Here is a 55,209-nt window from a genome sequence, read left to right on the forward strand (position 1 = left end):
ACTATCCCGCTATAGTTGTAGATGGCTGTATCGTGCGGGGATGTTTCGATGGTTGCGCAATTCCTTATCGCCTTCGCGGCGGCGGGGCTGGCGGTCCTGCTGGCGCTGGCGTGGCTTCGGCTGGCGGACCGGGGCCTTGCCGGGGCGCCGGTGGCGCGCGGATTGGAGCGTGCGCTTGAACCGATCGCCTTCCTGTTTCGCGACGGGACGCTGGTCGATGCCACCGTGCCGGCGCGCACCCTGCTGGCCAGCCTGCCCGGCGACAGCGAATGGCAGCGGCTCAGCGCATGGCTGGGCATGCGCCTGCCGGAATTCAGCGCGCTGCTGCCCGACCTGGGCGGCGCCGCGCGGGTCGAGCTGACAGAGCACGGCGGCCACAGCCCGCTGCGGCTTCTGGCCGAGGATCTGGGCGAAGGGCTGCTGCGGCTGACGCTTGCCGACCCCGCGGCCGAGGATGCCGGCATCCTGGTCGATTCGCTGTCCCTGCACGCGATGGAGCAGGAGCTGGAAATCCTGCGCAGCGCCATGGACCATTCGCCGATGCTGGCCTGGCGGCAGGATTTGCTGGGGCAGGTCACTTGGGCCAATTCGGCCTATCTGAACCTGGTCGAGGCCAAGGCCCAGGGGCAGACGGTCTGGCCGCTGCCCCGCATCATCGACCTGTCGGCGCGGCCGGTCCAGCCCGCCGCCCCCGGCGGCGCGCGGCGGATGCAGATCGACCATGACGGGCAAAGCCGCTGGTATGATTGCCACCTGCACGAGATCGGCGGGCAAACCGTGGCCATTGCCCTGCCCGCCGATGCGGCGGTGCGGGCCGAACGCTCGTTGCGCGAATTCGTCCAGACCCTGACCAAGACCTTTGCCGACCTGCCCATCGGGCTGGCGATCTTCGACCGCGAGCGCAACCTGCAGCTGTTCAACCCGGCGCTGATCGACCTGACCGGGCTTGCCACCGGCTTCCTGACCGCGCGGCCGACGCTTTACGCCTTTCTCGACCGGCTGCGCGAGGCGCGGATGGTGCCCGAGCCCAAGGATTACCGCAGCTGGCGCAACCAGATGAACACGCTGGAGGCCGCCGCCTCCTCGGGGCACCATGTCGAGATGTGGTCGCTGCCCGGCGGGCAGACCTATCGCGTGACCGGCCGGCCGCATCCCGACGGCGCGGTCGCCTTCCTGTTCGAGGACATCACCTCGGAAATCTCGCTGACTCGCAAGTTCCGCGCCGACCTGTCGCTGGGCGCCGAGGTGCTGGACGCGCTGGAGGATGCGGTGGCGGTCTTTACCGCCAATGGCGAGCTGCTGATCTCGAACCGCCGCTATGCCGAGCTGTGGGGCGCGGCGGCGCCCGCCACGCTGGAGGGCCATGTGCAGGTCTGGGCCCAGGCCTGCGGCGCAAGCCCCGGCCTGGTCGCCCTGCGCGACGCGCTGAACGCGGCGCTGCCGGACGAGCCGCTGCGCGGGGCCATGGCCGGGCCGGCGGGCGGGCTCTTGTCCTGGGGGCTGCGCGGCCTGTCCGGCGCGCGCCTGCTGCTGAGCTTTGCCGCCCCGATGCCGCCCCTGCCGATGGGGCGCGAGGCGCCGCGCGCCGCCGACAAGCCCGAGCCCGCGGCATCTGCCGCGATGCAGCGCGCCCTGACCGGCTGATCGGGTCTTGCCCTGCGGGCGCGGCTGCGCTTCCCTTGCGAAAACTGTCGGAAAGGGATCATGGATGGCGGATGCAAGGGGGCGGTCGTGACCGCGGGGCCGGATGTCCTGGCCGGGCGGCGGGTGCTGTTCGTCATGGCCGTGGATGCCGAATACGGCCCGCAACTGCGGGCGCGGATTTCGCCGCTGATGACCGGCGTCGGCCCGGTCGAGGCGGCGGTGGCGCTCACCGCGGCGCTCTCGGGCCTTCAGGCGCGGGGCGAGTTGCCGGATCTGGTGGTCTCGCTGGGCTCGGCCGGTTCGCGCCGGCTGGCGCAGCTGGGCATCTACCAGGTCGCCTCGCTGGAATATCGCGACATGGATGCCTCGGCCCTGGGTTTCGCCAGGGGCGAGACGCCGCTTCTGGGCCTGCCGGTGCGCGTCGAACTGCCCTTGCGGATCCCCGGCATCGCCGCGGCCAGCCTGGCGACCGGGGCCAGCATCGTCAGCGGCGCCGGCTATGACGCCATTGCCGCCGAGATGGTCGATATGGAAAGCTTCGCGGTGCTGCGCGCCTGCCAGCGCTTCGACCTGCCGCTGATCGGGCTGCGCGGCATTTCGGACGGGGCCGAGGAACTGGCGCAGCTCTCGGACTGGACGCGCTACCTGCACCTGGTCGATGAGCGCCTGGCCGAGGCCGTGGACCGGCTGGCCGAGGCGCTGGAGCGGGGCGAACTGGCGCTGTAGGTGGTGCCGTCCTTCGCGGCCCCGGCGAGAGGCATGGCGCGCCCGCGTCCAGCCCGTCCGGTGCCCTTGCCGCGTCGCAGGGCGCGCGCCATCGGGGCAAAGCCGGCCTGCGGCAAGATGCGCCGGCCGGTGCCTTGCGGGATGGCGCCATCGCCCAGCACAACCGCGGCGACAAGGGCTGCGGCATCGTCGCCGGCGATCTCGATCATCGCGTGGTTGCGCATCATCGACCCGTCGACCGAAAGCGGGAAGGGCTTGACCAGCCCTCGCCCCCCCTTGCCGGCGGCGGGCCAGGCGCCTAGTCGCCGCCGACCAGCACCTGCCCCTCGGGCCAGCGCAGCGTGGTGGTCAGGGTGATGATGCGCTCCTCGCCCGCGCCGATGCTGCCGTTCCAGACCAGCAGCCCGCGCTTGCCCTCGGGGTCGGTCTCGTCGGGGCTGGGATCGGCGGACCAGTCGATGCGCAGGTTTTCCTGGGTCGAGACCGGCACGCGGTCGATCACCCGCAGCGGCCATTCCTCGCCCGTCAGGTTGCGCAGCCGCAGGATCGCGGTTTCCCGCCGCTCCGAGGATTTCGAGATCAGCCCGCGATTGCCCTCGATCTCGTCGGGGATGCGGCGTTCCAGCTTGATGCCGGTCAGCGGGCCGAAGCCCAGCTTCATGTCGTCCCCGGCGGCGGTCAGTTCCAGCGCGCCGCGCCCGACCATGGCGCCGTCGGCATGAAAGGTCGCGTCGCCGGGCAGGATCACCGCCCCGGTGGAGTTCACCGTATCCGCCACCAGATAGGCGGTGTCGTCGCGGCGCGGCACCGCCTCGGCGACGATCTCGGGCGCCAGCTCGTGCGAATCCAGCGGCAGGCGCAGCGCATCGGCGCCGGCGCGCATGTCTACCGGCGTCGGATAGTCGTAGACCACGGTCTCGCCCACCATGCCCGCCAGGGCCGAGCCGGCCACGGGTGCCGGCGCGGCTGCCGCGCGTTCCATCGAATCCATGGCGGCTTCGGCCATGGGTGCGGCCGAGCGGCTGTAAAGCTTGGCCTCGGACTCGCCGATGCGGGGGAAGTCCGGCTGCAATTCGCTGGGCGCCGACTGGTCCATCGGCCGGGCGGTGGACAGCACCAGATGCACGCCGCGCCAGTCCTCGCCGGTGTCCTGCCGCACCAGCAAGCCGCGATCCAGCCGCAGCCTGCCCTCCTTGCGCTGCAGGGACAGGTCGTAGACCGGCTCCCAGCTGGCCGCGCCGGTCAGGCTGGTGATGCGGATGCGGGCGGGCTGGCCCTGGCCCTGCACGGCGATCACCAGCGCGCCGCGATCCGCATCCGGGCCGCGCAGTGCCTCGAGCCGGGCCTCGGCGCGGGCCAATTCGTCGGCCAGCTCCTCGCGGCCGGCATCGGCGGCCTCGGCTTCCAGCCCGGCGCGGATCGCGGTCTGGCGGGCCTGCAACAGCTGTTCGCCCACCACGCGGGCCAGCGTCGCGATGTCGGCGGTGCCGGCAGCGTCGGATTCGGCCAGCTTCATCAGGAAGTCGATGCTGTCCTCGGCCGCCTCGGCCCGCGCCTTGATCTCGGCCACGCCGGCATCGCGTTCGGCCAGCGCGGCTTTCAGGCGGCGGACCTCATCCTCGGCCGCGCGCAATTCGGGGGATTTCGCCGGGGTTTCCGGCAAGGCGCGTTCCTGCTGGAGGCCGGTCGCGCCGATCACCGCGCCTTCGGCCGCAATGCGCAGGCTGGCGGGGTCGATGCCCGCGGGCATGCCGGGGATCACCAGCTCATGCGCGCCGGCGGGCAGGTCCAGCGTCGCCTCGCGGGTGACGCCGGCACCCCAGGGATAGACGGTGACATCGGTGACGCGGGCCACGGTCTCGATCCGATCGGCCAGGGCGGGGCCGGCCAGCAGGATGGCGGTGGAAATCAGCAGATGGCGCATCGGGCCCCCCTTGTCATGACCCGGCCAAGGTCCGCGAGGGGGCCCCGAAATGCAAGAGGGCGCCCCCGCGAAACCCGCGGGGGCGCCCTCACATATCCGTATCGGATCAGCCTTTCTTCAGGCAGCGATTGCCCAGAAGCTCGGCGATCTGCACTGCGTTCAGCGCCGCGCCCTTGCGCAGGTTGTCGCTGACGATCCACATGTTCAGGCCGTTTTCCACCGTCACGTCCTGGCGGATGCGGCTGACGAAGGTGGCGAAATCGCCCACGCATTCCACCGGGGTCGAGTAGCCGCCCGGCTCGCGCTTGTCGATGACCAGGATGCCCGGCGCCTCGCGCAGGATGTCGCGGGCCTCGTCCTCGTCCAGGAAATCCTCGAATTCGATGTTCACCGATTCCGAATGGCCGACGAAGACCGGCACGCGCACGCAGGTCGCCGTGACCTTGATCGCCGGATCGACGATCTTCTTGGTCTCGACCACCATCTTCCATTCTTCCTTGGTGTCGCCGCTGTCCAGGAAGACGTCGATCTGCGGGATCACGTTGAAGGCGATCTGCTTTTGGAACTTCTTCGGCTCGACTTCCTGGCCCGGAACATAGACGCCCTTGGTCTGGTTCCACAGCTCGTCCATGCCCTCTTTGCCGGCGCCCGAGACCGATTGGTAGGTCGAGACGACCACGCGCTTGATGCGGGCACGGTCATGCAGCGGCTTCAGCGCCACCACCATCTGCGCGGTCGAGCAGTTGGGGTTCGCGATGATCATCTTGTTGCGGTAATCCTCGACCGCGTCCGGGTTCACCTCGGGCACGACCAGCGGGATCTCGGGGTCGTAGCGATAGAGCGACGAGTTGTCGATCACCACGCAGCCCTGCGAGGCGGCGATGGGCGCATAGGTCTTGGTCGCGTCCGAGCCGATGGCGAACAGCGCGATGTCGCAGCCGGTGAAGTCGAAACCCTCGATGTCCTTGCATTTCAAGGTCTTGTCGCCATAGCTGACCTCAGTGCCAATGCTCCGGCGCGAAGCCAGAGCGACAACCTCATCAGCAGGAAACTGGCGCTCGGCCAGGATGTTCAGCATTTCACGGCCCACGTTCCCCGTGGCGCCGGCGACAACGACCTTGTAGCCCATTGGGGTCTCCTTCAACAAAGGACGCCGCGATATAGGGGGTATTGCGGCAAAGGGAAAGCGAGATTTCGTTAAAACGCCCGCTGATCTGGCAGGATTTCGGCTTAATGCCGAAGAATCCGGCGATCTGCCAGGATGAGTTCCCGCACCCATTCGGATTCGCCTTTGAAATCATGGGGAACCTGCTCGGCGGTCCGCCGGCCGGAAAGCGAGAGCGAGGCGAAGAAATCGAAGCCGTAAAGCTCCAGCCGCGCCATTTGCGAGCGCGCGATCAGGTCGATCATCATCGCGCCGGTGGTGGGCGGGGCGCCCAGCCGCGCCATCAGCGCCCGGTAATCCGCCAGCGGGTGCAGGTAGAAACCGGGGCTGGAGGCGGTGCGCCAGTCCAGCCGCTTGCGCTTGGGCGACATCCACAAAAGGCGCGCGGGCGCGATGCGGGCGCGGTCGGCATCCGAAAGCCGCACCGCCAGCGCCAGCCAGTCGGTGCGGCTGCCGTGGCTTTCGGCCGAGGGCATCGGCGCGCGATTGATGCGGATCACCAGGTCGGCGGCGTCGATCTGCGCGCCGTGCCGGGCCTCGGCCAGCGCGCGGGCATTGCCGACCAGCGCGACACGCTTGCCCGCCAGATCGTCCAGAAGCGCGGATTGCGGCGCCGAGAGACGTTGCAGCGCGCCCTCATCCCGCAGGGTGCGGGCGACCAGGAAGCCGAGCCGGTTCACGACAGCAGCCCGCGATAGACCTCGACCAGGGCGCGGGCCTCGGTCTCGATGGCGTGGTTCGCCGCGACATGGGCGCGGGCCGCCTGCCCCGCCGCCTGCCGCGCGGCATCGTCGTCCAGCCAGCGCGCGACGGCGGCCTGCATGGCGGGCTGGTCCTCGGGCGGGACCAGGCTGCCGGTCACGCCGTCCCGGACCAGTTCCTCGAAGGCGCCGACGCGGGTCGCCACCACGGGAACGCCGCAGGACATGGCCTCCAGCGGGGTCAGGCCGAAGCCCTCCCAGCGTTGCGGCGCGACATACAGGTCCAGCGCGCCATACCATGCCGCCATCCGGTCCACCGGCACCTCGGGCGGGAACAGGATGCGCTGGGACAGGCCCGCCCCGGCCACCTGCGCCTTCAGGTCCGCCAGATAGGCGCGGTGCTTTTCCGTGGCCCGGCCCATGACCAGCGCGGTCACGCCGGGGCGCGAGGGCAGCAGGGCCAGCATCGCCTGCACGAAATCGCCGGTGCCCTTTTGCGCCCGGATGCGGCCGTAGCAGCCGACCAGCACCTGGTCCGGCGGCAGGCCCAGGCTTGCGCGCAGCGCGGCCCGGTCGGCGGGGGGCGCGAAGCCGTCGGTATCGATGCCGTGGTGGATCACGCGGGCCGGACGCTCCAGATAGGCCGCGCCCCTGGCCGAGGTCGCCACCAGTGCGTCCATCCGCGAGATCAGCCATTTCGTATAGCGGCTGTGCCGGCGCTGCGAGGCCGAGGTGAAGAGCAGCCGGTAGCGCCGCCGCAGCACATGCCGCAGCACCAGCCCCAGCGCCATCTCCGTGTTGCGCCGGGCGTGCCAGACCCGCCAGCGGTTGCGCGGCAGCAGCGCGGCGCGGGCCAGCGGGATATGCGGTAGGCCGGGCGGCAGGCCGGGGCCGGTGGCGACGATGCCGATCATCCCGGCCTGCACCGGGATCAGCCGCACCACGGTCGCCGTCACGCCCGACAGGCGGCGTTTCAGGTTCGGGGCGACCACGTCGATCCGGTCGGCGGGTATCTCAGGCATCGGGGGTCTCGGGCGTCAGGAAATACAGCAGGAACCCCACCGTAAGCGGAATCAGGAAGAACAGGAACAGGGTCGAGTAAGCCTCGGCCGGGGTGCCGTGGGCGCTGGCCCAGCGATAGACCGGGCGCGAGGTGAATTGCAGCACCCCGGCCCCGCCGATCGAGAACAGGTTGAGGAAGGTGACGCCCCGCCCCACCAGGTGCGGGGGCAGGAAGGCCCGGCCATGCGCCATCAGCACGGTATAGGTCGCGCCCGACAGCCCGACCAGCGCCAGCAGCGCCACCGACAGCGCCACGCCCTCGGCCGGAAACAGCCACAGCCCGGCCATGACCGCCACGCCCGCGGCATTGGCGATCAGCGCCAGCCGCCGGATCGAGCCGACCAGCCGCGTCGCCGGCCCGACCAGGAAACTGCCGACCACCATGGCCACGCCCATGGCCAGCGTCGCCCAGCCGATCAGCTGGTCCGAGGCGCCGTGGACCTCGGCCATGTAGGGCCCGGCCCAAAGGCCGCGGATCGCGGCCGAGGCGGCATAGTTCACGGAAAACAGCGGCAGGATGAACCATAGCGGCCGCAGCCGCAGGATCTCGGCCAGCGATCCGCGCGGCGCGGTGGCGGCCAGCCGTTCCGGGTCGCGGGTAAAGGCCAGGATCGCCAGTGCCACCGCCAGCGTGACCCCGGCCAGCGCCCACAGCGTCTCGCGCCAGCCGAAGGCCTCGGTCGCCCAGACCAAGGGCGCGGCGCCCAGGATGTTGCCCATCGAGCCAAAGCCGACCACCGCGCCCGCCAGGGTGCCGAACAGCGCCGCCGGATAGTTGCGGGCAAAGATGTAGTAGCTGCCCATCAGCGCCGGCGCGCAGCCGATCCCCATCAGCGCCAGCGCGACATGCAGGTGCCAGGGCGCCTGCGCCAGGGCAAAGACCGCCGCCCCGCCCGCGCCCCCCAGCGCCAGCAGCACGGCCACCGTGCGGCGCGGCCCGGCGCGGTCCAGCGCGCCGCCGATGGGGATCTGCATCAGCGCGAAGGTCAGGAACCACATCCCCGACGAGATCGCCAGATCCTCGGGCCCTGCCCCCAGCTCGGCCTGCAAGACCGGCGACAGCACGGCCAGGAAGGCGCGGTAGAACTGACTGAGCGTATAGGCCAGGATCAGGCTGATGATCCCCGCCGACAGCAATGCGCGCATGAACCGTCCCCCTCCGCTGCACCGGGCCGAGATTTGTCGATTGCCCGGCGGGACGCAATGGCCCCCGCGGGCCGGATCAGGCGGTTTTCGCGGCACCCTCCAGCCGGGCCGGCGCCTCGCGCACCGGCAGGTGGATCAGCGCGCTGAAGGCGCCGACGCCCACGCCGACCCACCAGACCATGGTGTAGTCGCCATAGATGTCATAGAGCTTGCCGCCCAGCCACACGCCCAGGAACGAGCCGATCTGGTGGCTCAGGAACACGAAGCCGTAAAGCGTGCCCATGTAGCGCAGCCCGTAGATATAGGCGACCAGCCCCGAGGTCAGCGGCACCGTGGCCAGCCACAGCCCGCCCATCACCAGCGAAAAGACGATGACGCTGGTGGGCGTGATCGGCATCAGGATGAAGGCGGCGGCGGCGATGGTGCGCAGGGTATAGATCCCGGCCAGCAGGTATTTCTTGGTATAGCGCTTGCCCAGCCAGCCGGCAAAGATCGAGCCGGCGATATTCGCCAGCCCGATCAGCGAGATCGCGGCCGCCCCCAGCGTCGAGGTGGTGGTGATGCCGATGCTGGCCAGCGTGCCCATGGGGCTGATCGGCCCGCACATCTCGGTCACCATGGCGGGGAAATGCGCGGTGATGAAGGCCAGCTGGTAGCCGCAGGAAAAGAAGCCGGCAAAGATCATCAGATAGGAGGGGTCGGTGAAGGCGCGCTTCAGCACCGAGCCCATGCTTTCTTCCAGCTCGCTGCGGCTGGCGGGCTTGCCGCTGCCCAGCATGGGCAGGAAGAACAGGCAGGCCAGCACGATCACGCCGAAGATGACGAAGACGCTCTGCCACGGGTAGTGCATCAGCAGCACCTCGGCCAGGGGCGCGCCGAAGACCTGCCCGGCCGAGCCGGCGGCGGTGCCGATCCCCAGCGCCAGGCTGCGGTTCTCGTCGCTGGCGGCCCGGCCGATCACCGCCAGGATGACGCCGAAGCCGGTGCCGGCGATGCCGAAGCCGACCATGACCTCCAGCAGCTGCATGGCCAGCGGGTCGGTCGCATAGGCCGTCAGGATCAGCCCGGCGGAGTAAAGGAAGGCGCCGATGATGACCGACCAGCGGTCGCCCCAGCGCTCGGCCAGGGCGCCGAAGATCGGCTGGCCGATGCCCCAGGCCAGGTTCTGGATGGCGATGGCCATGCTGAACTCGGCCCGCGGCCAGTCGAATTCCTGCGCGATCGGGATCTGGAAGACGCCGAAGCTGGCCCGCAGGGCAAAGTTGATCAGCAGGATGATCGAGCCGCCGATCAGCACCGGCGTGAACAGCGGCGCGCGCATTGCCTTGGTCATGTTGCCCTCCCTCTCGCAGCCTGCAATTCCTGCGCCCGGCCGGGGGCCGCGTCAATGGCGTCGATTGCCTGAATCGGGCGGCGGCGCTAGCCTTGGGTTTCAACGCCATGCGGGGAACTGGATGTATCAGGTGATCGGAACCGGCAAGAGCCGCGCCATGCGCGTGCTGTGGATGCTCGAGGAACTGGGCCAGCCCTATGAACATGTCGCCGTCAACCCGCATAGCGAGGGCGTCAGGCCCTTCAACCCCGCCGGCAAGGTGCCGGTCCTGGTGGTGGACGGCGTGCCCGTCACCGATTCCACCGCGATCCTGACCTATCTGGCCGACAAGCACGGCGCGCTGACCCATCCGGCGGGCACGCTGGACCGGGCGCGCCAGGACAGCCTGACGCAATTCGTGCTGGATGAATTCGACGCCGCGCTGTGGCTGGCGGCGCGCCACAGCTTCGTGCTGCCCGAAGAGATGCGGCTGGCGGCGATCAAGAACACGCTGCGCTGGGAATTCGAACGCAGCCAGCGCACGCTGGTGCATCGCATCGCCGAGGGGGGCTTCCTGATGGGCGACCGCATGACCGTGCCCGACATCATCCTGGCGCATTGCCTGACCTGGGCGCTGACCGCGCGCTTCCCGATCACCGAACACCGGCTGACCGACTACCTCGAGATGATGCGCGCCCGCCCGGCCTACCTGCGCGCCGCGGCCAGATAGGCGGCGGCGCCGCGCCCGGCCAGCCGCCCGGTGGCCAGGCAGCCGGTCAGCAGGTAGCCGCCGGTCGGCGCCTCCCAGTCCAGCATCTCGCCGGCGGCAAAGACGCCGGGCAGCGCCTTCAGCTCCAGCGCCGCGGTCAGGCTTTCGGCAGCGATCCCCCCGGCCGAGGAAATCGCCCGCTCGATGCCCATCGCGCCCTGGTGCCGCAGGTGCAGCGCCTTGGCGCGCATGGCCAGCCGCTCGGGCTCAAGGGGCAAGGGCCGGCCCCATTCCATCAGCAGCGCCGCGCGCAGCGGATCGCCCAGCACCCGCCGCAGCCGGTTGCCGACCGAGAGCTTCGAGGGCGCGCGCGCAAAGCGCCGCGCCAGTTCCTCGGGCGCGAGATCGGGGGCCAGGTCGACGAAAGCCTCGGCCCCGTCGCGCATCGCGGCCGCGACCTCGTAGATGCCGCCGCCCTCGATGCCTTCGGCCGTCACCACCCATTCGCCGCGGCCGACGCGATCGCCGACATGCAGCGCGACGCCCTTGGCCGCCTGGCCGAAATGCCGCGCCATCGGCGCCGACCAGGCGACGCGAAACCCCATGTTCGCCGGCCGGAACGGCGCCACCACCACGCCGCGCCCGGCAAGCCACGGCACCCAGGCCGCATCCGAGCCGAGCCGGGGCCAGCTCGCCCCACCCAGCGCCAGCACCACGACGCGGGGCCGCAGCAAGGCTACCCCGCCCGGAACCTCGAAGCACCAGTTCTGGCCCTGAAAGCCGGTCCAGCGCCAGCGCGTCCGCAAGGCGACGCCCTGCCCCGCCAGCCGCGCCAGCCAGGCCCGCAGCAATGGCGAGGCCTTCATGCCCACAGGGAACACCCGCCCGGTCGAGCCGGTGAACAGCTCCACCCCCAGCCCGCGTGCCCAGGCCATCACCGCTTCGGGCCCGATTTCTTCGTTCAACAAATACTCCGGGGGACGCGCGCCCGACCCCGTCGAGGGGTCGGGCGCGCGGGGGGCAGAGCCCCCGTATCGCGTCACGAACAGCGCCCAGGGCTCGTCCCTGGTCAGGTTCAGCCCGGATTTTCCCGCCATCAGGAACTTGCGCGCCGGGGTCGGCATGGCCTCGGCCACCATCACCCGCGCGCCCTGCCCGGCCAGCACCTCGGCCGCCATCAGCCCCGCCGGCCCGGCACCGATCACCAGCGCCTCGACCTCTGCCGCCTCGCTCACCGCCCGCCCCGCGGCATCATGCACAGCCGCAACAGCATCCGCTCCATCAGCGCCATGGCCGGCGCGCGCGAGGACGAGCGCAGCACCAGGTCGGTGTCGATCAGCTGGTGGATCGCATCCTCCAGCGCCCGCATGCCCCAGTCCTGCGCCTGGCGAATCATCCGGTCGCGGCGCGGGCCGAAGACCGGCGGCCGCAGCCGGGCCAGCCCCGCCCCCGGCCCGCCGGGGTCCGAGGCCGCCGCGTGCAGCGCCCGGAAATGCCGCAGCGCCGCGATGCACAGCGTCACCGGCAGGGTTCCCTGTCCCTCGATCCGCCGCATCAGCGCGCCGAATTCGCGCGCGCGGCCCTCGGCCACGCAGTCGATCAGCTCATCCACCTCGGCCTCGATGGTCGCGGGCGCCAGCGCGGCGATCTCGGCCGGCGTCAGCGGCTCGGCATCGCCATGCTTGTAGAGACCGATCTTTTCCACCGTCTGCCGGAAATCGCCGGGATCGAGCGCCCGCGACAGCGCCATCAGGTCGCGCATGGCGTCGCGCGGCACCTCGCGCAGGCCGGCATCCTTCAGCCAGCGCCCGACCTCGTCCTCGCCGGGCGGGTCGTCATAGATCGGCGCGGCCACGGCGGCGGGATGCGGCTCGAACAGCTTGCGCAGCGCCGAGGACTTGCTCAATCCGCCCGCCGCGACCACGATCACCGCGTCGCCCGGCTTCCATTCCGCGATGGCCGAGGCGATGGCCGGCGCCGCCGCATCCGGCGCGTCGTCGACCAGCACCACGCGCTGGCCGGGAAAGAACCCCACCGCCTTGACCGCGTCCAACAGCGCCGCCGGATCCTTGCGCAGGTCGGCGCCGGGAATGCGGGTCAGGCGCATCTCTTCCTCGGCCCCCGCCCCGACCAGGGCCTTGACCGCCTCGGCCCGCTTCAGCGCCACGCGCATCGCGTCCTGGCCATGGATCAACAGCGCCGGGCGCGTCGGATCGGGCCGCGCCAGGTAGCGTCCGATCTCGGCGCCCTTCAGGATCATGGCACGGCGTCGGGCTGGATGGCCAGCAGCCGCGTCACCACCTGGTCGGCCAGCATCCGCGCCAGCCGCTCATGCGCGTCCTGTTCGGCGGCCATGGTGGCGATGGTGGTGCCGGTGGTGGAATAGGAGGTAAAGCTGCTGACTTGCCCGCGCGTCACCTCGCGGCCGGTGCCGGCCTCGGTCAGGGTGAAATCGGCGGTGCCGTTCAGCGCATAGCGCGTCGTCACCTCGTCGGGGGTGATCGCCTGCGGCACCACGGCGATGCGCAGCCGGTAGTCGAGCAGGAAGCGCGCCTGCGCATCGGGCCCCAGCCGCTCGGCGATGCGGCCGGCAAAGGCGAAGTCGTCGGGCGTGCGCGGATCGGCGGTGCGGACCTGGCCGAACAGCTTGCCCCCCGTCCCCCCCGGCCCGTAGACCGGGGAAAAGCCGCAGCCGGCCAGGGCCAGCGCGCCCAGGATCACCGCCCGCCTAGACCACGACATTGACGATCCGCCCCGGCACCACGATCAGCTTCTTCGGCGCCTGACCCTCCATGAAGCGCTGCACGGTCTCGTCGGCCAGCACGATGGCCTCGATCTGGTCCTTGGGCATGTCCTTGGGCACCTCGATCTCGGCCCGGCGCTTGCCGTTGATCTGGATCGGCAGCACCACGCTGTCGGAAACCAGCATCGCCGGGTCCGCCTTGGGCCAGGCGGCATCGACCACCATGCCCTGCCCGCCGGCCTTGGCCCAGACCTCCTCGGCCAGGTGCGGCACCATCGGCGCCATCAGCTGCGCCAGGATGCGCAGCGCCTCGCGCCGACTTTCGCCGCCCGCGGCCGACTTGGCCGTCGCATTCGCCAGCTCATAGATCTTGGCCACGGCCTTGTTGAAGGCAAAGCCCTCGATGGCGCGCGTCACCTCGTCGATGGCGCGATGCGCGGCGCGGGTCAGCTCGGGATCGGCCCCGCCCTCGGGGATCTCGTCGGCCAGCCGCCAGACGCGGGCGAGGAAGCGGTTCGCGGCCTCGGCCCCGGCGGCGGTCCATTCCACGTCGCGCTCGGGCGGGCTGTCGGACAGCATGAACCAGCGCGCGGTATCGGCGCCGAAGCTTTCGACGATGTTCACCGGATCGACGACGTTCTTCTTGGACTTCGACATCTTGGCCGAGGGAATCACCTCGACCGGCGTGCCGTCGGCCAGCTTGCCGTCCACCACGTCCTCGGGCAGGTGATAGATCGGGCGCCCGCGCTCGTCGCGGGTCATGTAGATCTCATGCGTGACCATGCCCTGGGTGAACAGCGCGTCGAAGGGCTCCTTTGCGCCTTCCGGCAGGTGGCCGGTCCTGACCATGGCGCGGGCGAAGAAGCGGGAATAGAGCAGGTGCAGGATCGCGTGTTCGATGCCGCCGATATACTGGTCCACGTTCATCCAGTAGTCGGTCTCGGCCCGGTCGGTCGGCGTCGCCGCGTGCGGCGCGGTGAAGCGGGCGTAATACCAGGACGAATCGACGAAGGTGTCCATGGTATCCGTCTCGCGCCGGGCCGGGCCGCCGCATTTCGGGCAGGTGGTCGCGGCCCAGGTCGGGTGCCGGTTCAGCGGGTTTCCGGGCACGTCGAAGCTGACGTCCTGCGGCAGCAGCACCGGCAGGTTCGCCTTGGCCTCGGGCACGGTGCCGCAGGCGTCGCAATGCACCACCGGGATCGGGCAGCCCCAATAGCGCTGGCGCGAGATGCCCCAGTCGCGCAGGCGGAACTTGGTCACGCCCTCGCCATAGCCGGCGGCCTCGGCGTGCAGGATGGCGGCATCGACCGCGGCCTCGCCGGTCTGGTCGGCCTCGCCGGCGAAGCCGCGCACATAGGTCACGGTCTCGGATTTCAGCGGCACATAGGGCGCCTTGGCCACCAGCGCGTCGGCGGCGGCCAGGTCCATGCCGCGCTCGCCGAAGGTGGCGCGGATCGGCAGGCCGTATTTGGTGGCGAATTCATGGTCGCGCTCGTCATGCGCGGGGCTGCCGAAGATGGCGCCGGTGCCGTAGTCCATCAGCACGAAATTGGCGATCCAGATCGGCAGTTGCCAATCCGGGTCCAGCGGGTGGCGCACGGTCAGCCCGGTGTCGAAGCCCATCTTGGGCGCGGTCTCGATGGCTTCCTCGGTGGTGCCGATGCGGCGGCATTCCTCGACGAAAGCCGCGACCTTCGGGTCGGATGCGGCCAGCGACTTGACCAGCGGATGATCCGGCGACAGCGCCACGAAGCTGGCGCCCATCAGCGTGTCGGGCCGGGTGGTGTAGACCTCGATTTGCGGGAAATCCGGCAGATCGACGGTATCAAAGCGGAATTGCAGCCCGCGCGACTTGCCGATCCAGTTGGCCTGCATCAGCCGCACCTTTTCCGGCCAGCCCTCCAGCCCGTCCAGCGCCGACAAGAGCTCGTCCGAGTAATCCGAGATCTTGAAGAACCACTGAGTCAGCTCCTTGCGCTCGACCGTGGCGCCGGATCGCCAGCCCTTGCCGTCGATCACCTGCTCGTTGGCCAGCACCGTCATGTCGACCGGGTCCCAGTTCACCTGCGCCGACTTGCGGGTGATGAGCCCGGCCTCCAGCATGTCCAGGAACAGCGCCTGCTGCTGGGCGACATAGGCGTCGTCGCAGGTGGCGAATTCGCGGCTCCAGTCGATGGACAGGCCCAGCGGCTTCAGCTGGCCGCGCATGGTGGCGATATTGCCATAGGTCCAGTCGCGCGGATGGCCGCCCTGCTCCATCGCCGCGTTCTCGGCCGGCATGCCGAAGGCGTCCCAGCCCATCGGGTGCAGCACGGAAAAGCCCTGCGCGCGCTTGAAGCGGGCCACCACGTCGCCCATCGTGTAGTTGCGCACATGGCCCATGTGGATGCGCCCCGAGGGATAGGGGAACATCTCCAGCACGTAATACTTGGGCCGCTCGTCCCGCACGGCGCGGAACGTATCGGCCTGCTCCCACGCCTCTTGCCAGCGCGGTTCGCTGATTGCGGGATCATAGGGCATGGAAACCTCCGGGCGACAGATTGCCCGCAGGGTATTAGCCGCTTGCCCGATGCAGGTCCAGCGGGCTCGGCGGGATCAGAGGTTGCGGTCCTGCACCCGCAGCTGCCGGGCCCGCGTCAGGATCGCATCCTCGACCGCGCGCACGGTATCGGGCGCCACGGCAGCCCCGCCCGCCCCCTGCAACGAGACCTTGAGCGCGCGCGCATCCAGCGCCGGGTCGCTGACCTTGATCGTGGCGCGATAGGACCGCCCGCCGCCCGGCGGGGTGCCGTAGCCGGTGACGATGACGCCGGTGAAGGGGTCGATCGACTGGATCGGCAGGAAGTTCAGCACGTCCAGGCTGGCGTTCCACAGGTATTTGTTGACCGCCACCGTGTCGTTGGGGTTGCGCCGGTCCGAGAACACGTCCCAGATCGTCTCGCGCCGCTCGACGGCCTGCGGCTGGGCCTGGCGATTCCCGCCGCCCGGCATCGAGGTCGCCGATCCGGCCGAGCCTGCCGAACCCAAGCCCGAGCCGCCCCCCGAACAGGCGGCAAGCCCCGCCAGGATCAGCAGGGCGGCGGTCAGCCGTGCGGCGCGTCTGGTCATCTGATGTCCCCCGGATCGTCCTTGCCGCGAGCCATAGCGCAATTCCGCCCCTTGCGACAAGAGAGGCTGCGCCCCTGGCCCGCGATCCCCCGTCCCGGAGGGGATATGGCTCGCGCGCGTAAGGGCGTCCGCGGCGGGGCGGGGGGCGTTGCAACGGGGTGTGGCCCATGTGCATCACAGCAGGTCGGAATCGGGCTAAGCCGATGCGATTCCGTTGCAATGCAGGGGGGAAAGCGCGACACAACTGGCATACCCCAAACCGGCATACCGGGTGGGGCATACGAGAGAGACAAGAGGGAAACATCATGAAAAAGGCTCTTATCGCCTCCACCGCGCTGCTCCTGACCGCGGGCGTGGCCGCCGCCGACGTCACGATCTCGGGCTACGGCCGGACCGGTGTGATCTACTACGAAAACACTGCTGATCAAGACGCCGACGGCGTGAACGAAGCGCGTATCGTCAGCCGCCTGCGGATGAACATCGACGCCTCGACCTCGACCGATTCGGGCGTCGACTTCGGTGCCCGCTTCCGCCTTCAGTGGGACCAGGGCGATGCCGGCACCGGCTCGAACCCCGGCAAACTGTGGGTCAGCGCCCAGGGCTTCACCGTTGAGGTCGGCAACGTCGACACCGCCCTCGACTCGAACGGCCTGATCTACGCGACCGAACTCGGCTCCTATGACCGTTCGGTCGGCTTCAGCGCCGTGACCGGCAACTTCTTCGCCTATTCGGCGAAGAGCTATGGCACCGACCAAGCCGATCGCGTGGGCATCCGCGCCCTCTACACCCTGGCCGACGTGGAGCTGCAAGCGTCCTATGTCGATCCCGACCAGTCGGGCGAGAATGAAGCGAACCACGAAGAAGAGTTCTCGCTGTCGGCCGACTACACCTGGAACGACCGTCTGGAACTGTCGGCCGCTGCCGCGTTCAACGGCGAAGGCATCGACGGCAACGACATCTTCTTCCTCGGCGCCCGTTATGCCGTCATGGAAAACGCCCGCATCGGCCTGAACTATGTCAACGCCGAAGACTCGGCGGTGAACGCGGGTCCGGTGTCGGCCACCAACAACTATGGTCAGACCTTCGCCCTCTATGGCGACTACACCCTGGTTGACGGCCGCACCAACATCGAAGCCTACATCGCCAACAACGACGGCGACTGGGCTGCGAAAGAAACCGACAACGCGTTCGGTATCGGCGTGAACTACGACCTGGGCGGTGCCCGTCTGGGTGCGTCGCTCCAGCGCGACTACGAAGAGCGCGTGACCGCCGACATGGGCGTGCGCTTCGAGTTCTGATCCTACGGGATACGGAAAACAGGAAGAGCGGGCCTTGCGCCCGCTCTTTTCTTTTGGAAATCATGCCGCCATGGAACTGGATGACATCAGGCGCCGCATTGCCGCGGCCGAGAAAGCCGCCGAACGCGCGCCTGGCGCGGTCACGCTGATCGCCGTCAGCAAGGTGCAGCCCCCCGACCGGGTCGAGGCGGTGCTGGCGGCCGGCCATCGCGTCTTCGGCGAAAACTACGTGCAGGAGGCGGCGGGGAAATGGCCCCGCTGGCGCGAGCGTTTCCCCGGCATCGAGCTGCACATGATCGGCCCCCTGCAGACCAACAAGCTGAAACCCGCGCTGGAGCTTTTCGACGCCATCCACACGCTCGACCGCCCCTCGCTGGCCGAAAAACTGGCGCGGCAGGTGCAGGCGCGGGGGGCCTGCCCGCAGCTTTTCGTGCAGGTGAATACCGGCGCCGAGCCGCAAAAGGCCGGCGTCCTGCCGGACGAGGCCGACGCCTTCATCGCCCGATGCCGCGCGCTGGACCTTGCGATCACCGGGCTGATGTGCATCCCGCCCGAGGATCTGGACCCGGTGCCGCATTTCCGCGCCCTGCGTGATATTGCCGCACGCAACGGGTTGGCGGGGCTGTCGATGGGCATGAGCGCCGATTTCGAAACCGCCATCGCCGAGGGCGCAACCCATGTCCGCATCGGAAGCGCCATCTTTGGCGCGCGCGACTACGGCTGACCGCGGGGCTCCCCGGCCCGTTAAGCCTTTATTAGCAATAAGGATGCGGGGCGGGCGGCGACGGGATAAGGTGCCAATGTGGGTCGCGTGATTCGCTTGGGTTCCCGTCATGTTGTTGATCAGTAGTTTGCTCAGTTTGGTATTCGCCGGCCTTGCCGTGGATGTGACCGGGACCGCCCGCACTCCCGGCGGCGAGCATGACTCCGACGACCCGCCTTTTCCTGAATCATCCGATCGCGACGGGCCCAAGGGGCTGACAACCGAGGGCAGCGAGGGCTCGGACTGGCTGGCCGGCGGCGATGGCGACGACCTGCTGACCGGCCTTGGCGGCAACGACGACCTGCATGGCGGGCTGGGCAGCGACACGCTGCTGGGCGGCGACGGCACCGACTGGATCTATGGCGACGGCGACTATGGACCGGGCGGCGACGATTCCATCGACGGCGGCGCGGGCGACGACTATCTGGCCGGGCAGGGCGGCAACGACACCGTGCATGGCGGCCCCGGCAACGACACGATCTTCGGTGGCGAGGGGGACGACCTGCTGACCGGGGGCGACGGCGACGACTGGATCTCGGGCAATGCCGGCAACGACACGCTGATCGCCGGCGGCGGCGAGGATGACCTGGACGGCGGCGAGGGCGACGATTTGCTGATCGGCTCGGCCGAGCCCGAGCGGGCCTGGCTGCATGGCGGGGCCGGCCGCGACACGCTGCAGCCCGGCCTGGGCGATTTCGCCGAGGGCGGCGAGGGCGAGGATCTGTTCCTGCTGGACGTGCCGGGCGAGGATCTGGACGATCCGGGCGAGACGCTGCCGGTCATCGCCGATTTCGACCGGGATCTGGACCGAATCGAGTTGCGCTATCACGGCGACGGCGCTGATCCCGTGGTCGCGCTGGAGCACGAGACCGACGGATCGGCGGTGATCCGCGTGGACGGGGTGGCGGTGGGCCGGGTGTTGCAGGCCGAAGGGCTGCGGGTTGCCGACATCGCCCTGACGCGGATCGCACCGGGCGGCTGAGCCGCAGAAAACCCTTTCCTTTTCGGCCGATTTTGCCTATACGCCCGCATCCGACCGGGCGATTCCGGCGGATCTCTCCACGGGCCTGTGCTGGACGACATCCCGGCCTGTGCCATAACCCTTTGATCCTGAAAGGAGACCCCGATGTCGATCACCGTCGAGGAAAAGAACCGCGTGATGACCGAATTCGCGACCAAGAAAGGCGACACCGGCTCGCCCGAGGTGCAGGTCGCCATCCTGTCGTCGCGCATCGCCACGCTGACCGAGCATTTCAAGACCCACAAGAAGGACAACCATTCGCGTCGTGGTCTGCTGAAGCTGGTCGCGCAGCGCCGCAAGCTGCTGGACTACCTGAAGCGCAAGGACGAAGCCCGCTATACCGACCTGATCGGCAAGCTGGGCCTGCGCCGCTGACCGGCCGGCCGCGATCCCGCGGCCCTTGGATTGCAGGAAACGCCCGCGGCAAAGGCTGCGGGCGTTTTTCGTTGCGGTGCGGCCGGTCAATTAAAATCCAACGGATTGCTTTCTGGATTCCTAACGGGCGACCTTTATCCTGTGGCTGTCTTCAAGATGGAGATCGTAAGATGGTAATCAGTTCACTTTTCAAGCCTATTTCCTCTTCTGCCCCAGCCGCCGCCTCGGGGGCCGGTTCGACGCCCTTGCAGGCTGTCTCGAACGCCTTGGGTGCGCTGGCCGGATCGCTGCTGGGCGTGAGGCCCGCGGATGGCGACGGGGTCCGGTTCGACTTCTCGTCCCAGGCGATGCAGGCTTCTGCCGATGGCGCGGCCCCGGCCGATGAACCACCGGCCCCTGTCGCCGCCGCGGCCGCGAAGCACCCGGTGCCCGAGGCTGCAGCCCCTGCCGCGGCCCAGGCCCCGGCCGGGGGCGCCGATCCGGCGGAGGCGGCAGCGGGGCCGGCCGCCGTGGTACTGGCCGCGCAGGCTCCGGCCCAGGCGGCGGCCGCGTCCGGCGGGGTTGATGCGGCCACCCCGGACGAGGTTGCGGCCCCAGCCGCAGCCGCGGCCAGAAGCGCGGCCCAAGCCGCCGATCCCGATGCCGAGGCGCTGGCCCGCGCCTGGGCGATCAAGGCCCAGGACAGGGAGGGCGTGCAGACCATGGTCGATCGCGTCGCCGCGCTCAGCACCCGGCCCTGGCCGACCGACGCGGCCGCCGAAAGGACCGAAAAGGCGGTGAAGGTGCTGAAGGCCGATCAGGAAGCCGCCGCGTCCAGAACGCTGGCCGTGGCCTGATCGCCCCATGCGCGGAACAAGGCGGGCGGCTGCCGACCGGGCGCCGCCCGCTTCGATTCGCAGGGGCGGGGCGGATGCCAAGCCACTTTCCATGTGCCTTGATTTCCTGTATGGGGCGTCTCCATCTGTGACGTGACGCCAGGCCCCTGGGCACATGCGAAGGATAGGGGCGGCGGCAATGGGGCCGCCATTTGACACGGGACGCGACCGGAAGGGCCGGCGCGTCGCCAGAGGAAACCAGATGTTTGATGAAGTGAAGAAATCCATCCAGTGGGGCCAGGAAACGCTCACGCTGGAAACGGGCAAGGTTGCCCGCCAGGCCGACGGCTCGGTCATCGCCACCCTGGGCGAGACCAGCGTGATGGCCAACGTCACTTTCGCGAAAGAACCCAAGCCCGGCCAGGACTTCTTTCCCCTGACGGTGCATTACCAGGAAAAATACTATGCCGCCGGCAAGATCCCCGGCGGTTTCTTCAAGCGCGAGGCCCGGCCTTCGGAAAAGGAAACCCTGACCGCGCGCCTGATCGACCGTCCGATCCGCCCGCTGTTCGCCCCCGGCTTCAAGCATGAAGTGCTGGTGATGTGCACGGTGCTGAGCCACGATCTGGTCAACGATCCCGACATCGTCGCCATGATCGCCGCCTCGGCCGCGCTGACGATTTCCGGCGTGCCCTTCATGGGCCCGATCGCCGCCGCCCGCGTCGGCTTCGCCAATGGCGAATACGTCCTGAACCCCGAGGTGCAGGACATGGACCAGCTGCGCGGCAACCCCGAGCAGCGGCTGGACCTGGTGGTCGCCGGCACCCGCGACGCGGTGATGATGGTCGAATCGGAAGCCTATGAGCTGACCGAGGCCGAGATGCTGGGCGCGGTGAAATTCGGCCACGAGGCGATGCAGCCGGTGATCGACCTGATCATCGACCTGGCCGAGGCCGCCGCCAAGGAACCCTTCCCCTTCGCCTCGCCGGATTACAGCCCGCTTTACGCCCGCGTGAAATCGCTGGGCGAGACCGAGATGCGTGCCGCCTATGCCATCCACGACAAGGGTGAGCGCCGCGACACCATCGAGGCCGTGAAGGTGAAGATCCTCGAAGGGCTGACCGAGGAAGAGCGGCTCGACCCGAACCTGGGCTCGGCGCTGAAGAAGCTGGAATCGGGCATCCTGCGCGGCGGCATCATCGACGGCCGCCCGCGCATCGACGGCCGCGACAACAAGACCGTGCGGCCCATCGACTGCGAAGTCGGCTTCCTGCCGCGCACCCACGGCTCGTCGCTGTTCACCCGCGGCGAGACGCAGGCGCTGGTCGTGACCACGCTGGGCACCGGCGACGACGAGCAGATCATCGACGCGCTGCATGGCAATTCCCGCTCGAACTTCCTGCTGCACTACAACTTCCCGCCCTATTCGGTGGGCGAGGTGGGCCGCGTCGGCAGCCCCGGCCGTCGCGAGATCGGCCATGGCAAGCTGGCTTGGCGTGCGCTGCAGGCCGTTCTGCCGGCCGCGACCGACTTCCCCTATACCATCCGCGTGGTTTCCGAGATCACCGAGTCGAACGGCTCGTCCTCGATGGCCTCGGTCTGCGGCGGTTCGCTGTCGATGATGGATGCGGGCGTGCCGCTGAAGGCGCCGGTCGCCGGCGTCGCCATGGGCCTGATCCTGGAAGAGGACGGCCGCTGGGCGGTGCTGACCGACATCCTGGGCGACGAGGACCACCTGGGCGACATGGACTTCAAGGTCGCGGGCACGGAAAACGGCATCACCAGCCTGCAAATGGACATCAAGGTCGCGGGTATCACGCCCGAGATCATGGAGCAGGCGCTGGCCCAGGCCAAGGACGGCCGGCTGCACATCCTGGCCGAGATGTCCAAGGCGCTGTCCGAAGGCCGGCGCGAGTTCAGCGCCCATGCCCCGCGCATCGAGACGATGACCATCCCGACCGACAAGATCCGCGAAGTGATCGGCTCGGGCGGCAAGGTGATCCGCGAGATCGTCGAGACCTCGGGTGCGAAAGTCGACATCAGCGACGACGGCACCATCAAGATCGCCTCGGCCAATGCCGATTCGATCAAGAAGGCCTATGACATGATCTATTCGATCGTGGCCGAGCCGGAAGAGGGCAAGGTCTATGTCGGCAAGGTCGTGAAGCTGGTCGATTTCGGCGCCTTCGTGAACTTCTTCGGCAAGCGCGACGGGCTGGTGCATGTCAGCCAGATCGCCAACAAGCGCCTGAACCACCCCAACGAGGTGCTGAAGGAGGGCCAGGAGGTCAAGGTCAAGCTTCTGGGCTTCGACGACCGCGGCAAGGTGCGCCTGGGCATGAAGATGGTCGACCAGGAGACCGGTGAAGAGATCACCGAGAAGAAAGAGGAATCGGCCGAAGGCTGAGGCTTTCGCCGCGATTCGACTGTTGGAGCCTCGGCAATGCCGGGGCTCCTCCATGTTCGGCGGGACGGGATATCAACGATGCAGACGAATTGGCCGATCTTCGTATTGACATTGGCAGGCGACGAGGCGCGTCGTCAGCCATTGTTGGACCGGCTTGCCGAAAACGGCTTGCAATGGCGCCTGGTCTACGGGGTCGATGGACGGCGGGGCCTGCCGCCGGAATACTTGCCGATGATCGACCGCGACGCCGCTCAGGATCGACTGAAACGGCCGATGACGGATTCGGAATTTGCCTGCGCCTTGTCGCATCGGCGTATTTACGAGATTATCATGGCCGAGGGTCTTGATGGGGCGCTCGTGCTTGAGGATGATGCAATCCTGACGCCGGACTTTCCCGACTTCATTCGTGCGGGGCACCATTTGACCGATACGTTGGCCTTGCTGTATCACTATTCCGGCCGCGCGCTGCCCTGGCAACGCAGGAAAGCCGGTCGGTGGTTGATGTATCGTCCGACGCGACGGGCATCGGGCTGCACCGGCTACACGCTGTCCCGAAACATGGCGCATGAGCTGTTGCAGGCGATGACCCCGGTCAGTTTCGTGTCCGACTGGCCCGTGGACTTGTATGATTCGCGAGCTTGGTTGGTCGCCCCGCGTGTCGTGCATCATGCCCCTCCGGGACAGGGGCTTTCGCATCTAGCCCAGGAGCGAACCGTTGCGGAGATGCAGCGGCCCTGTGAAAAGAGGAATCCGGCCCGTTTCCTTAAGGCAAGTTATTACCGCGGGCTTGTTCGGCGCAGGCTGGCGCGCCGCGTGGACTCCTAGCATGACACCTTCGGATTATATCGCAGGGGCGGGCCTGTCCTTCCGGCCGGTGCCAGAGGCGCTGGCGGACCCGCGGGGCAGGGTGATTGCCCATCTGCGCCGCCCGGACGGTGTCGATCTGGCCTGCACGGCCGATCTCACGCAAGAGATCGCGCTTTACGAAACCCCCCAGGGCGAGCCGCCGCTTTTCGTTTCCTACTATACCACCGATACGCCATATGAGGCGCTTGCCGCCGATCTGCGCGCCTCGCTGGACCGCTACGGCCTGCCCCATCGGATCGAGCCGGTGGCGTCGCGCGGGTCATGGGTCGCCAATACCGGGCTCAAGGCGCGGGTGATCCAGGCGGCCTGGCAAGACAGCGGCCGCCCGGTCTGCTGGATCGACGCGGATGCAGCGATCCTGCGGCCGCCCAGCTTTCTGATGGGCAATCCCTTTGATGTGGCTTTCGTCCGCCGCGCGGGGTGGGAAGATATTTCCTATTTGATTTACCTTAACGCCACCGAGGCGACGGGCAGGATGCTGGCGGAATGGGTGCGGCTTTGCGACCAGCATCCGAATGTCTGGGATCAGGTGCTTTTCAGCCTGGCCTGGTTCCGCACCGCTCGCGAAACGGCGCTGGCGAGCCAATGGTTCAACGGCGGGGTGTCCCGCACTCCCCGGCCCAAGATCCGCGATCTGCGTGACAGGCTGTTCTATTATCCGTTCGGGCGCAAGATCCGGCCCTTCATCGACCAGAAACAGGCATCGCGCCGGCTCAAGGCCTATGTGAACGCCTCGGCCCGGCCGAAGGATGAGATTGGAAGCGACGACCTGAGCGCTGGCTATCGCGCCGCGCTGGCGAACCTTGATTTCAGTTTCGATCCGCAACTGGATGCGATCGTCTCGCGGCGGACATAGGCGAATGGTCAGGCGCAGGAAATCCCGGCTAGAGCGCTTCTTTTCGCTCAATCAGCATCGCAAGCGTTGGGGCGCGCGGCGACATGTCCTGGCCGCCCCCGACCTGGTCGCGATGCGCGAGCGGATCGTCCAGGCGGGCGAGCCGGTGCAGACCCGCGGCTCGGATAAGTCGCTGGAGCGGCACCTGGCAAACCTGCGCTGCGAGTTTTCGGGCCGCCCCGAGCTTTTGCTGCATCACGCCACGCTGATCGTTCTGATCCGTCGCGAGGTGCGGCTGGCCGAAAGTCTCGGCCAATTCACCGCGCTTTGGGCGCAGGAGGCGGAGTTTCTGTGTCGGCACCTGAACCTGCGCTGGCTGATCTCGGCGGCGGATACCTTTGCCGACCATGGCCCTGATCCGCAGGCCCGCGCGGTCGCGATGATGGCCTCGCTTCTGGCCAATACCGTCAAGATCGGTGAATCCGACCGCTATGTCCGCGGTGCGGAGACATCGGCGCCGCTGCCGGAGCGGATCGAAGAACTCCAGACCGAACTGGTTCCGCTTTTCGAGGGGATGTCGGTTTTTACCGTCGGCACCGACGATACGCTGCGCAACATGTATTGGCGGCTGGAGCCCTTCTTCGCCGCTGGTTCTGCGGGGATGATCCTCAAGACGGTCTATGATCGGATGCAGGTCAACGATACGGCTTTTGCCCGGCTCCGGGCGCTGCACCGCCGCGACCGCACCGGTTGGTGGGAGGACGAGACATGAGTGTCCTTGGCTTGTCGGATTGCTTGGTCGCGAGGGGCGGATAGATGCGCCTTCCCGCCTATCTCATCAACCTGGACGGCTCGGACGAGCGGCTTCGTTCAGCCTCCCGGCAGTTGGACGAGGCGGGCGTGCCCTTCGAGCGCGTCCCGGCCTTTGACGGCAGGGCGCTGCGGGTCGAGGAATTTCCCGATTACGATCCCGCTGGGGCGATGGCCTATATGGGCCGGCCTTTGCGCGGGGGCGAGATCGGCTGCTATCTCAGCCATCTCGACTGTGCGCGGCGCTTTCTGGACAGCGGCGCCGAATATGGCCTGGTGTTCGAGGATGACATGCAGCTGCAGCCGGGCTTTGCCGAGGGGATGCGCGTCCTCATGGGCTGGCTGGACCGGCATGATCGCGACTGGGATCTGATCAATCTCGGCGCCAGACAGCACAAGATCTATACCCCGGTCATGGGGTTCGAGGTTGCGGGTCGGCATCATGAGCTGACCCGCGCCCATTACTTTCCGATGACGGCCACCGCGCTGCTCTGGTCGCGGCAGGGGGCCGAAACCTTTGTCCGCACTCATCGGCGCATCACGGCGGGCGTGGACAATCATTTCCGCCACTGGCTGACCCGCAACGACCGGGGGCTGGCGGTCTGGCCGCCTCTGGTCACGACGACCGGCGTGGAAAGCCAGATCGAAGACGGCAAGGGCAAGCGGTCGGCAGGCGGGCGGCACCCGCTTTACGGATTGATCAAGCAGCGCCGGCAGATCGTCAACAAGCTGATCGCGTGGCGCCACAAGCGGCGGCTGGCACGCCGGTAGAAAGGCCGCGGGCGGTGCCGCGGCCTTGCAGGATCAGGCCGGATCCTTGGCAAAGCGCAGATAGGGCAGCGCCTTGTTCAGCTGGCCGTATTTCGCCTCGGCCGCCGCGTCGTCCAGCGCCAGCGCCACGATCACGTCCTGGCCCGGTTCCCAGTTCGCCGGGGTGGCCAGCGGCACGCCGTCGGTCTTTTGCACCGCGTCCAGCGCGCGGATGATCTCGGCGAAGTTGCGGCCGACCGACATCGGATAGGTCATCGTCAGCCGCACCTTCTTGTCCGGCCCGATGATGAAGACCGTGCGCACCGTGGCCGAATGCTGCGGCGTGCGGCCCTCGGCCGGCAGGTAGTAATCGGCCGGCAGCATGTCATAGGCCTTGGCCACCGTCAGTTCGGTGTCGTCGATGATGGCGAAATTCGCCGGGACGCCTGCGACCTTCTCGATGTCGGCCTTCCATTTGCCGTGGTCCTCGGCCGAATCGACCGAGACGCCCAGAACCTTGGTGCCGCGCTTCTCGAACTCGGGCACCAGCTGCGCCACCACGCCGAATTCCGTGGTGCAGACCGGGGTGAAATCGCGCGGATGCGAGAAAAGAACCGCATAGCTGTCACCGATCCAGTTGTGGAAACTGATCTGGCCCTCGGTCGAATTGGCGGTGAAATCCGGGGCGGTGTCGTTGATGCGCAGGGACATTGCAGATCCTTTCGGTTGGCCTTCGGCGACAAGATAGGCATCTGCGGCGGATTGTCCAACTCGATCTGTTCAGTCGTGATAATTCGCAGGGCCGCTGCGGCTTGCAGCCCGGTCTTGCGGGTGCCAGTCTGCGGGCCAATCGCAGATCAAGGGAGGCTCTCATGAGCGGACTTGCCGACAAGCGGAAATTCTACATAGGCGGCGAATGGGTTGCGCCGCGCGCGCCCAACGACCTGGAGGTGATCGACCCCTCGACCGAGGAGGCGGTGGCGGTGATCAGCCTGGGCGGCCAGGCCGACACCGATGCGGCGGTGGCCGCGGCCAAGGCGGCCTTCCCGGCCTGGGCGGCGACGCCCCCGGCCCAGCGACTGGCCCATGTCGAGAAGATCCTGGAAATCTACAAGCGCCGCGCGCCCGACATGGCCGCCGCCATCAGTGCCGAGATGGGCGCGCCGCAGGACATGTCGCTGAACGACCAGGCCGCGGCGGGCAGCTATCACATCGAGACCTTCATCGAGGCGTTCCGGGATTTCGAGTTCATCCGGCCGCTGCGCCCCGACACGCCGACCAGCATGGTGGCATGGGAGCCGGTCGGCGTGGTCGGGCTGATCACGCCCTGGAACTGGCCGATGAACCAGGTCACGCTGAAGGTGATCCCGGCGCTGCTGGCCGGCGATACCGTGGTGCTGAAGCCCAGCGAGATCGCGCCGCTGTCCTCGGTCGTCTTTACCGAGATCGTGGACGAGGCCGGGCTGCCGCCGGGGGTCTACAACATGGTGAACGGCGACGGCGCGGGCGTGGGCTCGCAGCTTTCGGTGCATCCCGACGTGGACATGATCAGCTTTACCGGCTCGACCCGCGCCGGCATCGCCATCACCAAGGCGGCTGCCGATACGCTGAAGAAGGTGGCGCTGGAACTGGGCGGCAAGGGCGCCAACCTGGTCTTTGCCGATGCCGACGACAAGGCGGTGACGCGCGGGGCGCGGCATTGCTTCTACAACAGCGGCCAGTCCTGCAACGCGCCGACGCGGATGCTGGTCGAGCGGTCCTTTTACGAAACCGCGGTCGAGCAGGCCCGCAAGGTGGCCGAGGAGACCGCGGTGGCGACGGCCCACCAGCCGGGGCGCCATATCGGCCCCGTGGTCAGCAAGCAGCAATGGGACAAGATCCAGGACCTGATCCAGAAGGGCATCGACGAGGGCGCGCGCCTGGTCGCCGGCGGCCCCGGCCTGCCCGAGGGCGTCAATCGCGGCTATTTCGTGCGCCCGACGGTCTTTGCCGACGTGACCAACGACATGACCATCGCCCGGCAGGAGATCTTTGGCCCGGTGCTGTCGATCATCCCCTTCGACAGCGAGCAAGAGGCGGTCGCGATCGCCAACGACACGATCTATGGCCTGACCAACTATGTGCAGACCAGCGACGGCGCACGGCGCAACCGGCTGGCGCGGCAGCTGCGCGCCGGTATGGTCGAGATGAACGGGCAGGGCCGGGGCAGGGGCTCGGCCTTCGGCGGCGTCAAGGCCTCGGGCCGGGCGCGCGAGGGCGGCGTCTGGGGGCTGGAGGAGTTCATGGACAGCAAGCAGATCAGCGGCTGGGATCCCGATGCCTGACGTGCGGGGCCGCCTGGCGGGCGGCCCTTTTCCTTGCGGGGCCGTGCCGCTAGCATCCGCGCCGCGAAAGCCGAGGGGGCGCGACAGATGAAGACCATCCTGATCACCGGCGGCGGCAGCGGCATCGGCCGGCTGACCGCGCGGCGGTTTCTTGACGCCGGCTGGCGCGTCGGGCTGATCGGCCGGCGCGAGGCGGCCCTGGCCGAGACCGCGGACGGCCATCCGCAGGCGCTGGTCCTGCCCTGCGACGTGACGGTGCCCGAGGCGGTCGATGCCGCCTTTGCCCGCGCGGTGGCGCAATGGGGGCGGCTGGACGTGCTGTTCAACAATGCCGGCGCCATCCTGATCTCGCGGCTGATCGACGAGATTTCCTGGGAGGAGTGGCAGGGCGTGGCGCGGGTGAACATCGACGGCATGTTCCTGTGCGCCCGCGCCGCTTTCCGGCAGATGCGGCGGCAGCAGCCGATGGGCGGGCGGATCATCAACAACGGCTCGATCGCGGCCGAGGCGCCGCGCCCCGGCTCGGTGCCCTATACGGTCTCGAAACACGCGGTGACGGGGCTGACGCGGACGCTGGCGCTGGACGGGCGGCCGTTCGGCATCGCCTGCGGCCAGATCGACGCCGGCAATGCTGCGACCGAGATGATTGCCGCCGTGGCGACGCAGGGCGCGCCGCAGGCCGACGGCTCGATCCGGCCCGAGCCGGTGATGGACGCCGCGAACGTGGCCGAGGCGGTGCTGCACATGGCCAGCCTGCCCGAGGGCGCCAATGTGCTGCACATGACGGTGATGGCGACGAACATGCCCTTTGTCGGGCGCGGCTGAACGGGCCCGGACAAGCGAAAGGATCAGGGATGAAACTGCTGCGCTATGGCCCGCCGGGCCGGGAAAAGCCGGGGCTTCTGGACGCCGAAGGCCGCATCCGCGACCTGTCGGCCCATGTCGCCGACATCGCCGGCGCGGTGCTGGGGCCCGAGGGGCTGGCCGGGATCGCGGCGCTGGACCTGGACGGGCTGCCCATCGTCTCGGGCCAGCCGCGGCTGGGGCCCTGCGTGGGCCAGGTGCCGAAATTCGTCGCCATCGGGCTGAACTATGCCGACCACGCCGCCGAGGCCGGGCTGCCGGTGCCGGCCGAGCCGGTGGTGTTCAACAAATGGACCAGCTGCATCATCGGCCCGGACGACGACGTGGTGATCCCGCCCGGCGCGCAGAAGACCGATTGGGAGGTCGAGCTGGGCGTGGTCATCGGTTCGCGCGCGAGCCATGTTTCCGAGACGGCGGCACTGGACCATGTCGCCGGCTATTGCGTGGTCAACGACGTGAGCGAGCGCGAATGGCAGGCCGAGCGCGGCGGCACCTGGGACAAGGGCAAGGGCTTCGATACCTTCGGCCCGATCGGCCCCTGGCTGGTGACGCGCGACGAGGTGCCCGACCCGCAGGCGCTGGAGCTGTGGCTGGAGGTGGATGGGCTGCGCCGCCAGCAGGGCTCGACCGCGACGATGATCTTCGGCGTGGCCGAGATCGTCGCCTATTGCTCGCGGCTGATGACGCTGATGCCGGGGGATGTGATCACGACGGGCACGCCGCCGGGAGTCGGCATGGGCGCGACGCCGCCGGTGTTCTTGCGCGGGGGCGAGGTCATGCGGCTGGGCATCGAGGGCCTGGGCGAGCAGCGCCAGAGGGTGCGCTGCCGCGATTGACCGCGCGGGTGGGCGCGTATTTCGGAAACGGTGAAGCGGAGAGGCTGCGCGGAAGCTGGCAAGGCAGCGGCCGGCGGCGCGGTCGCAATGGGTATTTGGAGAACGAAGAAGGCCGTCAGCTTTCGGCGGCCAGGGTTTCCGCCAGCGTGTCGGTCTTGGTGAAATAGTCGGGCGACAGCCGCAGCACGCCGGGCAGGTCCAGCAGCACGCGGCGCAGGTGCTGGCGGATGGCGGCCTCGGCCCGGTCGGGGTCGCGGGCGGCGATGGCCTCGGCCACGGCGCGGTGCTGGGCCAGCATGGTGTCCTTGGGCGTCATCGCCGTCAGCAGGTGGCGGGCGCGGTCGAGATGCATCTTCATCTGCTGCAGGTGGCTCCAGACCCTTGCCTTGCCGGCGATCGCGGCCAGGGTGGCGTGGAATTCCTCGTCCAGCTGGGCCAGCGCGGTGGGGTCGGCCTCGGCCTCTTGCCGGGCGATCTGGGCGAACAGGGCCTCGCAATCCTGGGGCGGGGCGCAGGCGGCGGCCAGGCGGACGGTGTCGGCCTCGACCGATTCGCGGATGAAGCGCGTACACAGCACCCATTCCATGTCGATGCGGGTGACGAAGGTGCCGCGCTGCGGCCGCACCTCGAGCAGGCCCTCGCCGGCGAGGCGGATGAAGGCCTCGCGCACAGGCTGGCGCGACAGGGCGCATTGGTCGGCGATCTCCTGTTCGGAGAGGCGCGTGCCGGGCGGCAGCTCGCCGCGGATGATGCGCTGGCGCAGGCGGGCGTGCAATTGCGCCGCGAAGGGCGGCGGGCCCCCCGTGGCGGAAAGGGTTTCGGTCGATGCGGGGTCCATGAATCCTCCCTGGAACCCGCATTAGTTCGGGACCGGACCTTGCGTCAACCTTTGGGGCTGCGGTGAAAGCTCATCACCGTGGTCTGGCGGTAGAGCTGCCCCGCCTCCAGCCGCGCCGAGGGATAGCCGGCATGGTTGGGCGCGTCCGGCCAGAGCTGCGATTCCAGCGCGATGCCGGCATGGCGGCCATAGGGCCGGCCGCCAAGGCCGGGCGCGCCGGGCGCCAGGTGTTCGCCGGCATAGACTTGCAGCCCCGGCTCGGTCGAGCGCAGGGTCATCATCAGCCCGCCCGCCTGGAGCACCGCCGCCTTGCGCGGCACGATGCGGCGCCGGTCCGAAAGGCAGAGGTTGTGGTCGATGCGCGGCCCCTTGAGCCGCTCGGCCAGGGTGACGGGATTGCGGAAATCCAGATGCGTGCCCTGGACCGCCGCGGGCGCGCCCAGTGGGATCATGTCCTCGTCCACCGGCAGGTAGGTTTCGGCCGGGACGGTCAGCCGGTGGCCGGCCACGGTATCGGTGCCATCCAGGTTGAAATAGCTGTGCTGGGCGAAGTTGCAGAAGGTGGTGTCGTCCGAGGTGGCCAGGATGGTCAGCATCAGGACCGGGCCGGGCAGGATGGACCAGGTCGCGCGGATCAGCATGGCGCCGGGAAAGCCCATGTGGCCCGCGGGCAGGTGATCGGCCAGCGCCACCGAGCTTTCGTCCCAGTCGGCCAGCATCCAGTTGCGCGTGCCGCAGCCGTCGTGGCCGCCGTGCAGCATGTGGCGGCCGTCCTGGTTGCGGTCCAGCTGCAGCCTTTGCCCGTCCAGCGCCGCGCGGCCATGGGCGATGCGGTTGGCATAGCGCCCGATCACCGCGCCGAAATAGCGGCCCTCGTCCAGATAGGGCGCGAGCCGCGGAAAGCCCAGCACCAGCGGATGCCCGATCCCGGCCAGCCGCAGATCCTGGAGCGAGGCACCCAGCGTGATGACCGAGGCCGTCAGCCCATGGCCCGAGATCGTCGCCTGCATCACCGGCCGGCCGTCCGGCAGCAGGCCGAATGTGCGTGGCATCATGCCCGGACCCGCGGTTCCGGCCGGCCCTGGGCGTCGGGATCCAGCAGCCAGGTCCGGCCGTCCTGCGGCCCGTGCCGGCCCTCGGCGGCGCTGGTCACGATCAGCTGCGCAAGGCCGGGGCCGCCGAAGGCCGGGCAGCTGGGCTGGCTGGCGGGCAAGGACAGGCGGCGCAGCAGGCGGCCGTCCGGCGCATGGCAGGCGACCGCGCCGCTGCCCCAGCGCGCGTTCCAGAACCGCCCCTGCGCGTCGGTGACGGCGCCGTCGGGGAACTGGTCGGTCCCGGCCAGGTCCAGGAAGACGCGGGCCTCGGCGCAGGGCCAGCCGCGCGCGTCCAGGTCTTGCGACCAGACGGTCTGGGCGGCGGTGTCGGCGAAATAGGCCAGGCGACCGTCGGGAGAAAAGCAGATCGCATTCGGGATGGACATGTTCCCCCGCAGCAGGCGCAACTCTCCGTCAAGATAGCGATAAATCGCCCCCTTTCCAGCCCTTCCGTCGCGTTCCATCGTGCCGATCCAGAAACCGCCGAAAGCATCGGCCCGCCCGTCGTTCGAGCGGTTGCCGGGCCGGTCGGCTTCCAGCGCGGCCAGCCGTTCCTGGCGGCCGTCGCGCAGGTCGAAGCGGATCAGCCCGGTTTCGCTGGCGATCAGCAGGCGGTCGCGGTCGATCCAGCCCGCGGCCGAGACCATCTCTTCGAAGCGCCATTCCAGCTCGGTCCCGTCGTCCAGCCGCGACAAAAGCCGGCGGCCGAGGATGTCGAACCAGAAGGGCTGGGCGCGTTCGGGATGCCAGAAGGCGCCTTCGCCCAGTTCGCAGATGCGGGGGTCGAAGACCCGCGCGTTCATGCGCAGGCCCGCAGCGCCGCCACGATGTCGCGCGCGCGGGCCGCGACCGTCTCGGCCCCGTCGCCGGGGCGATAGAGCGCGCTGCCGATGCCGAAGCCCTGCGCCCCGGCATCCAGCCATTCGGCGAAATTCGCCGGGCCGGCGCCGCCCACGGCATAGACCGGCATGTCGCGCGGCAGCACCGCGCGCAGCGCCCTGAGCGTGCCGGTGCCGGCCTGGTCGGCGGGAAACAGCTTCAGCCCGGTCGCGCCCGCGGCGATGGCGGCGAAGCATTCGGTGGCGGTGAAGACGCCGGGCCAGGATTGCAGGCCGCGCGCCCGCGTCGCGCCGATCACCGCCGGATCGGCATTGGGCGAGACGATCATCCGCCCGCCGGCATCGGCCACCTGCGCGACCTCATCCACCGTCAGCACGGTTCCGGCGCCGATGGTCGCCTGCCCGGCCAGCCCCCCTGTCATCAGCCGGATGCTTTCCAGCGGGTCGGGCGAGTTCAGCGGCACCTCGATGCGGTCGATGCCGGCATCGACCAGGGCGCGGGCGACGGGCAGGGCCTCGGCCGGGGTCAGGCCGCGCAGGATGGCGATGATGGGCAGGGTCATGTGTCCTCCGGCAAATCGAGGCTGGCGGCGGCAAGGCCGGCCAGGACCAGCGCCGTGCCGTCCTTGTGGCATGCCTGCGCGCCGGCCGCCAGCAGCAGGGTTTCGTAAAGCCGCGCCAGGTCGGGCGCGCCGATGATCGCGGTCGGGCCGTCCTGCCAGAAGTCGCGCGCGGCGGCCAGTTCGGCGCCGATCAGCAGGCCCGAAAGGCGACCGGCCGCCTGAGCCGGCGCCAGCCCCTGCAGCAGGGCGGCGGCGCGCAGGGGAAACAGCCCGGATTGCGCGGCACGGGGATCGGCCAGCGCCTCGGCCCCGGCTTCGGCAAGGGCCGCAGGGTCGGGGCGGGCCGCGTCGATGGTCAGCCGCAGCACCGACTGGCCGGCAAGCAGCGAAAAGACCTCGCCGGTCATGAAGCTGCGGAAACGCTCGACCCGGCCCTGCGACAGGCGCACCCATTTGCTATGCGTGCCGGGCAGGCAGAGCGCGCCGTCGAAACCGGGGTTCTCGGCCAGGAAACCGGCGATCTGGGTTTCCTCGCCGCGCATGACGTCGGGGGGCTCGGCCTGCGACAGGCCGGGCAGGATGCGGACATCCAGCCGCGGGTCGCGGGCGGGGGCGCGGATGGCGCGGCGCGGGTCGATGGGCGGGCAGGGGACGGCGCGGTATTCGGCCTCGGCCCAGCCGCCGCGGGCGCCGGCCATGCCGCAGGCGATGACGCGCATCCGGCCGGCCGCGGACAGCCAGTCGCCGATCAGGTCGAGCAGCGCCGGCTCGAACCCGGCCGGGGCCAGCCTGCCCATGCCGCGGTCCGAGGCGCGGGCGTCCACCGGCCGCGCGCCGCGCATGGCCCAGGCGCGCAGCCTTGTGGTGCCCCAGTCGACGGCGATCCAGCCGGGGGCGGTCGGGGCATCGGCGGTTGGTTCAGGCGTCACGCCTTGCTCTTGTTCGAGACGTCGAAGATCACCGCGGCCATCAGCACCAGCCCCTTGATGACCTGCTGGTAGTCGATGCCGATGCCCAGGATCGACATGCCGTTGTTCATCACTCCCATGATGAAGGCGCCGACCACTGCGCCGATCACCGTGCCGACCCCGCCCGCCATCGAGGCGCCGCCGATGAACACCGCCGCGATCACGTCGAGTTCGAACCCCACGCCGGCCTTGGGCGTGGCCGAGTTCAGCCGGGCCGAGACCACGATCCCGGCCAGCGCCGCCAGCATCCCCATGTTCATGAAGGTCAGGAACACCACCCGCTCGGCATTGATGCCCGAAAGCTTGGCCGCCTTGGCATTGCCGCCGATGGCATAGATGCGCCGGCCGATGGTGGTGCGCTCGGACACGAAGGCGTAAAGCGCGACCAGAATCGCCATGACCATGAAGACATTCGGCAGGCCGCGGAAATTCGCCAGCACCCAGGTCATCCAGACCAGCGCCAGGAAGATCAGCGCGTTCTTGGCGGCGAAGAAGGCGAAGGGCTCGTCCACGATACCCACCGCCTCTTCCCGCTTGCGGCCGCGGATCTGCAGCCACAGGATCGCCAGCGCCGCGCCCCAGCCCAGGATCAGAGACAGTGTGTTGGGCTTGTCGGGGCCGAAGAGGTCCGGGATGAAGCCCGAGGCGATCATCTGGAATTCGCGCGGGAAGGGGCCGATCGACTGGCCTTGCAGGATCCACATGGTCAGGCCGCGGAACACCAGCATCCCCGCCAGGGTGACGATGAAGCTGGGGATCTTCCAATAGGCGATCCAATAGCCCTGGATGCCGCCGATTACCGCGCCGGCGGCCAGGCTCAGCACCACGACGACCGGGATCGGCAGGTCCAGCCGGACGATCATCAGCGCCGAAAGCGCGCCGACGAAGGCCGCGACCGAGCCGACGGACAGGTCGATATGGCCGGCGACGATGACCAGCAGCATGCCGACCGCCATGATGACGATATGGCTGTTTTGCAGGAACAGGTTGGTCAGGTTCACCGGCCGGAACAGGATGCCGCCCGTCACCACCTGGAAGAAGGCCATGATGACGATCAGCGCAAAGAGGATGCCGTATTCGCGGATGTTGCGGCGGATGAAGCCGAAGGTGTCGCCGCGGCGTTCGGTGGTCGTGTCAGACATGGGCGGCCTCTGCCTCGATTTCCTCGGGGGTGACGGTTTCGTCGGTCAGGTCGTGGCCCGAGCGGATGATGACCTGCATGATGCGTTCCTGCGTGGCCTCGGCCGTCGGCATCTCGCCCACCAGCCGGCCCTCGTTCATGACCAGGATGCGGTCGGTGATGCCCAGCAGCTCGGGCATTTCCGACGAGATGACGATGATCGATTTTCCGGCGGCGGCAAGGTCGCGGATGATGGTGTAGATTTCATATTTCGCGCCCACGTCGATGCCGCGCGTCGGCTCGTCCAGGATCAGGATCTCGGGCTCGGCGAACAGCCATTTCGCCAGCACCACCTTTTGCTGGTTGCCGCCCGACAGGTTCACCGCCCGGCTTTCGACCGAGGGCGAGCGGATGTTGATGCGGCTCCGATAGTCGCGCGCCACCGCCCCCTCGCGCTGGCGGTCCACCACGCCGCGGACCGAGATGCCGGCCAGGTTCGCCAGCGGGATGTTGCGGCGGATGGTGTCGTCCAGCACCAGGCCCAGCGACTTGCGGTCCTCGGTCACATAGGCCAGCCCGGCGCGGATCGCGCGCGGCACGGTGGACAGGTCGGCCGGCTTGCCGTGCAGCGTGACCGCGCCCGATTTCCACTCGCCCATCGAGCGGCCGAACAGGCTCATCGCCAGTTCGGTGCGGCCCGCGCCCATCAGCCCGGCGATGCCCAGAACCTCGCCGCGCCGCAGCTCGAAACCGGCGCCCTTGACCAGCAGGCGGCCTTCGCGCGCGGGATCGGCGACGGTCCAGTCCCTGACCTGCATCACCACCTCGCCGACCTTCGGCTGGCGCGGCGGATAGCGGTCGTTCATCGAGCGGCCGACCATGTCGCGGATGATGCGCGATTCCTCGACCATGCCGCCGTGATGCGCCACCGTCGCGCCGTCGCGCAGCACGGTGATGCTGTCGCAGACCTGGCTGATCTCGTTGAGCTTGTGCGAGATCAGGATCGCCGTCATGCCCCGGTCGCGGAAACTGGCAAGCAGGCGCAGCAGCGCGTCGCTGTCGTTCTCGTTCAGCGACGAGGTCGGCTCGTCCAGGATCAGCAGGTCGACCTTTTTCGACAGCGCCTTGGCGATCTCGATCAGCTGCTGCTTGCCCATGCCCAGGCCGCCGACCTTGGTTTCCGGGCTTTCGCGCAGGCCGACCTGCGCCAGCAGCTCGGCGGTGCGGCGGTTGGTCTCGCGCCGGTCGATGACGCCGCGCTGGGCGATCTCGTTGCCCAGGAAGATGTTCTCGGCGATCGACATCTGCGGCACCAGCGCCAGTTCCTGGTGGATGATGACGATGCCCTGCGCCTCGCTGTCCTTGATGTCGCGAAATGCCATCGGCCGGCCGCCATAGAGGATCTCGCCCTGATAGCTGCCATGCGGATAGACGCCCGACAGCACCTTCATCAGCGTGGATTTGCCGGCGCCGTTCTCGCCGACCAGCGCGCGGATCTCGCCGCGCCGGACGGTCATGTTGACGTCGTCCAGGGCCTTCACGCCGGGAAATTCCTTGGTGATCCCCCGCATTTCCAGAATCGCGTCCATGGCCACCCCCTGCGGTCACGCGGATGGCGCCGCCGCAATAGTCCTGCGGCGGCGCGCGAAGGTCACTTCAGCTGGTCTTCGGTATAATAGCCCGAGCCGACCAGAACCTCGGCAAGGTTCTTTTCGGTCACGGCCACCGGCTCCAGCAGGTATGAGGGCACGGTCTTGACGCCGTTGTCGTAGCTTTCGGTGTCGTTCACCTCGGGCTCCTCGCCCTTCATCATCGCGTTGACCATGCCGACGGTGACGCGGGCCAGTTCGCGCGTGTCCTTGAAGATGGTGGAATATTGCTCGCCGGACAGGATCGACTTGACCGACTGGATCTCGGCATCCTGGCCGGTGACGATGGGCATGGCCAGGTCGCCCGAGCCGTAGCCCACGCCTTTCAGCGACGACAGGATGCCGATGGACAGCCCGTCATAGGGCGACAGCACCCCATGCACCTGCTTGTCGGTGTAATTGGCCGACAGGATGTTGTCCATGCGCGCCTGGGCCGTGGCCGGATCCCAGCGCAGCGTGCCCACCTTGTCCATGCCCATCTGCCCCGAGGCGACCACCACCGAGCCGTCGTCGATCAGCGGCTGGATCACCGACATGGCGCCGTCATAGAAGAAATAGGCGTTGTTGTCGTCCGGGCTGCCGCCGAACAGTTCCACGTTCCAGGGCTTTTCGTCCGGGAAGCGTTCCTTGAGCCCGTCGACCAGGGTGGTCGCCTGCTCGACCCCGACCTTGAAGTTGTCGAAGGTGGCGTAATAGTCGATGTCGGGCGTGTCGCGGATCAGCCGGTCATAGGCGATGACCTTGATGTCCGCGGCCTTGGCATTGGCCAGCGCGTTCGACAGCGTGGTGCCGTCGATGGCGGCGATCACCAGCACGTTCACGCCCTTGGTGATCATGTTCTCGATCTGCGCCAGCTGGTTGGGGATGTCGTCGTCGGCATATTGCAGGTCGGTCTGGTAGCCCGCCTCCTGGAATTGCTTGACCATGTTGTTGCCGTCGTCGATCCAGCGCGCCGAGGTCTTGGTCGGCATCGAGATCCCGACCATGCCCTCGGCCGCGGCCAGGCCGGGCAGCGAAAGCGCCGCCGCCGAGGCCAGAGCCAGGGCGTATTTCCTGAGATTCCGCATAAATCCTCCCTGTCGATATTGCCCCGGTTGGCGGCCGCCTCCACGGCCATGGCCAGCCGGTGCTTCCCCCTTGTTGCGCGGGACGCGGAAAACCGGCTCCTGCGACGATTCTGCGCGGCGGCGGCGGTCGCGGACCACCCATCCCACCGCGAGGCTAGACCCGGCCGATATGTCCGTCAATCATGCAGAAAGTGTGTTTGCATACCGCAATTGATATGCAGATGCCGGCCGGGGCGGCTTCAGGCATCGGCGCAGAGGTCGGACCAATCGGGATTGCGCTCGAACTGGGCGCGCACATAGCTGCAGGCCGGCACGATCAGCACGCCGCGGGCGCGCGCATCCGCAACCAGCCGCCGCACCATGGCGGCGGCGGCGCCCGAGCCGCGCATGGCGTCGGGCGCATAGGTATGGTCGGCGACGATGATGCCGGGCCCCCCGGCATGCCAGGTCAGTTCCGCCTCGCCCTCGATTCCGGTCATGGCGACGGCATAGCGGCCGGAACTGCCGTAATCCTCATGGGTGACATGGATGGTCGGTTGCACCATGGTTTCCTCCGTCTCGTTGCCGCCATAACGCATGGCGGGTCCGATCCGGTCCATCCCCGGCGCTTGCGACGTTGCGGCCAAGGGGCCTGGCCGTCACTCTGGCTGCGGGCGGGGCGGTCCGTGGCGGTTCGGCGGCGGCCGGGAATCCAGCGTCAGGGCGCGGCGCAATTCCGGCGAGAACGGCCCGGCCAGCCGTTCCAGCATGGCGATGTCGATCTCGATCCCGCCCATGCCGTCCTTGATGGCGCGCAGCCCGGTGCGGTGCCAGCGCCCGCCCAGCCGGCGCTCGATCTCCAGCGAATTCGAGCCGCAGTCGAGCGGCAGGCGCAGGTGCCGGTCAAGCCGCAGGTAAAGCGGCACGGGCGTGCCCTGGCGCGCGCCGCCGACCAGGTGCAGCCCCCGCCGGGCGCAGGGTCGGGCATGCAGCGGGGTTTCGCCCAGGCCGACCGCCAGCTCCACCAGCATGCGGCGCGAGATATAGCCGGGAACGGGCGCGCTTCCGGCGGTGCCGGCCGCGTCCTGCGGGCCGGCTGTCGTATGCGATTCGGCGCTCCTGGGCGTGGTGGCCAGGATCGCGGCAAGGGCGGCCGAGACCTCGGCCTCGGCGATTTCCCTGGGCGGGCCGGTGGCGATCAGCCCCTCGCCGCCGCCCACGGTGGGGGCAAGCCCGGCCTGGATCATCTCGCACATGACATCCTCGAGCCGGGAAAGCCGCTCGATCGCCTCGCCCATGGCGGCGCGGACCTCGTCCAGCCCGTCGGAAGCGTCGGGAACCTGGCGCAGCGGAAGGGCTTTGCCCTTGCCGGCCCGGCCTTTTCCCGTCTTTCCGATCCCTTTCGCCATCGCGACCCACCGCCGTTCGACATTGCCCTTTCGCCGATCCTATGACCGTGCGGCGCGCTTGGCCATATTCGTCGTGACGCGCGGCGAGAACGGGCCGACGGCCGGCTCAGGCGCGTTCGGAATACTCGAAAAGCTCGGTATTGACGACGATGGCCTCGTCCACCCCGACGAAGGGCGGGATCATGACGCGCACCCCGTTGTCCAGGATCGCCGGCTTGAAGCTTTTCGCGGCGGTCTGGCCGTTCAGCACCGGCTCGGTCTCGGCCACGCGGCAGACCACCTTCTGCGGGATGCGCACCGACAGCGCCTCGTCGCCGTAATATTCCACCGCCGCGACCATGCCGTCCTGCAGGAAGGGCCGCCGCTCGCCCAGCAGATCGGCGTCAAGCTCGGTCTGCTCGAAGGTTTCGCTGTCCATGAACACCAGCTTGCCGTCGGATTCGTACAGGAACTGCTGGTCCTTGGTCTCCAGCTGCACCTGCTCGACCTTGTCCTCGGAACGGAAGCGTTCGTTCAGCTTGCGCCCGTCGCGCAGGTTCTTCAGCTCGACCTGGGCAAAGGCGCCGCCTTTGCCGGGCTTGACGTGGTTCACCTTGACCGCCGCCCACAGCCCGCCGTCATGGTCCAGCACGACACCGGGCTTGATTTCATTGCCATTGATCTTGGCCATTCAGGATCACCTTGAAAGAATTGGAAAATCGCCCAGGGCTCGGGGGTTGAACCGCGATTGCGGGCACCTATATCCATTGCCGTGCCTCAAGGCAACCGAAACGCGTTTCATGCGTTGTCAAGGGTGCCATCGCATTTCTGCATGTCGCAAGATCGTTGCTTTTAGCGGCTATTCTGCGTATCTGCCGGGGCTTGCGCCCTGTGCATGGCGGTCATGCGGCTGGAGGCATACCGAATCACGGCACGGATCGGCTAAGCCGGCCAGCGCCGCCTAGAGGCAAGATGATGCAGCAGCCTTGGCAAGGGCCAAGGTGCGGGGGCTCCGCAAGAAAAACAGGATAATGATGATGCGCGATTTCGTGGATGGCTCGGCTTTCAATTTCGAACAGGGACAGCGGGCCCGCAAGCTTTTTGCCGCCGTTGTGCTGGCTGCGCTGGACGATGCGATCGCCGATGACAAAAAATACGGCAACGGGCCCGATCAGATTGCACGTTGGGCACGCTCGCGCGATGGGCGCGAGGTGTTGTCCTGCGCCGGCATCGACCCGAACGAGCGTGTCGTGAAGGGGCTGATGGAATTCGTGGCCAAGGGCGTGCGCACCTCGGTCGCGCTGTCGCGCGAGGAAAGCGAACGCCGCCACGCCGCCGAGGAAGCCGACGCGGCGTAATCGCCCCCGTCGCGCGCTGATGGGCCGTCCCGCGGGGCGGCCTTTTTCGTTGAATCGGCGAGGGAAGGTCAGCTTGGCGGGACATGCCCGACCTTGACCGGCCAGAACCCTCGGCCTAGCATCTGCTCGTCTGAAACAGGTTAGGCTCGGGAAGGTTGGCCCGGCCCCCGCCCTGCGGGTCCTTCCGTTGCTGGCAACGGCCCAAGACTATCAAGACGCCTGCGCGGTGCAGGTGTCGATAGAAAGGGCATGGCATGAAACCCAGGATTTCCGTTCTGACGCTCGGCGTTGCCGATCTGGAACAATCGCTTTCCTTCTACCGCGACGGCCTTGGGCTACCCACGAAAGGCATCGTCGGCCAGGAGTTCGAGCATGGCGCGGTGGCGTTCTTCGATCTCTCTGGCGGGCTGAAACTGGCGCTCTGGGCCCAGGCCGACATTTCCCATGATACCGGCTTGCCGAAGCGGCCCGTCAGTCCGACCGCCTTCACCATCGGCCATAACGTAAGGCGACGGGAGGAGGTCGATCAGATCATGGCCGCTGCGGAACAGGCAGGTGCAGAGATCGTCAAACCCGCGCAGGACACGTTCTACGGCGGCTATGCGGGCTATTTCCGCGACCCAAACGGGCACTTGTGGGAAATTGTCTGGAACCCGGAACTGCTTCCGGCAGAGGATTGATTTCTTCTGCGAGTCGCTGGTCCGAATTTAGGCCGGAGCTAAGGGCTCAAGCTCCTTGCCCCCTTACCCGAACAGCCGCAGCGCCAGCGGTGCGATGATCGAGGTCAGCACCGCATTCAACCCCATGCCGATGCCGGCAAAGGCGCCGGCGGTCTCGTTCACCTGGAAGGCGCGCGCCGTGCCGATGCCATGCGCGGCCACGCCCAGCGAAAAGCCGCGCGCCCGCCAGTCGCGAATCCCCAGCGCGTTCAGCAGCGGCGTGGCGATGATCGCGCCGAAGATGCCCGTGACCAGCACCAGGACGGCGGTGATCGTGGGCTCGCCGCCCAGGCCCTCGGCGATGCCGATGGCGACGGGGGCGGTGGTCGATTTCGGCGCCAGGCTGGCCAGCATCACCTCGGACAGCCCGAAAGCCTTGCCGATGGCCAGCGCCGAGACCACCGCCGTCACCGAGCCCGCCAGCAGCGCCGCGACCAGCGGCAGCGCCGCCTTCCTGACCCGGCGCAGGTTGTCGTAAAGCGGCATTCCCAGCGCCACCGTGGCCGGGCCCAGCATGAAATGCACGAATTGCGCGCCCTCGAAATAGGTCTGGTAGCTGGTGCCGGTCAGCCCCAGCACGCAGGCCAGCAGGATCACCGCGCACAGCACCGGATTGGCCCAGCTTTGCCGGCCCATGGCGCGAAAGAAGGTGTCGCCCAGCCAATAGGCGATCAGCGTCGCCGTCAGCCACAGAAGCGGCCCTTGGGTCAAATAGCTCCAGATCAGCGCCGCGTCGGTCATTCCTCGGACCCGCCCGTCCAGCGCACCACGGCGCGAAACACCAGCGCCCCCGCTGCAATGGCGAGCGCGGTCGAGACGGTCAGTGCCAGCGCCACCGCCAGCCCGTCGCTGCGAAACTGCCCCAGATGCGCCACCACGCCCACCCCCGCCGGCACGAAGAACAGCGACAGATGGCCCAGGATGCCGGTGACGACCGGGCGCAGCATCTCGGCCAGCGCCGGGCGCAGCGTGCAGGACAGCACCAGCAGCAGCAGGCCCAGCACCGGGCCGGGCAACAAAAGGCCAAGGCTGCGCGTGGCAACCTCGCCGATGAGCTGGAAGACCAGGATGATGGCAAGCGCGGGAATCATGCCGGCCAGATTAGCAGCGGATTTCTTGTGGTGAACCCTTAAATCTTGTGGATAACCGCCGAGCGCCCGCCATATCTGGGGGTTTGTGTTGACTTGAGCGGCCCGATGGCGAAGAATCCGGGGGATTTGAACGATCTTCGTGGACCCTTCGCATTGCGTTTCGACCGCCTGCGCCTCAATGGTTTCAAGAGCTTCGTGGACCCGACCGACCTGGTCATCCACGAGGGCCTGACCGGCGTGGTTGGCCCGAACGGCTGCGGCAAGTCGAACCTGCTCGAGGCGCTGCGCTGGGTCATGGGCGAAAACCGGCCCACCGCCATGCGCGGCGACGGGATGGAGGACGTGATCTTTGCCGGCACCGCGCGGCGTTCCGCCCGCGCCCATGCCGAGGTCACGCTGACCATCGACAACAAGGACCGCCTTGCCCCCGCCGGGCTGAACGACGCGGATTCGCTGGACATCACCCGCCGCATCACCCGCGACGCCGGTTCCGCCTATCGCATCAACGGCAAGGAGGTGCGGGCGCGCGACGTGCAGATGCTGTTCGCGGATGCCTCGACCGGGGCGCATTCGCCGGCGCTGGTGCGGCAGGGACAGATTTCCGAGCTGATCAACGCCAAGCCCAAGGCAAGGCGGCGCGTGCTGGAGGAGGCGGCGGGGATCTCCGGCCTCTACCAGCGCCGGCACGAGGCCGAGTTGCGGCTGAACGCGGCCGAGGCGAACCTGACGCGGGTCGACGACACGCTGGACCAGCTGTCCACGCAGGCGGCCAGCCTGGCGCGGCAGGCCCGCGCCGCCGCGCGCTATCGCGAGATCGGCGCCGCGCTGCGCCGGGCCGAAGGGGTGCTGTTGTATCGCCGCTGGGCCGAGGCCGACCAGGCCAAGGCCGCGACCGCCGAGGCGCTGCGCGCCGCGATCCGCGCCGCCACTGATGCCGAAGCCCAGGCCCGCCGCGCCATCGCCGCCCGCGAGGAGGCCGAGGCGAAGCTGCCGCCGCTGCGCGAGGAGGAACAGGTCGCCGCCGCCATCCTGTCCCGTGCCACCGTCGAGCGCGAGGCGCTGGACGAGGCCGAGGCCCGCGCCGGCCAGGCGATCCAGACGCTTCTGGCGCGCATCGCCCAGCTCGATCGCGACATCGAGCGGGAATCGGCGCTGAACCGCGACGCCGGCGAGGTGATCGAGCGGCTGGAATGGGAAAGGCGCGAACTGGAAAAGGCCGGGCAGGGCCATGACCAGCGGCTGGACGCCGCCGGCACCGCCGCCGAAGAGGCCGCCGAGGCCCTGCGCGAGGTCGAGGCCAAGCTGGCCGAGCTGACCGACGAATCCGCCCGCCTTGCCGCCCGCCACCAATCGGCCGAGCGGCTGGTCCACGACCTGCGCCAGATGCAGGAACGCGCCACCCGCGCCGCCGCCGAGGCCGAGGCCGCCGCCGCCCGCGCCGCCGATGCCGGCGCCGAGGCCGATGCGGCCCGCGAAGCTGCCGAGGAAGCGCAGGAAGAGGCCCGCGAGCGCGTCGAATCCGCCGAAGAAGCGCTGGCCGAAGCCGAGGAAGCCCGCGGCGCGCTGGAGGCCGAGGAATCCGCCGCCCGTGCGGCTCGGGCCGAGGCCGAGGGCGAGGTCTCGGCGCTGAATGCCGAGATGGCGGCGCTGAAGCGGCTGGTGGAACGCGGGCAGGGCGGCGATTCGATCCTGGACCTGGTGCGGGTCGCGCGCGGTCATGAGACCGCCTTTGGCGCGGCGCTGGGCGACGACCTGGGCGTCGGGCTGGCCGATGATGGCTCGGGCTGGCACCTGCTGCCGGGCTATGACGCACCGCAGGCACTGCCCGAGGGCGCCGAGCCCTTGGCGCCGCATGTCGAGGGGCCGGAGGCGCTGGCGCGGCGGCTGTCGCAGGTCGGGCTGGTCGCGGATGCGGCCATGGGCGCGGCGATGCAGGCCCGGCTTGCCCCCGGCCAGCGGCTGGTCACGCGGGCGGGCGACCTGTTCCGCTGGGACGGCATGCGGGTGATGGCGGGCGAGGCGGCGTCCTCGGCCGCGCTGCATCTGCAAAAGGTCAACCAGCTGGCCGAACTGGCTAAACAGGCCGGGGCGGCGCAGGCCCGCGCCGAGGATGCGCAGGCCGCGCATCAGGCGCTGCGCGACCGCCACCTGGCCGCGACCGAGGCCGAGAAGCGCGCCCGCGACGCAAGGCGCGAGGCCGAGCGCGGGCTCTCGGACGCCGTGCGCGCCGTGACCCGTGCCGAATCCGAACTGGCCATGGCCCAAAGCCGCGCCGAATCCGCCCGCGCCGAACTGGCCCGGCATCGCGAGGATGCGCTGGACGCCCGCGCCAGGCTGGCCGAGGCCGAGCGGGCGCTGGCCGAGCTGCCCGACCGCGGTGCGGCGGCCGCGGCGCTGGAACATGCCCGCACCGGGGTCGAGGCGGCGCGCATCGCCACCATGACCCGGCGCAGCGGGCTGGACGAGCTGCGGCGCGAGGCCAATGCGCGGGTGAAGCGCCTGCAAGAGATCGCCAAGGAGGAATCCGGCTGGCGGCTGCGGCTGGATCAGGCCGGCACCCGCGCCGCCGAACTGGCCGCCCGCCGCGAGCAGGCGGCGGAGGATCTGGAGGAAGCCGAGGCCCAGCCCGAGATCCTGGCCGAGCGCCGCGGCGTGCTGACCGAGGCCGAGGCGCAGGCCGCCGCCCGCCTGGCCCGCGCCCGTGCCGCGCTCTCCGCCGCCGACCAGGCGCTGCGCCTCGCCGCCGAGGCCGAGCGCGAGGCCGAGCGCGCCGCATCCGACGCGCGCGAGTCCCGCGCCGCCCGCGAGGCCCGCGCCGAGGCCGCGATCCAGGCCGAAACCGCCGCCCGCCTGCGCATCCACGAGGAACTGGAAGCCACGCCCGAGGCGCTGCTGGAATCCCTGGGCGAGGTCGAGGAAATCGCCCCCGAGGCGCTGGAGGACCAGATCGCCCGCTTGCGCCAGAGCCGCGACGCGCTGGGCGCGGTGAACCTGCGCGCCGACGAGGACAAGCGCGAGCTGGAGACCGAGCGCGACCGGCTGGCGACCGAGAAAGAGGATCTGACCGAGGCGATCCGCAAGCTGCGCCAGGGCATCGGCAGCCTGAACCGCGAGGGGCGCGAGCGGCTGCTGGCCGCCTTCGACACGGTGAACGCCAATTTCACCACGCTGTTCACGCATCTGTTCGGCGGCGGCGAGGCGCGGCTGGTGCTGGTCGAATCCGACGACCCGCTGGAGGCGGGGCTGGAGATCATGTGCCAGCCTCCGGGGAAAAAGCTCTCGACGCTCAGCCTTCTGTCGGGGGGCGAGCAGACGCTGACGGCGCTGGCGCTGATCTTTGCGGTCTTCCTGGCCAACCCCGCGCCGATCTGCGTGCTGGACGAGGTGGACGCGCCGCTGGACGACGCCAACGTCACCCGCTTCTGCGACCTGATGGACGAGATGACGCGGCGGACCGAGACCCGCTTTCTTGTGATCACGCACCATGCCGTCACCATGTCGCGCATGGACCGGCTGTTCGGCGTGACCATGGTGGAACAGGGCGTGAGCCAGCTGGTCAGCGTGGATCTGAAGCGCGCGGAGGCTCTGGTGGCCTGACGCGCAAAGCGGTAATCAGCGCGCGATTTCCGCAACGGAGAAGATGATGCGAACCCTGGTTCCTCTTGTGCTGGCGGCGCTGATCCAGGCGCCCGCGGCACAGGCGCAGGTCATGGGCGATCCCGAGGTGATTCGCCTGTTGATGACGGATTTCGGCCTGCCGGCCAAGCTGACCACCGACGGCGCCGGCGATCCGCTGATCGAAAGCCGCATCGACGGCACCAGCTTCCAGGTCTACTTCTACCAATGCGAAAAGACCTGCGGCGCGATCCAGTTCTCGGCCGGGTTCGACCTGGACGATTCGATGCCCGAGAGCATGGCGAACCGCTGGAACCGCGAGAAGCGTTTCGGCAAGGTCTGGCTGGACGAGACCGGCGATCCCTTCATCGAGATGGATATCGGGGTTGCAGGCGACGGCATCGGGCGCAAGAATTTCGACGACGCGCTGGATGCCTGGCGCATCGTGCTGAGCGATTTCCGCGACTTCATCGACTGGTAGGAGAAAAGCATGTCCATCGAGACGAAACTGGCAGAGCTGGGGATCACGCTGCCCGACGCGCCCGCGCCGGCGGCGAACTACGTGCCCTATGTGATGACGGGCAACCTGCTGTTCGTCTCGGGCCAGATCAGCCCGGCCAAGGGGCGGCTCGGCGCCGACCTGGCGGTCGAGGAAGGGGCCGAGGCGGCGCGCGGCTGCGGCCTGGCGCTGCTGGCGCAGGCGCGGGCGGCGCTGGGGTCGCTGGACCGGGTGGTGCGGGTGGTCAAGCTGACCGGCTTCGTCAACTCGACGCCCGAGTTCACCGACCAGCCCGAGGTGATCAACGGCTGCTCGAACCTGATGGTCGAGGTCTTCGGCGACAAGGGCCGCCATGCCCGCGCCGCCGTCTCGGCCCCGGCCCTGCCGCGCGGCGTCGCGGTCGAGGTCGAGGCGATCTTCGAGTTCGCCTGATGGGTCTTGACCCGGATTTCCTGCGCTTGCCCATCGCCCATCGCGGGCTGCACGGGCCGGGCGTGCCGGAAAACAGCATGGCGGCGTTTCGCGCCGCCATCGCTGCGGGCTACGGCATCGAATGCGACATCCAGCGCGCCGCGGACGGCACGGCGCTGGTGTTTCACGACGACGACCTGCCGCGGCTGACCGGGGCCGAGGGGCTGGTCAGCGCCCTGGGCATCGACGCGCTGTCCATGCTGCGCATCATGGGCACCGCCGAGCATATCCCGACGCTCTCGGAACTGCTGGCCGAGGTCGCGGGCCGGGTGCCGCTGCTGATCGAGATCAAGGACCAGAGCCTGCGCTCCTCGGCCGAGGTGGGCGCGTTGCAGGCCGAGGTGGCGCGGCTGCTTGCCGGCTATGACGGCCCGGTCGCGGTCATGTCCTTCAACCCCCATGCGGTCGCGGCCTTCCATGCCGCCGCGCCTGGGGTGACGGTGGGGCTGACCACCTGCGGCTATGAGGCCGAGGACTGGGACATGCTGGACGCCGAAACCCGCGCGCATCTGGCCGCCATCGCCGATTTCGACCGGGTGGGGGCCGGCTTCATCTCGCATGACCGCCGCGACCTGGCCAATCCGGCGGTGACGGCGCTGAAGGCGCGGGGGGTGCCGGTGCTGTGCTGGACCGTGCGCTCGGCCGCCGAAGAGGCCGAGGCGCGCCGCGTCGCCGACAACATCACATTCGAGCATTACCTGCCCGCCAAGCCCTGACAATCGCCGCGCCCGCGCCTATGTTGCCCCCATGAGCGAGCTTGCCGTTTCCGTCCTGCCTGCGATTTCCGGGATCGACGCCGCCCAATGGGACGGCTGCGGGGCGGGCGCCAACCCCTTCACCACCCATCGCTTCCTGTCGGCGCTGGAGCAATCGGGCTCGGTCGGCGAGGGGACGGGCTGGCACCCAAGCCACCTGGTCGCGCGGCTGGACGGGCAGGTCGCGGGCGTCGCGCCCTGCTATGTCAAGACCGACAGCCAGGGCGAATACATCTTTGACCACGGCTGGGCGCAGGCCTATGCGCGGGCCGGCGGGCGCTATTACCCCAAGCTGCAATGCGCCGTGCCCTTTACCCCTGTCACCGGGCCGCGGCTGATCGCGTCCAGCCCGGCGGTGCGGCGCGGGCTGCTGGCGGCCATGGCGCAATTCGCGCAGCAATCGGGCCTGTCCGGCGCCCATGTCACCTTCTGCACCGAGGCCGAGGCGAGGCTGGGCGAGGCGGCCGGCTTCCTGCCCCGCGCCAGCGAGCAGTTCCACTGGCTGAACCGGGGCTATGCCAGCTTCGACGACTTCCTGGCGCAGCTGTCCTCGCGCAAGCGCAAGGCGATCCGCAAGGAACGCGAGCGGGCGCAGGCTTTCGGCGGCAGCATCCGCAGCCTGACCGGGGACCAGATCCGGCCCGAGCATTGGGACGCCTTCTGGACCTTCTACCAGGATACCGGCGGGCGCAAATGGGGCCGGCCCTACCTGACCCGCGCCTTCTTCGACATCCTGCACCGGACAATGCGCGACGACTGCCTGCTGGTCCTGGCCCTGCGCGACGGCCGCCCCGTCGCCGGGGCGCTGAACCTGGTCGGCAGCGACGCGCTTTACGGCCGCTATTGGGGCTGCACCGAGGACCACCCGTTCCTGCATTTCGAACTGTGCTATCACCAGGCCATCGACTGGGCCATCGCCCATGGCCTGTCCCGCGTCGAGGCCGGTGCGCAGGGCGAACACAAGCTGATGCGCGGCTACATGCCCAGCCAGACCCATTCGCTGCATTGGGTCGCCGACCGCGGCTTTCACGACGCCATCGCCGATTACCTGGAACGCGAACGCGAGGCCGTGGACCAGGAAATGGCGATCCTGGCCGAGATGGGTCCGTTCCGCCGCGGCGAGGTCAGGGACGCTTGACCAGCCGGAACGCGGCCGAGGCGCCCCAGCCCGCCGCCACCGCGATCGCCAGCGACATGATGCCGTAGATGAACGGCTGCTCCAGCGCCAGGCGATAGAGCCAGCGTTCCAACCCGACCTTGCGCACCTCGATGGGCGCGCGGAAGGTGTCGATGACCCGGCCGTCGCGCAACAGGAAGATGCGGGTGCTGTAGACGCCCTCGACCAGGTTGGCGGGCAGGCGGACATCGGCGCGAAACAGCGTCTGCTCGGCCAGCCGCACGGCGCCGTCGTCCTGGCGGTAAAGGTCGGCCGCGCGCCGCAGGCGGATCAGCGCCTCGGTATAGGGCACGGCATCCTCGACCTCCATCGGCCCGGCAAAGGCGCGCATCGCCAGCGGGATCGAGATGCGGTGGCGCTGGTCCTCGGCCGTGGGCAGGATCAGGTGCAGGGGCCGCGTCGTCGCCACCACGTAGAAGCTGGGGGCCGCGCCGACGCTGACCCGGCCGGTATTGATCCAGATGCCCAGCCGGCGTTCCTTGTGGCGCACGGTCAGCGCCTGGGCCGGCCCCTCCAGCGTGACGATCACGTCCAGGGGCGCGCCCGCCGGGATCTGCGTCTCGCGCTTGATGGCGCCGTAGATGATGATCTCGGAACCGTCGAAGCTGGTGGTGATGTCCACGTCGTCCCGCGACAGCCCGGCGACGATCTGCTCGGGCGGGGGCTGCGGGGTGGCCGGCTGCGCATTCGCCGGCAGCGCCAGCAGGACCGGCGCCAGGGCGGCGAAAAGCGCGTGCCGGATCATGGCAGGATCCCCGGCGTGATCGAATAAAGCTCGTCCGGGCGCAGGAACAGGTCCAGCGCCAGCTTGCCGCAGACCCCCAGCACCAGAAGCGCCAGCAGGATGCGCAGCTGCTCGGCCCGCAGCCGGGCGCCCAGGTGGGTGCCGATCTGCGCCCCGGTCACGCCGCCGACGATCAGCAGCACCGCCAGCATCACGTCCACCGTATTCGACGAGACGGCATGCATCAGCGTGGTATAGGCCGACAGGAAGGTGATCTGGAACAGCGAGGTGCCGATGACCACCTTGGTCGGCATCCCCAGCAGGTAGATCATCGCCGGCACCATGATGAAGCCGCCGCCGACGCCCATGATCGCGCCCAGCACCCCCACGGCGGCGCCGACCAGCAGGACCGGGATCGCGCTGATGTAAAGCCCCGAGGCGCGGAACTTCATCTTCAGCGGCCATTTGTGGACCCAGCCGTGCTGGTGGCGGCGCATCGGCTTGATCGGCCCGCTGCGGCGTGCGCGGTGCAGCGCGCGCAGGCTTTCCTGCAGCATCATCGCGCCGATCAGGCCCAGGAAGACGACATAGCAAAGCTGCACCACCAGGTCGACCTGGCCCAGCCGCGACAGCATGTTGAAAAGCAGCACCCCCGCGGAGGAACCGACAAGGCCGCCCCCCAGCAAGACCCAGCCCATGCGGAAATCCACGCTCTTGCGCTTGACATGCGCCAGCACGCCGGAAAAGGACGAGGCGACGACCTGGTTGGCGCCGGTCGCCACCGCGATGGCCGGCGGAATGCCGATGAAGAACAAGAGCGGCGTGATCAGGAAGCCGCCGCCGACGCCGAACAGGCCCGACATCAGCCCGACGATGCCGCCCAGGCCGATCAGCACCAGCGCATTGACCGCCACTTCGGCGATGGGAAGATAGATCTGCATGTCCTGCCCGGCTTATTGCCTTGTCCCGATGCTGCCCCGGCAACAGCCCTGCGTCAAACGCTTCCGTGGCCCTTCCGGCGGGTTGTCGCAAGCCTGTGGCGCGGATAAAGCAGATGGGACGGGCAGATAACGGCAAGGGACGCGGGCGGCGTGGACAGCGGCCCGGCGCGGCCGCCGGACAGGGAAGACCATGCGCATTCTGATTACCAACGACGACGGCATCAACGCTCCGGGACTCGAGACGCTGGAGGCGATCGCAACCGAGGTCGCCGGTCCGGGCGGCGAGGTCTGGACCGTCGCCCCCGCCTTCGAGCAGTCGGGCGTCGCCCATTGCATCAGCTATGTCCACCCGACGCTGATTGCCGAGCTGGGCCCGCGCCGCTATGCCGCCGAGGGCACGCCGGCCGATTGCGTGCTGGCCGCCATCGCCGACGTGATGCGGGACAATCCCCCGGACCTGGTGCTGTCGGGCGTGAACCGCGGCAACAACTCGGGCGAGAACGTGATGTATTCCGGCACCGTGGGCGGCGCGATGGAGGCGGCGCTGCAGGGCCTGCCCGCCATCGCGCTGTCGCAATACATGGGCCAGCGCACCGCGGCGCTGGACGATCCGTTCCAGGCGGCCCGGATGCATGGGCCGCGGCTGATCCGGCAATTGCTGGATTACGGCGACTGGACCTCGGACCAGGATTTCCGGCTGTTCTACAACATCAACTTCCCGCCCTGCGACGCGGCCTCGGTCAAGGGCACGCGGGTCGCGCCCCAGGGCCGCCGCCAGGGCGTCCGCTTCGAGGTCGAGCCCTATCACGCCCCGAACGGGCGGCGGTTCCTGTGGGTGCTGGGCGGCTCGCAGACCGCGCAGGCCACGCCAGAGAGTGACGTGGACGCGAATATGCGCGACTATATCTCTCTGACGCCGATGCGGCCGGACCTGACCTGCCACAAGACCCTGGCCGAATTGCGCGGCGTGCTGGAGGAGGGCTGAACCTGGGCATGAGCGATGATCCCGAGACCGCCGAACGCAAGATGCGCTTCCTGTTCGCGCTGCGGCAGCGCGGGGTCACGGATCCGCGCGTTCTGGAGGCGATGGAGCGCATCGACCGCGGCGAGTTCGTGCGCGGCCATTTCGAGGATCGCGCCTATGACGACACGCCGCTGCCCATTCCCTGCGGCCAGACCATCAGCCAGCCCTCGGTCGTGGGGCTGATGACGCAGGCGCTGGAGGTCGGGCCGCGCGACAAGGTGCTGGAGATCGGCACCGGCTCGGGCTACCAGGCGGCGGTGCTGTCGCTCTTGTGCCGCCGGGTCTATACCATCGACCGCCACCGCCGGCTGGTGGCCGAGGCCGAGGCGCTGTTTCGCCACCTGGGCCTGCCCAACATCACAGCGCTGGTCGCCGACGGCTCGCGCGGGCTGCCCGAGCAGGCGCCCTTCGATCGCATCATGGTGACGGCGGCGGCCGAGGATCCGCCGGGCCCGCTCTTGGCGCAGTTGAAGATCGGCGGTATCATGGTGGTGCCGGTCGGGCAGTCGGATGCGGTCCAGACCCTGATCCGCGTGCGGCGCGGCGAAAGCGGCTTTGACTATGACGAATTGCGGCAGGTGCGCTTCGTGCCGCTGGTCGAGGGGTTGGGACAGACATGACCCCCGGCCGTCCAGAGTGAGGAACGGGCAGATGATCAAGATCAGGCAGTTGGCGATGCTCGCCGGCGCTGCGGTGGCGCTGGCGTCCTGCGGGCCGCAGGGTGGCCTGGATTTCAGCAATTTCGACCCCGACCTGCGGCGTTGGGGCCGGGGCGGGCTGGAAACCTCCGGGGCGGCGGCGCGGGCCCAGCCCCGTCCGGCGCCGGACCAGCGCGGCGTGATCTCCTATCCGGGCTACCAGGTCGCCATCGCGCGGCAGGGCGATACGGTGGCCACCATCGCCGCCCGGCTGGGGCTGAACGCGGCCGAACTGGCCAGGTACAACGCCATCGAGGCCAATACCGTGCTGAACCCCGGCGCGGTGGTCGCCCTGCCGCGCCGCGTTTCCGCCGGGGTGCCGGCGGCGGCGCCTGTCGTCTCGTCCACCGGGCAGGTCAGCGATCCCTTTGCCGGGCAGGGCGTGCGGCAGCCGAACGTGCCCCCGGCCGCGGGGGCGGCGGGGGCGGTGACGGCGCAGACCCTGCCGGCCGCCAGCCAGCCCCGCCAGCATGTCGTCGCCGCCGGCGAGACGGCCTGGTCCATCGCCCGCAAATACAATGTCTCGGTCAACGACCTGGCCCAGTGGAACGGGCTGACGCAGCAGATGACGCTGCGCACCGGCCAGCGCCTGCTGATCCCCGTCGCCGGGCAAAGCCGCCCCGCCACGGCGGTCGTCACCGCGCCCGGAACCGGAAGCCCGACGCCCCGGCCGCCATCCTCGGCCGAGCCCCTGCCGAACGAGCGCACGCAGCCCGCCGCCAGCGCAGTGAACAAGCCGGCCGGCCCCGACCTGGGCCAGACCCGCACCGCCGCCTCGGGCAGCGGCAAGTTCCGCATGCCCGCCAACGGCGCCATCATCCGCACCTACCAGAAGGGCAAGAACGACGGCATCGACATTTCCGCGGCACCCGGCAGCACGGTTGCGGCCGCCGGCAGCGGCACCGTCGCCGCCATCACCCGCGACACCGACCAGGTGCCGATCATCGTCGTGCGCCACGAAGGCAACCTGATGACCGTCTATGCCGGGCTCGAGGATGTCGCCGTGACCAAGGGCCAGTCCGTCAGCGCCGGCACCCCGCTGGGCAAGGCCCGCAGCCAGGGCGTCGTGCATTTCGAGGTGCGCAACGGCTTCGACAGCGTCGATCCCGAGAAATACCTGAACTAGGCCCGCCCCCGCGCCCTGCGGCGAGGCGCGGGGCGCATTCGTCCCTCAGGTCACGGCGGCGGGCCGGGCAAAGCGCGGGTCTTTCCAGCTTGCGCTTTTCAGCACCTCCTCCAGCACCTCGACCGCGCGCAGCACGTCGACATGGCGCAGGTAGAGCGGCGCAAAGCCGAAGCGCAGCGTCGAGGGCGCACGGAAATCGCCGATCACCCCGCGCGCGATCAGCGCCTGCATCACCGGCCAGGCGTGGTCGTGGCCGAAGGCGACCTGGCTGCCGCGGCGGGCGGGTTCGCGCGGGCTTTCCAGCGTTAGCCCCAGCCCGGCGCAGCGCGCCTCGACCAGCCGGATGAACAGATCGGTCAGGGCCAGGCTTTTCGCCCGCAAGGCGCCCATGTCCACCCCGTCCCAGATCGCCAGCGCGCCCTTGAGCGCCCGCATCGACAGGATCGGCTGGGTGCCGCATTGAAAGCGGCGGATGCCGGGGTCGCCCTCGTATCCCGTCTCGAAGGCGAAGGGCCGGGCATGGCCCCACCATCCGCTGAGCGGTTGGCGCGCCTGCCCCAGGTGCCGGTGCGCGACATAGACGAAGGCCGGCGAACCCGGCCCGCCGTTCAGGTATTTATAGGTGCAGCCGACGGCGAAATCCGCCCCCGCCGCGTCCAGTTCCACCGGCAGCGCCCCGGCCGAATGGCACAGATCCCAGACGGCGATGGCGCCGGCCGCCTGGATGCGCGCAGTCAGGGCCGCCATGTCGCGCAATTCGCCGGTCTTGTAGTTCACATGGTTGACCAGCACGGCGGCGACATCGGTATCCAGCAGATCCTCGATGGTGGCGCCGTCGACGCCCTCCAGCCGGAGCCGCGCGCCGGGCAGGGTCGAGGCGACGCCCTCGGCGATATAGAGGTCGGTCGGGAAGCTGCCGCTTTCCGCGACGATGGTGCGGCGCCCCGGCCGCAGCGCCATGGCGGCATGCAGCGCCTTGTAGATGTTGACCGAGGTGGTGTCCGCCACCACCACCTGCCCCGGCGCCGCGCCGACCAGCCGGCCGATGCGCTCGCCCAGTTCGACCGGCAGGTCGAACCAGCCGGCGCCATTCCAGCTGCGGATCAGCTGGCCGGCCCATTCGTCGCGGGCGGCGCGCAGCAGCTCTTCTTGCGCGGCGTGGGTCGGCACGCCCAGGGAATTGCCGTCCAGATAGACCTCGTCCGGGGACAGGATGAAGGCGTCGCGCAGGTGGCGCAGCGGGTCTTGCGCGTCCATCGCCTCGATCGTGGCACGGTCGGGAAGGGTCATGGCTCGTCCTT

55 protein-coding genes (1 of these 55 running past the window's edge) are annotated in these 55,209 nt (G+C 69.1%); 26 read left to right on the forward strand and 29 right to left on the reverse strand.

The window, feature by feature from the left end; all coding sequences use genetic code 11:
* The first annotated feature begins 48 nt into the window (after window positions 1-48).
* On the forward strand, window positions 49-1,644 hold the full coding sequence (locus E3U25_RS20415; protein WP_116223205.1) for a PAS-domain containing protein: 1,596 nt from the start codon (window positions 49-51) through the stop codon (window positions 1,642-1,644).
* A 60-nt stretch (window positions 1,645-1,704) separates the two neighbouring features.
* Window positions 1,705-2,370 (forward strand): 5'-methylthioadenosine/S-adenosylhomocysteine nucleosidase, encoded by a 666-nt coding sequence (locus E3U25_RS20420; protein WP_116223204.1) that lies wholly within the window; start codon window positions 1,705-1,707, stop codon window positions 2,368-2,370.
* A gap of 298 nt (window positions 2,371-2,668) precedes the next feature.
* Here E3U25_RS20420 and E3U25_RS20425 read toward each other — a convergent pair whose 3' ends face one another.
* The 6 genes from E3U25_RS20425 to E3U25_RS20450 form a co-directional block, all read right to left on the reverse strand.
* On the reverse strand, window positions 2,669-4,294 hold the full coding sequence (locus E3U25_RS20425) for a DUF4139 domain-containing protein (RefSeq protein WP_116223203.1): 1,626 nt from the start codon (window positions 4,292-4,294) through the stop codon (window positions 2,669-2,671).
* A gap of 106 nt (window positions 4,295-4,400) precedes the next feature.
* Window positions 4,401-5,423, reverse strand: coding sequence for an aspartate-semialdehyde dehydrogenase (locus E3U25_RS20430; protein ID WP_036758613.1), 1,023 nt, complete (start codon window positions 5,421-5,423; stop codon window positions 4,401-4,403).
* Window positions 5,424-5,524: 101 nt separating this feature from the next.
* Window positions 5,525-6,139, reverse strand: a complete 615-nt coding sequence (locus E3U25_RS20435) for a glycosyltransferase family 29 protein (RefSeq protein WP_116223202.1) — start codon at window positions 6,137-6,139, stop codon at window positions 5,525-5,527.
* A complete protein-coding gene (locus tag E3U25_RS20440) occupies window positions 6,136-7,182 on the reverse strand; it encodes a glycosyltransferase family 4 protein (RefSeq protein ID WP_116223201.1) in 1,047 nt (348 codons plus the stop codon). The genes E3U25_RS20435 and E3U25_RS20440 overlap by 4 nt, the downstream gene beginning before the upstream one ends.
* Window positions 7,175-8,368, reverse strand: coding sequence for an MFS transporter (locus E3U25_RS20445; RefSeq protein ID WP_036758620.1), 1,194 nt, complete (start codon window positions 8,366-8,368; stop codon window positions 7,175-7,177). The genes E3U25_RS20440 and E3U25_RS20445 overlap by 8 nt, the downstream gene beginning before the upstream one ends.
* 76 nt (window positions 8,369-8,444) lie before the next feature.
* Window positions 8,445-9,701, reverse strand: a complete 1,257-nt coding sequence (locus E3U25_RS20450) for an MFS transporter (RefSeq protein WP_036758622.1) — start codon at window positions 9,699-9,701, stop codon at window positions 8,445-8,447.
* A gap of 121 nt (window positions 9,702-9,822) precedes the next feature.
* Between E3U25_RS20450 and E3U25_RS20455 the strand changes: the two genes are divergently transcribed.
* Window positions 9,823-10,410, forward strand: coding sequence for a glutathione S-transferase family protein (locus E3U25_RS20455; RefSeq protein WP_036758630.1), 588 nt, complete (start codon window positions 9,823-9,825; stop codon window positions 10,408-10,410).
* Here E3U25_RS20455 and E3U25_RS20460 read toward each other — a convergent pair.
* From E3U25_RS20460 to E3U25_RS20480, 5 genes are all read right to left on the reverse strand, one after another.
* Window positions 10,386-11,624, reverse strand: a complete 1,239-nt coding sequence (locus tag E3U25_RS20460) for a TIGR03862 family flavoprotein (protein WP_255469758.1) — start codon at window positions 11,622-11,624, stop codon at window positions 10,386-10,388. The two genes, E3U25_RS20455 and E3U25_RS20460, sit on opposite strands and share 25 nt — an antisense overlap.
* On the reverse strand, window positions 11,621-12,649 hold the full coding sequence (holA, locus tag E3U25_RS20465) for a DNA polymerase III subunit delta (protein ID WP_036758634.1): 1,029 nt from the start codon (window positions 12,647-12,649) through the stop codon (window positions 11,621-11,623). Before holA ends, E3U25_RS20460 begins: the two co-directional genes overlap by 4 nt.
* Window positions 12,646-13,131: an LPS assembly lipoprotein LptE gene (lptE, locus tag E3U25_RS20470; RefSeq protein ID WP_036758638.1), complete on the reverse strand. Its 486-nt coding sequence runs from the start codon at window positions 13,129-13,131 to the stop codon at window positions 12,646-12,648. Before lptE ends, holA begins: the two co-directional genes overlap by 4 nt.
* On the reverse strand, window positions 13,118-15,652 hold the full coding sequence (leuS, locus tag E3U25_RS20475) for a leucine--tRNA ligase (RefSeq protein WP_116223199.1): 2,535 nt from the start codon (window positions 15,650-15,652) through the stop codon (window positions 13,118-13,120). Before leuS ends, lptE begins: the two co-directional genes overlap by 14 nt.
* Window positions 15,653-15,727: 75 nt before the next feature.
* Window positions 15,728-16,240: a DUF3576 domain-containing protein gene (locus E3U25_RS20480; protein WP_072461442.1), complete on the reverse strand. Its 513-nt coding sequence runs from the start codon at window positions 16,238-16,240 to the stop codon at window positions 15,728-15,730.
* Window positions 16,241-16,545: 305 nt separating this feature from the next.
* Here E3U25_RS20480 and E3U25_RS20485 point away from each other — a divergent pair, with 305 nt between their 5' ends.
* The 10 genes from E3U25_RS20485 (at window position 16,546) to E3U25_RS20530 (ending at window position 26,202) form a co-directional block, all read left to right on the forward strand.
* Window positions 16,546-17,538, forward strand: a complete 993-nt coding sequence (locus tag E3U25_RS20485; protein WP_166435620.1) for a porin — start codon at window positions 16,546-16,548, stop codon at window positions 17,536-17,538.
* Window positions 17,539-17,608: 70 nt separating this feature from the next.
* On the forward strand, window positions 17,609-18,262 hold the full coding sequence (locus E3U25_RS20490) for a YggS family pyridoxal phosphate-dependent enzyme (RefSeq protein WP_116223197.1): 654 nt from the start codon (window positions 17,609-17,611) through the stop codon (window positions 18,260-18,262).
* 109 nt (window positions 18,263-18,371) lie between these two features.
* A complete protein-coding gene (locus tag E3U25_RS20495) occupies window positions 18,372-19,283 on the forward strand; it encodes a calcium-binding protein (RefSeq protein ID WP_116223196.1) in 912 nt (303 codons plus the stop codon).
* A gap of 144 nt (window positions 19,284-19,427) precedes the next feature.
* The gene (gene rpsO / locus E3U25_RS20500; RefSeq protein ID WP_024842753.1) at window positions 19,428-19,697 is read left to right on the forward strand and encodes a 30S ribosomal protein S15; all 270 of its coding nucleotides are present in this window, start codon (window positions 19,428-19,430) and stop codon (window positions 19,695-19,697) included.
* A gap of 170 nt (window positions 19,698-19,867) precedes the next feature.
* Window positions 19,868-20,533 (forward strand): hypothetical protein, encoded by a 666-nt coding sequence (locus E3U25_RS20505; protein ID WP_147304545.1) that lies wholly within the window; start codon window positions 19,868-19,870, stop codon window positions 20,531-20,533.
* Between the two features lie 241 nt (window positions 20,534-20,774).
* Window positions 20,775-22,919 carry a polyribonucleotide nucleotidyltransferase gene (gene pnp / locus E3U25_RS20510; RefSeq protein WP_036758720.1) on the forward strand — a complete coding sequence of 715 codons (2,145 nt, stop codon included), beginning with the start codon at window positions 20,775-20,777 and terminating at the stop codon, window positions 22,917-22,919.
* Window positions 22,920-22,997: 78 nt separating this feature from the next.
* Window positions 22,998-23,744 carry a glycosyltransferase family 25 protein gene (locus E3U25_RS20515; protein ID WP_166435619.1) on the forward strand — a complete coding sequence of 249 codons (747 nt, stop codon included), beginning with the start codon at window positions 22,998-23,000 and terminating at the stop codon, window positions 23,742-23,744.
* Window position 23,745: 1 nt separating this feature from the next.
* The gene (locus tag E3U25_RS20520) at window positions 23,746-24,642 is read left to right on the forward strand and encodes a hypothetical protein (RefSeq protein WP_116223194.1); all 897 of its coding nucleotides are present in this window, start codon (window positions 23,746-23,748) and stop codon (window positions 24,640-24,642) included.
* 4 nt (window positions 24,643-24,646) lie between these two features.
* On the forward strand, window positions 24,647-25,393 hold the full coding sequence (locus tag E3U25_RS20525) for a hypothetical protein (protein ID WP_233253488.1): 747 nt from the start codon (window positions 24,647-24,649) through the stop codon (window positions 25,391-25,393).
* Window positions 25,394-25,437: 44 nt separating this feature from the next.
* The gene (locus E3U25_RS20530; RefSeq protein ID WP_116223192.1) at window positions 25,438-26,202 is read left to right on the forward strand and encodes a glycosyltransferase family 25 protein; all 765 of its coding nucleotides are present in this window, start codon (window positions 25,438-25,440) and stop codon (window positions 26,200-26,202) included.
* A 33-nt stretch (window positions 26,203-26,235) separates the two neighbouring features.
* Here the strand turns inward: E3U25_RS20530 and E3U25_RS20535 are convergent, their stop codons facing one another.
* Entirely contained in the window at window positions 26,236-26,892 is a 657-nt protein-coding gene (locus E3U25_RS20535) for a peroxiredoxin (protein WP_116223191.1), read from the reverse strand.
* Window positions 26,893-27,053: 161 nt separating this feature from the next.
* On the opposite strand from E3U25_RS20535, the gene E3U25_RS20540 reads away from it, so the two are divergent.
* The 3 genes from E3U25_RS20540 to E3U25_RS20550 all read left to right on the forward strand — a co-directional run bounded on the left by E3U25_RS20540 (window position 27,054) and on the right by E3U25_RS20550 (window position 30,205).
* Entirely contained in the window at window positions 27,054-28,505 is a 1,452-nt protein-coding gene (locus E3U25_RS20540; RefSeq protein ID WP_116223190.1) for an aldehyde dehydrogenase family protein, read from the forward strand.
* Between the two features lie 87 nt (window positions 28,506-28,592).
* On the forward strand, window positions 28,593-29,330 hold the full coding sequence (locus tag E3U25_RS20545) for an SDR family oxidoreductase (RefSeq protein WP_036758666.1): 738 nt from the start codon (window positions 28,593-28,595) through the stop codon (window positions 29,328-29,330).
* Between the two features lie 29 nt (window positions 29,331-29,359).
* Entirely contained in the window at window positions 29,360-30,205 is an 846-nt protein-coding gene (locus E3U25_RS20550) for an ureidoglycolate lyase (RefSeq protein WP_116223189.1), read from the forward strand.
* A 115-nt stretch (window positions 30,206-30,320) separates the two neighbouring features.
* Here the strand turns inward: E3U25_RS20550 and E3U25_RS20555 are convergent, their stop codons facing one another.
* From E3U25_RS20555 to efp, 11 genes are all read right to left on the reverse strand, one after another.
* A complete protein-coding gene (locus E3U25_RS20555; RefSeq protein ID WP_036758671.1) occupies window positions 30,321-31,043 on the reverse strand; it encodes a GntR family transcriptional regulator in 723 nt (240 codons plus the stop codon).
* 44 nt (window positions 31,044-31,087) lie between these two features.
* Window positions 31,088-32,098 (reverse strand): aldose epimerase family protein, encoded by a 1,011-nt coding sequence (locus tag E3U25_RS20560; RefSeq protein WP_233253487.1) that lies wholly within the window; start codon window positions 32,096-32,098, stop codon window positions 31,088-31,090.
* Entirely contained in the window at window positions 32,095-32,940 is an 846-nt protein-coding gene (locus E3U25_RS20565; RefSeq protein ID WP_116223188.1) for an SMP-30/gluconolactonase/LRE family protein, read from the reverse strand. Before E3U25_RS20565 ends, E3U25_RS20560 begins: the two co-directional genes overlap by 4 nt.
* Complete coding sequence (locus tag E3U25_RS20570; protein ID WP_116223187.1) at window positions 32,937-33,539, reverse strand: 2-dehydro-3-deoxy-6-phosphogalactonate aldolase; 603 nt, start codon at window positions 33,537-33,539, stop codon at window positions 32,937-32,939. The genes E3U25_RS20565 and E3U25_RS20570 overlap by 4 nt, the downstream gene beginning before the upstream one ends.
* Window positions 33,536-34,468 carry a 2-dehydro-3-deoxygalactonokinase gene (locus E3U25_RS20575; RefSeq protein ID WP_244295378.1) on the reverse strand — a complete coding sequence of 311 codons (933 nt, stop codon included), beginning with the start codon at window positions 34,466-34,468 and terminating at the stop codon, window positions 33,536-33,538. The genes E3U25_RS20570 and E3U25_RS20575 overlap by 4 nt, the downstream gene beginning before the upstream one ends.
* Window positions 34,465-35,649: a multiple monosaccharide ABC transporter permease gene (gene mmsB / locus E3U25_RS20580; RefSeq protein ID WP_116223186.1), complete on the reverse strand. Its 1,185-nt coding sequence runs from the start codon at window positions 35,647-35,649 to the stop codon at window positions 34,465-34,467. Before mmsB ends, E3U25_RS20575 begins: the two co-directional genes overlap by 4 nt.
* On the reverse strand, window positions 35,642-37,216 hold the full coding sequence (mmsA, locus tag E3U25_RS20585) for a multiple monosaccharide ABC transporter ATP-binding protein (RefSeq protein ID WP_116223185.1): 1,575 nt from the start codon (window positions 37,214-37,216) through the stop codon (window positions 35,642-35,644). The genes mmsB and mmsA overlap by 8 nt, the downstream gene beginning before the upstream one ends.
* A gap of 62 nt (window positions 37,217-37,278) precedes the next feature.
* Window positions 37,279-38,343: a multiple monosaccharide ABC transporter substrate-binding protein gene (chvE, locus tag E3U25_RS20590; RefSeq protein WP_036751624.1), complete on the reverse strand. Its 1,065-nt coding sequence runs from the start codon at window positions 38,341-38,343 to the stop codon at window positions 37,279-37,281.
* Between the two features lie 239 nt (window positions 38,344-38,582).
* Window positions 38,583-38,942 (reverse strand): GNAT family N-acetyltransferase, encoded by a 360-nt coding sequence (locus E3U25_RS20595; protein WP_338117763.1) that lies wholly within the window; start codon window positions 38,940-38,942, stop codon window positions 38,583-38,585.
* 39 nt (window positions 38,943-38,981) lie between these two features.
* Window positions 38,982-39,731: a hypothetical protein gene (locus tag E3U25_RS20600; RefSeq protein ID WP_116223184.1), complete on the reverse strand. Its 750-nt coding sequence runs from the start codon at window positions 39,729-39,731 to the stop codon at window positions 38,982-38,984.
* Window positions 39,732-39,837: 106 nt separating this feature from the next.
* Window positions 39,838-40,401: an elongation factor P gene (gene efp, locus E3U25_RS20605; protein WP_036751620.1), complete on the reverse strand. Its 564-nt coding sequence runs from the start codon at window positions 40,399-40,401 to the stop codon at window positions 39,838-39,840.
* A 346-nt stretch (window positions 40,402-40,747) separates the two neighbouring features.
* On the opposite strand from efp, the gene E3U25_RS20610 reads away from it, so the two are divergent.
* Both E3U25_RS20610 and E3U25_RS20615 read left to right on the forward strand, forming a co-directional pair.
* Window positions 40,748-41,068 carry a DUF6280 family protein gene (locus E3U25_RS20610; RefSeq protein ID WP_024842734.1) on the forward strand — a complete coding sequence of 107 codons (321 nt, stop codon included), beginning with the start codon at window positions 40,748-40,750 and terminating at the stop codon, window positions 41,066-41,068.
* A gap of 254 nt (window positions 41,069-41,322) precedes the next feature.
* Entirely contained in the window at window positions 41,323-41,748 is a 426-nt protein-coding gene (locus E3U25_RS20615) for a VOC family protein (RefSeq protein ID WP_036751618.1), read from the forward strand.
* Window positions 41,749-41,811: 63 nt separating this feature from the next.
* Here the strand turns inward: E3U25_RS20615 and E3U25_RS20620 are convergent, their stop codons facing one another.
* A complete protein-coding gene (locus tag E3U25_RS20620) occupies window positions 41,812-42,528 on the reverse strand; it encodes an LrgB family protein (RefSeq protein WP_036751616.1) in 717 nt (238 codons plus the stop codon).
* Entirely contained in the window at window positions 42,525-42,878 is a 354-nt protein-coding gene (locus tag E3U25_RS20625) for a CidA/LrgA family protein (protein WP_036751614.1), read from the reverse strand. The genes E3U25_RS20620 and E3U25_RS20625 overlap by 4 nt, the downstream gene beginning before the upstream one ends.
* A gap of 153 nt (window positions 42,879-43,031) precedes the next feature.
* Between E3U25_RS20625 and E3U25_RS20630 the strand changes: the two genes are divergently transcribed.
* The 5 genes from E3U25_RS20630 to E3U25_RS20650 are packed head-to-tail and all read left to right on the forward strand — an operon-like array spanning window position 43,032 to window position 49,356.
* Window positions 43,032-46,475, forward strand: coding sequence for an AAA family ATPase (locus E3U25_RS20630; RefSeq protein WP_116223183.1), 3,444 nt, complete (start codon window positions 43,032-43,034; stop codon window positions 46,473-46,475).
* A gap of 46 nt (window positions 46,476-46,521) precedes the next feature.
* Window positions 46,522-46,974: a YbjN domain-containing protein gene (locus E3U25_RS20635; protein WP_116223296.1), complete on the forward strand. Its 453-nt coding sequence runs from the start codon at window positions 46,522-46,524 to the stop codon at window positions 46,972-46,974.
* Between the two features lie 9 nt (window positions 46,975-46,983).
* On the forward strand, window positions 46,984-47,424 hold the full coding sequence (locus E3U25_RS20640) for a RidA family protein (protein WP_024842728.1): 441 nt from the start codon (window positions 46,984-46,986) through the stop codon (window positions 47,422-47,424).
* On the forward strand, window positions 47,424-48,179 hold the full coding sequence (locus E3U25_RS20645) for a glycerophosphodiester phosphodiesterase family protein (protein ID WP_036751610.1): 756 nt from the start codon (window positions 47,424-47,426) through the stop codon (window positions 48,177-48,179). The genes E3U25_RS20640 and E3U25_RS20645 overlap by 1 nt, the downstream gene beginning before the upstream one ends.
* A gap of 31 nt (window positions 48,180-48,210) precedes the next feature.
* The gene (locus E3U25_RS20650; RefSeq protein WP_036751608.1) at window positions 48,211-49,356 is read left to right on the forward strand and encodes a GNAT family N-acetyltransferase; all 1,146 of its coding nucleotides are present in this window, start codon (window positions 48,211-48,213) and stop codon (window positions 49,354-49,356) included.
* On the opposite strand, the gene E3U25_RS20655 is transcribed toward E3U25_RS20650, so the two are convergent.
* Both E3U25_RS20655 and E3U25_RS20660 read right to left on the reverse strand, forming a co-directional pair.
* A complete protein-coding gene (locus tag E3U25_RS20655; protein ID WP_072461417.1) occupies window positions 49,343-50,140 on the reverse strand; it encodes a TIGR02186 family protein in 798 nt (265 codons plus the stop codon). The genes E3U25_RS20650 and E3U25_RS20655 overlap by 14 nt on opposite strands.
* Complete coding sequence (locus E3U25_RS20660; protein ID WP_036751604.1) at window positions 50,137-51,060, reverse strand: sulfite exporter TauE/SafE family protein; 924 nt, start codon at window positions 51,058-51,060, stop codon at window positions 50,137-50,139. Before E3U25_RS20660 ends, E3U25_RS20655 begins: the two co-directional genes overlap by 4 nt.
* A 190-nt stretch (window positions 51,061-51,250) precedes the next feature.
* On the opposite strand from E3U25_RS20660, the gene surE reads away from it, so the two are divergent.
* The 3 genes from surE to E3U25_RS20675 are packed head-to-tail and all read left to right on the forward strand — an operon-like array spanning window position 51,251 to window position 53,908.
* Window positions 51,251-52,045: a 5'/3'-nucleotidase SurE gene (gene surE, locus E3U25_RS20665; protein WP_036751602.1), complete on the forward strand. Its 795-nt coding sequence runs from the start codon at window positions 51,251-51,253 to the stop codon at window positions 52,043-52,045.
* Between the two features lie 8 nt (window positions 52,046-52,053).
* Complete coding sequence (locus E3U25_RS20670; protein ID WP_036751599.1) at window positions 52,054-52,704, forward strand: protein-L-isoaspartate(D-aspartate) O-methyltransferase; 651 nt, start codon at window positions 52,054-52,056, stop codon at window positions 52,702-52,704.
* Between the two features lie 31 nt (window positions 52,705-52,735).
* Window positions 52,736-53,908 carry a LysM peptidoglycan-binding domain-containing protein gene (locus E3U25_RS20675; protein WP_084196877.1) on the forward strand — a complete coding sequence of 391 codons (1,173 nt, stop codon included), beginning with the start codon at window positions 52,736-52,738 and terminating at the stop codon, window positions 53,906-53,908.
* Window positions 53,909-53,953: 45 nt separating this feature from the next.
* Here the strand turns inward: E3U25_RS20675 and kynU are convergent, their stop codons facing one another.
* Both kynU and E3U25_RS20685 read right to left on the reverse strand, forming a co-directional pair.
* On the reverse strand, window positions 53,954-55,198 hold the full coding sequence (kynU, locus tag E3U25_RS20680) for a kynureninase (RefSeq protein WP_116223182.1): 1,245 nt from the start codon (window positions 55,196-55,198) through the stop codon (window positions 53,954-53,956).
* Window positions 55,195-55,209, reverse strand: partial view of a substrate-binding domain-containing protein gene (locus E3U25_RS20685; protein WP_116223181.1) — the final stretch only. Its footprint extends 1,035 nt past the window's final position; the window shows 15 of its 1,050 coding nt (coding positions 1,036-1,050); the start codon falls outside the window, past its right edge; it ends in the stop codon at window positions 55,195-55,197. Before E3U25_RS20685 ends, kynU begins: the two co-directional genes overlap by 4 nt.

The sequence above is a fragment of the Paracoccus versutus genome, from assembly GCF_029909795.1.
Taxonomy (GTDB): Bacteria; Pseudomonadota; Alphaproteobacteria; order Rhodobacterales; family Rhodobacteraceae; genus Paracoccus; species Paracoccus versutus.

Excerpts from the sequence above, each read along its gene's own strand:
- lptE (WP_036758638.1), bottom strand. The coding sequence starts at position 13,131 with ATGTCGTGGTCTAGGCGGGCGGTGATCCTGGGCGCGCTGGCCCTGGCC.
- E3U25_RS20415 (WP_116223205.1), top strand. The coding sequence starts at position 49 with ATGGTTGCGCAATTCCTTATCGCCTTCGCGGCGGCGGGGCTGGCGGTC.
- E3U25_RS20485 (WP_166435620.1), top strand. The coding sequence starts at position 16,546 with ATGAAAAAGGCTCTTATCGCCTCCACCGCGCTGCTCCTGACCGCGGGC.
- mmsA (WP_116223185.1), bottom strand. The coding sequence starts at position 37,216 with ATGGACGCGATTCTGGAAATGCGGGGGATCACCAAGGAATTTCCCGGC.
- E3U25_RS20620 (WP_036751616.1), bottom strand. The coding sequence starts at position 42,528 with ATGACCGACGCGGCGCTGATCTGGAGCTATTTGACCCAAGGGCCGCTT.
- E3U25_RS20640 (WP_024842728.1), top strand. The coding sequence starts at position 46,984 with ATGTCCATCGAGACGAAACTGGCAGAGCTGGGGATCACGCTGCCCGAC.
- E3U25_RS20445 (WP_036758620.1), bottom strand. The coding sequence starts at position 8,368 with ATGCGCGCATTGCTGTCGGCGGGGATCATCAGCCTGATCCTGGCCTAT.
- E3U25_RS20480 (WP_072461442.1), bottom strand. The coding sequence starts at position 16,240 with ATGACCAGACGCGCCGCACGGCTGACCGCCGCCCTGCTGATCCTGGCG.
- E3U25_RS20425 (WP_116223203.1), bottom strand. The coding sequence starts at position 4,294 with ATGCGCCATCTGCTGATTTCCACCGCCATCCTGCTGGCCGGCCCCGCC.
- E3U25_RS20535 (WP_116223191.1), bottom strand. The coding sequence starts at position 26,892 with ATGTCCCTGCGCATCAACGACACCGCCCCGGATTTCACCGCCAATTCG.
- mmsB (WP_116223186.1), bottom strand. The coding sequence starts at position 35,649 with ATGTCTGACACGACCACCGAACGCCGCGGCGACACCTTCGGCTTCATC.
- E3U25_RS20530 (WP_116223192.1), top strand. The coding sequence starts at position 25,438 with ATGCGCCTTCCCGCCTATCTCATCAACCTGGACGGCTCGGACGAGCGG.
- E3U25_RS20505 (WP_147304545.1), top strand. The coding sequence starts at position 19,868 with ATGGTAATCAGTTCACTTTTCAAGCCTATTTCCTCTTCTGCCCCAGCC.
- E3U25_RS20545 (WP_036758666.1), top strand. The coding sequence starts at position 28,593 with ATGAAGACCATCCTGATCACCGGCGGCGGCAGCGGCATCGGCCGGCTG.
- E3U25_RS20420 (WP_116223204.1), top strand. The coding sequence starts at position 1,705 with ATGGATGGCGGATGCAAGGGGGCGGTCGTGACCGCGGGGCCGGATGTC.
- E3U25_RS20615 (WP_036751618.1), top strand. The coding sequence starts at position 41,323 with ATGAAACCCAGGATTTCCGTTCTGACGCTCGGCGTTGCCGATCTGGAA.
- E3U25_RS20520 (WP_116223194.1), top strand. The coding sequence starts at position 23,746 with ATGACACCTTCGGATTATATCGCAGGGGCGGGCCTGTCCTTCCGGCCG.
- E3U25_RS20540 (WP_116223190.1), top strand. The coding sequence starts at position 27,054 with ATGAGCGGACTTGCCGACAAGCGGAAATTCTACATAGGCGGCGAATGG.
- holA (WP_036758634.1), bottom strand. The coding sequence starts at position 12,649 with ATGATCCTGAAGGGCGCCGAGATCGGACGCTACCTGGCGCGGCCCGAT.
- E3U25_RS20660 (WP_036751604.1), bottom strand. The coding sequence starts at position 51,060 with ATGCAGATCTATCTTCCCATCGCCGAAGTGGCGGTCAATGCGCTGGTG.
- efp (WP_036751620.1), bottom strand. The coding sequence starts at position 40,401 with ATGGCCAAGATCAATGGCAATGAAATCAAGCCCGGTGTCGTGCTGGAC.
- kynU (WP_116223182.1), bottom strand. The coding sequence starts at position 55,198 with ATGACCCTTCCCGACCGTGCCACGATCGAGGCGATGGACGCGCAAGAC.
- E3U25_RS20595 (WP_338117763.1), bottom strand. The coding sequence starts at position 38,942 with ATGGACCGGATCGGACCCGCCATGCGTTATGGCGGCAACGAGACGGAG.
- E3U25_RS20495 (WP_116223196.1), top strand. The coding sequence starts at position 18,372 with ATGTTGTTGATCAGTAGTTTGCTCAGTTTGGTATTCGCCGGCCTTGCC.
- E3U25_RS20450 (WP_036758622.1), bottom strand. The coding sequence starts at position 9,701 with ATGACCAAGGCAATGCGCGCGCCGCTGTTCACGCCGGTGCTGATCGGC.
- E3U25_RS20570 (WP_116223187.1), bottom strand. The coding sequence starts at position 33,539 with ATGACCCTGCCCATCATCGCCATCCTGCGCGGCCTGACCCCGGCCGAG.
- surE (WP_036751602.1), top strand. The coding sequence starts at position 51,251 with ATGCGCATTCTGATTACCAACGACGACGGCATCAACGCTCCGGGACTC.
- E3U25_RS20455 (WP_036758630.1), top strand. The coding sequence starts at position 9,823 with ATGTATCAGGTGATCGGAACCGGCAAGAGCCGCGCCATGCGCGTGCTG.
- E3U25_RS20670 (WP_036751599.1), top strand. The coding sequence starts at position 52,054 with ATGAGCGATGATCCCGAGACCGCCGAACGCAAGATGCGCTTCCTGTTC.
- E3U25_RS20490 (WP_116223197.1), top strand. The coding sequence starts at position 17,609 with ATGGAACTGGATGACATCAGGCGCCGCATTGCCGCGGCCGAGAAAGCC.
- E3U25_RS20610 (WP_024842734.1), top strand. The coding sequence starts at position 40,748 with ATGCGCGATTTCGTGGATGGCTCGGCTTTCAATTTCGAACAGGGACAG.
- E3U25_RS20625 (WP_036751614.1), bottom strand. The coding sequence starts at position 42,878 with ATGATTCCCGCGCTTGCCATCATCCTGGTCTTCCAGCTCATCGGCGAG.
- E3U25_RS20555 (WP_036758671.1), bottom strand. The coding sequence starts at position 31,043 with ATGGACCCCGCATCGACCGAAACCCTTTCCGCCACGGGGGGCCCGCCG.
- E3U25_RS20550 (WP_116223189.1), top strand. The coding sequence starts at position 29,360 with ATGAAACTGCTGCGCTATGGCCCGCCGGGCCGGGAAAAGCCGGGGCTT.
- E3U25_RS20655 (WP_072461417.1), bottom strand. The coding sequence starts at position 50,140 with ATGATCCGGCACGCGCTTTTCGCCGCCCTGGCGCCGGTCCTGCTGGCG.
- E3U25_RS20430 (WP_036758613.1), bottom strand. The coding sequence starts at position 5,423 with ATGGGCTACAAGGTCGTTGTCGCCGGCGCCACGGGGAACGTGGGCCGT.
- leuS (WP_116223199.1), bottom strand. The coding sequence starts at position 15,652 with ATGCCCTATGATCCCGCAATCAGCGAACCGCGCTGGCAAGAGGCGTGG.
- pnp (WP_036758720.1), top strand. The coding sequence starts at position 20,775 with ATGTTTGATGAAGTGAAGAAATCCATCCAGTGGGGCCAGGAAACGCTC.
- E3U25_RS20675 (WP_084196877.1), top strand. The coding sequence starts at position 52,736 with ATGATCAAGATCAGGCAGTTGGCGATGCTCGCCGGCGCTGCGGTGGCG.
- E3U25_RS20635 (WP_116223296.1), top strand. The coding sequence starts at position 46,522 with ATGCGAACCCTGGTTCCTCTTGTGCTGGCGGCGCTGATCCAGGCGCCC.
- E3U25_RS20600 (WP_116223184.1), bottom strand. The coding sequence starts at position 39,731 with ATGGCGAAAGGGATCGGAAAGACGGGAAAAGGCCGGGCCGGCAAGGGC.
- E3U25_RS20560 (WP_233253487.1), bottom strand. The coding sequence starts at position 32,098 with ATGATGCCACGCACATTCGGCCTGCTGCCGGACGGCCGGCCGGTGATG.
- rpsO (WP_024842753.1), top strand. The coding sequence starts at position 19,428 with ATGTCGATCACCGTCGAGGAAAAGAACCGCGTGATGACCGAATTCGCG.
- E3U25_RS20565 (WP_116223188.1), bottom strand. The coding sequence starts at position 32,940 with ATGAACGCGCGGGTCTTCGACCCCCGCATCTGCGAACTGGGCGAAGGC.
- E3U25_RS20645 (WP_036751610.1), top strand. The coding sequence starts at position 47,424 with ATGGGTCTTGACCCGGATTTCCTGCGCTTGCCCATCGCCCATCGCGGG.
- E3U25_RS20650 (WP_036751608.1), top strand. The coding sequence starts at position 48,211 with ATGAGCGAGCTTGCCGTTTCCGTCCTGCCTGCGATTTCCGGGATCGAC.
- E3U25_RS20515 (WP_166435619.1), top strand. The coding sequence starts at position 22,998 with ATGCAGACGAATTGGCCGATCTTCGTATTGACATTGGCAGGCGACGAG.
- E3U25_RS20525 (WP_233253488.1), top strand. The coding sequence starts at position 24,647 with ATGGTCAGGCGCAGGAAATCCCGGCTAGAGCGCTTCTTTTCGCTCAAT.
- E3U25_RS20440 (WP_116223201.1), bottom strand. The coding sequence starts at position 7,182 with ATGCCTGAGATACCCGCCGACCGGATCGACGTGGTCGCCCCGAACCTG.
- chvE (WP_036751624.1), bottom strand. The coding sequence starts at position 38,343 with ATGCGGAATCTCAGGAAATACGCCCTGGCTCTGGCCTCGGCGGCGGCG.